Annotated in this window: 50 protein-coding genes and 2 pseudogenes (2 of these 52 cut by a window edge); 29 read left to right on the top strand and 23 right to left on the bottom strand. The window is 71.7% G+C overall.

The features are described 5' to 3' along the window. On the top strand, positions 1-482 hold the 3' portion of the coding sequence (locus tag ACFXG1_RS06880; protein ID WP_384719524.1) for a TrmH family RNA methyltransferase. It extends 232 nt beyond the left edge of the window; 482 of the gene's 714 nt are visible here — the last part of the coding sequence; its start codon lies beyond the left edge, outside the window; the stop codon is at positions 480-482. Positions 483-592: 110 nt separating this feature from the next. On the opposite strand, the gene paaN is transcribed toward ACFXG1_RS06880, so the two are convergent. Next, a complete protein-coding gene (gene paaN, locus ACFXG1_RS06875) occupies positions 593-2266 on the bottom strand; it encodes a phenylacetic acid degradation protein PaaN (protein WP_384741440.1) in 1674 nt (557 codons plus the stop codon). 123 nt (positions 2267-2389) lie between these two features. Here paaN and ACFXG1_RS06870 point away from each other — a divergent pair, with 123 nt between their 5' ends. Then, positions 2390-2680 carry a 3-hydroxyacyl-CoA dehydrogenase NAD-binding domain-containing protein gene (locus ACFXG1_RS06870; protein ID WP_384741439.1) on the top strand — a complete coding sequence of 97 codons (291 nt, stop codon included), beginning with the start codon at positions 2390-2392 and terminating at the stop codon, positions 2678-2680. After that, positions 2677-3324, top strand: a complete 648-nt coding sequence (locus tag ACFXG1_RS06865; RefSeq protein ID WP_384717444.1) for a TetR/AcrR family transcriptional regulator — start codon at positions 2677-2679, stop codon at positions 3322-3324. Before ACFXG1_RS06870 ends, ACFXG1_RS06865 begins: the two co-directional genes overlap by 4 nt. A 170-nt stretch (positions 3325-3494) precedes the next feature. Here the strand turns inward: ACFXG1_RS06865 and ACFXG1_RS06860 are convergent, their stop codons facing one another. Next, positions 3495-4031 (bottom strand): Lrp/AsnC family transcriptional regulator, encoded by a 537-nt coding sequence (locus ACFXG1_RS06860; RefSeq protein ID WP_384717456.1) that lies wholly within the window; start codon positions 4029-4031, stop codon positions 3495-3497. Between the two features lie 189 nt (positions 4032-4220). Between ACFXG1_RS06860 and pdhA (ACFXG1_RS06855) the strand changes: the two genes are divergently transcribed. From pdhA (ACFXG1_RS06855) to ACFXG1_RS06835, 5 genes are all read left to right on the top strand, one after another. After that, positions 4221-5432 (top strand): pyruvate dehydrogenase (acetyl-transferring) E1 component subunit alpha, encoded by a 1212-nt coding sequence (pdhA, locus tag ACFXG1_RS06855; RefSeq protein WP_384741453.1) that lies wholly within the window; start codon positions 4221-4223, stop codon positions 5430-5432. Continuing rightward, positions 5429-6463 (top strand): alpha-ketoacid dehydrogenase subunit beta, encoded by a 1035-nt coding sequence (locus tag ACFXG1_RS06850; RefSeq protein ID WP_384717447.1) that lies wholly within the window; start codon positions 5429-5431, stop codon positions 6461-6463. Before pdhA (ACFXG1_RS06855) ends, ACFXG1_RS06850 begins: the two co-directional genes overlap by 4 nt. Then, positions 6463-8007 carry a dihydrolipoamide acetyltransferase family protein gene (locus ACFXG1_RS06845; protein WP_384741436.1) on the top strand — a complete coding sequence of 515 codons (1545 nt, stop codon included), beginning with the start codon at positions 6463-6465 and terminating at the stop codon, positions 8005-8007. The genes ACFXG1_RS06850 and ACFXG1_RS06845 overlap by 1 nt, the downstream gene beginning before the upstream one ends. A gap of 182 nt (positions 8008-8189) precedes the next feature. Continuing rightward, entirely contained in the window at positions 8190-9140 is a 951-nt protein-coding gene (locus ACFXG1_RS06840; RefSeq protein WP_384741434.1) for an NTP transferase domain-containing protein, read from the top strand. A gap of 65 nt (positions 9141-9205) precedes the next feature. Next, on the top strand, positions 9206-10561 hold the full coding sequence (locus tag ACFXG1_RS06835) for a molybdopterin molybdotransferase MoeA (RefSeq protein WP_384741451.1): 1356 nt from the start codon (positions 9206-9208) through the stop codon (positions 10559-10561). A 90-nt stretch (positions 10562-10651) separates the two neighbouring features. On the opposite strand, the gene ACFXG1_RS06830 is transcribed toward ACFXG1_RS06835, so the two are convergent. Beyond that, complete coding sequence (locus ACFXG1_RS06830; protein ID WP_384719350.1) at positions 10652-11761, bottom strand: potassium channel family protein; 1110 nt, start codon at positions 11759-11761, stop codon at positions 10652-10654. 166 nt (positions 11762-11927) lie between these two features. Between ACFXG1_RS06830 and ACFXG1_RS06825 the strand changes: the two are divergent. Together ACFXG1_RS06825 and ACFXG1_RS06820 are read left to right on the top strand one after the other, a co-directional pair. Beyond that, positions 11928-12608: pseudogene (locus ACFXG1_RS06825) on the top strand (potassium channel family protein); the annotation flags it as partial. A 108-nt stretch (positions 12609-12716) separates the two neighbouring features. After that, a complete protein-coding gene (locus ACFXG1_RS06820) occupies positions 12717-13697 on the top strand; it encodes an NAD(P)H-quinone oxidoreductase (protein ID WP_384719352.1) in 981 nt (326 codons plus the stop codon). A 264-nt stretch (positions 13698-13961) separates the two neighbouring features. On the opposite strand, the gene ACFXG1_RS06815 is transcribed toward ACFXG1_RS06820, so the two are convergent. The 6 genes from ACFXG1_RS06815 to ACFXG1_RS06790 all read right to left on the bottom strand — a co-directional run bounded on the left by ACFXG1_RS06815 (position 13962) and on the right by ACFXG1_RS06790 (position 22358). After that, a complete protein-coding gene (locus ACFXG1_RS06815; RefSeq protein ID WP_384707198.1) occupies positions 13962-14444 on the bottom strand; it encodes a bacterial proteasome activator family protein in 483 nt (160 codons plus the stop codon). A gap of 230 nt (positions 14445-14674) precedes the next feature. Beyond that, complete coding sequence (locus tag ACFXG1_RS06810) at positions 14675-17428, bottom strand: FtsX-like permease family protein (protein WP_384707195.1); 2754 nt, start codon at positions 17426-17428, stop codon at positions 14675-14677. 139 nt (positions 17429-17567) lie between these two features. Beyond that, a complete protein-coding gene (locus tag ACFXG1_RS06805; RefSeq protein WP_384707180.1) occupies positions 17568-18344 on the bottom strand; it encodes an ABC transporter ATP-binding protein in 777 nt (258 codons plus the stop codon). 313 nt (positions 18345-18657) lie between these two features. Further along, the gene (locus ACFXG1_RS06800; protein WP_384707177.1) at positions 18658-19314 is read right to left on the bottom strand and encodes a PadR family transcriptional regulator; all 657 of its coding nucleotides are present in this window, start codon (positions 19312-19314) and stop codon (positions 18658-18660) included. A gap of 111 nt (positions 19315-19425) precedes the next feature. Further along, the gene (locus tag ACFXG1_RS06795) at positions 19426-20250 is read right to left on the bottom strand and encodes a hypothetical protein (RefSeq protein ID WP_384707174.1); all 825 of its coding nucleotides are present in this window, start codon (positions 20248-20250) and stop codon (positions 19426-19428) included. Positions 20251-20399: 149 nt separating this feature from the next. Next, entirely contained in the window at positions 20400-22358 is a 1959-nt protein-coding gene (locus ACFXG1_RS06790) for a protein kinase (RefSeq protein WP_384707171.1), read from the bottom strand. 735 nt (positions 22359-23093) lie between these two features. On the opposite strand from ACFXG1_RS06790, the gene ACFXG1_RS06785 reads away from it, so the two are divergent. Then, positions 23094-24764 (top strand): protein kinase, encoded by a 1671-nt coding sequence (locus tag ACFXG1_RS06785; protein ID WP_384707168.1) that lies wholly within the window; start codon positions 23094-23096, stop codon positions 24762-24764. A 212-nt stretch (positions 24765-24976) separates the two neighbouring features. On the opposite strand, the gene ACFXG1_RS06780 is transcribed toward ACFXG1_RS06785, so the two are convergent. From ACFXG1_RS06780 to ACFXG1_RS06770, 3 genes are all read right to left on the bottom strand, one after another. Then, positions 24977-25987 (bottom strand): phosphotransferase, encoded by a 1011-nt coding sequence (locus ACFXG1_RS06780; RefSeq protein ID WP_384707165.1) that lies wholly within the window; start codon positions 25985-25987, stop codon positions 24977-24979. A 15-nt stretch (positions 25988-26002) separates the two neighbouring features. Then, complete coding sequence (locus tag ACFXG1_RS06775) at positions 26003-26407, bottom strand: pyridoxamine 5'-phosphate oxidase family protein (RefSeq protein ID WP_384707192.1); 405 nt, start codon at positions 26405-26407, stop codon at positions 26003-26005. Between the two features lie 392 nt (positions 26408-26799). Then, positions 26800-27477, bottom strand: a complete 678-nt coding sequence (locus tag ACFXG1_RS06770) for a response regulator (protein WP_384741430.1) — start codon at positions 27475-27477, stop codon at positions 26800-26802. Between the two features lie 387 nt (positions 27478-27864). Between ACFXG1_RS06770 and pdhA (ACFXG1_RS06765) the strand changes: the two genes are divergently transcribed. Genes pdhA (ACFXG1_RS06765) through ACFXG1_RS06755 form a run of 3 tightly spaced genes read left to right on the top strand, consistent with a single transcriptional unit; the run spans position 27865 to position 31541 of the window. Next, positions 27865-29052, top strand: a complete 1188-nt coding sequence (gene pdhA, locus ACFXG1_RS06765) for a pyruvate dehydrogenase (acetyl-transferring) E1 component subunit alpha (protein WP_384707162.1) — start codon at positions 27865-27867, stop codon at positions 29050-29052. A 2-nt stretch (positions 29053-29054) separates the two neighbouring features. After that, positions 29055-30035 carry an alpha-ketoacid dehydrogenase subunit beta gene (locus tag ACFXG1_RS06760; protein WP_384707159.1) on the top strand — a complete coding sequence of 327 codons (981 nt, stop codon included), beginning with the start codon at positions 29055-29057 and terminating at the stop codon, positions 30033-30035. Between the two features lie 21 nt (positions 30036-30056). After that, positions 30057-31541, top strand: coding sequence for a dihydrolipoamide acetyltransferase family protein (locus tag ACFXG1_RS06755; RefSeq protein WP_384707156.1), 1485 nt, complete (start codon positions 30057-30059; stop codon positions 31539-31541). A gap of 113 nt (positions 31542-31654) precedes the next feature. Here the strand turns inward: ACFXG1_RS06755 and ACFXG1_RS06750 are convergent, their stop codons facing one another. Next, complete coding sequence (locus tag ACFXG1_RS06750) at positions 31655-32572, bottom strand: D-alanyl-D-alanine carboxypeptidase family protein (protein WP_384707186.1); 918 nt, start codon at positions 32570-32572, stop codon at positions 31655-31657. A 303-nt stretch (positions 32573-32875) separates the two neighbouring features. On the opposite strand from ACFXG1_RS06750, the gene ACFXG1_RS06745 reads away from it, so the two are divergent. Together ACFXG1_RS06745 and ACFXG1_RS06740 are read left to right on the top strand one after the other, a co-directional pair. Next, positions 32876-33571, top strand: a complete 696-nt coding sequence (locus tag ACFXG1_RS06745) for a GntR family transcriptional regulator (RefSeq protein ID WP_384707153.1) — start codon at positions 32876-32878, stop codon at positions 33569-33571. Further along, positions 33568-34896, top strand: a complete 1329-nt coding sequence (locus ACFXG1_RS06740) for a nitrate/nitrite transporter (protein WP_384707150.1) — start codon at positions 33568-33570, stop codon at positions 34894-34896. The genes ACFXG1_RS06745 and ACFXG1_RS06740 overlap by 4 nt, the downstream gene beginning before the upstream one ends. 103 nt (positions 34897-34999) lie before the next feature. Here the strand turns inward: ACFXG1_RS06740 and ACFXG1_RS06735 are convergent, their stop codons facing one another. Then, positions 35000-35824, bottom strand: coding sequence for a maleylpyruvate isomerase family mycothiol-dependent enzyme (locus tag ACFXG1_RS06735; protein ID WP_384707147.1), 825 nt, complete (start codon positions 35822-35824; stop codon positions 35000-35002). A 331-nt stretch (positions 35825-36155) separates the two neighbouring features. On the opposite strand from ACFXG1_RS06735, the gene ACFXG1_RS06730 reads away from it, so the two are divergent. Both ACFXG1_RS06730 and ACFXG1_RS06725 read left to right on the top strand, forming a co-directional pair. Continuing rightward, positions 36156-36386, top strand: coding sequence for a ribbon-helix-helix domain-containing protein (locus ACFXG1_RS06730; protein WP_384707144.1), 231 nt, complete (start codon positions 36156-36158; stop codon positions 36384-36386). 66 nt (positions 36387-36452) lie between these two features. After that, the gene (locus ACFXG1_RS06725; protein ID WP_384707141.1) at positions 36453-36638 is read left to right on the top strand and encodes a hypothetical protein; all 186 of its coding nucleotides are present in this window, start codon (positions 36453-36455) and stop codon (positions 36636-36638) included. 44 nt (positions 36639-36682) lie between these two features. On the opposite strand, the gene ACFXG1_RS06720 is transcribed toward ACFXG1_RS06725, so the two are convergent. Continuing rightward, a complete protein-coding gene (locus ACFXG1_RS06720; protein ID WP_384707138.1) occupies positions 36683-37795 on the bottom strand; it encodes a helix-turn-helix domain-containing protein in 1113 nt (370 codons plus the stop codon). Positions 37796-37979: 184 nt separating this feature from the next. Between ACFXG1_RS06720 and ACFXG1_RS06715 the strand changes: the two genes are divergently transcribed. From ACFXG1_RS06715 to ACFXG1_RS06695, 5 genes are all read left to right on the top strand, one after another. Further along, the gene (locus tag ACFXG1_RS06715; protein WP_384707135.1) at positions 37980-38192 is read left to right on the top strand and encodes a hypothetical protein; all 213 of its coding nucleotides are present in this window, start codon (positions 37980-37982) and stop codon (positions 38190-38192) included. Continuing rightward, on the top strand, positions 38182-38427 hold the full coding sequence (locus ACFXG1_RS06710) for a hypothetical protein (protein WP_384707132.1): 246 nt from the start codon (positions 38182-38184) through the stop codon (positions 38425-38427). Before ACFXG1_RS06715 ends, ACFXG1_RS06710 begins: the two co-directional genes overlap by 11 nt. Continuing rightward, positions 38424-38579 (top strand): hypothetical protein, encoded by a 156-nt coding sequence (locus ACFXG1_RS06705; protein ID WP_384707129.1) that lies wholly within the window; start codon positions 38424-38426, stop codon positions 38577-38579. Before ACFXG1_RS06710 ends, ACFXG1_RS06705 begins: the two co-directional genes overlap by 4 nt. Before the next feature lie 330 nt (positions 38580-38909). Next, positions 38910-39596, top strand: a complete 687-nt coding sequence (locus tag ACFXG1_RS06700; protein ID WP_384707126.1) for an alpha/beta fold hydrolase — start codon at positions 38910-38912, stop codon at positions 39594-39596. A 40-nt stretch (positions 39597-39636) separates the two neighbouring features. Further along, entirely contained in the window at positions 39637-41421 is a 1785-nt protein-coding gene (locus tag ACFXG1_RS06695) for an NHL domain-containing thioredoxin family protein (protein WP_384707123.1), read from the top strand. Positions 41422-41510: 89 nt separating this feature from the next. Here ACFXG1_RS06695 and ACFXG1_RS06690 read toward each other — a convergent pair whose 3' ends face one another. From ACFXG1_RS06690 to ACFXG1_RS06670, 5 genes are all read right to left on the bottom strand, one after another. Then, entirely contained in the window at positions 41511-41963 is a 453-nt protein-coding gene (locus tag ACFXG1_RS06690; RefSeq protein WP_384707120.1) for an MmpS family transport accessory protein, read from the bottom strand. Positions 41964-42117: 154 nt separating this feature from the next. After that, a complete protein-coding gene (locus tag ACFXG1_RS06685) occupies positions 42118-43437 on the bottom strand; it encodes a M18 family aminopeptidase (RefSeq protein WP_384707118.1) in 1320 nt (439 codons plus the stop codon). A gap of 110 nt (positions 43438-43547) precedes the next feature. Then, positions 43548-44159 (bottom strand): Uma2 family endonuclease, encoded by a 612-nt coding sequence (locus ACFXG1_RS06680; protein WP_384707115.1) that lies wholly within the window; start codon positions 44157-44159, stop codon positions 43548-43550. 139 nt (positions 44160-44298) lie between these two features. Then, positions 44299-45090, bottom strand: a complete 792-nt coding sequence (locus ACFXG1_RS06675) for a hypothetical protein (protein ID WP_384707112.1) — start codon at positions 45088-45090, stop codon at positions 44299-44301. A 130-nt stretch (positions 45091-45220) separates the two neighbouring features. Beyond that, the gene (locus ACFXG1_RS06670; RefSeq protein WP_384707109.1) at positions 45221-47053 is read right to left on the bottom strand and encodes an acyl-CoA dehydrogenase; all 1833 of its coding nucleotides are present in this window, start codon (positions 47051-47053) and stop codon (positions 45221-45223) included. A gap of 119 nt (positions 47054-47172) precedes the next feature. Here ACFXG1_RS06670 and ACFXG1_RS06665 point away from each other — a divergent pair, with 119 nt between their 5' ends. From ACFXG1_RS06665 to ACFXG1_RS06655, 3 genes are all read left to right on the top strand, one after another. After that, complete coding sequence (locus ACFXG1_RS06665) at positions 47173-47670, top strand: SseB family protein (RefSeq protein WP_384707106.1); 498 nt, start codon at positions 47173-47175, stop codon at positions 47668-47670. A gap of 224 nt (positions 47671-47894) precedes the next feature. Then, positions 47895-48875 carry a pirin family protein gene (locus tag ACFXG1_RS06660; RefSeq protein ID WP_384707103.1) on the top strand — a complete coding sequence of 327 codons (981 nt, stop codon included), beginning with the start codon at positions 47895-47897 and terminating at the stop codon, positions 48873-48875. 374 nt (positions 48876-49249) lie between these two features. Further along, positions 49250-50299, top strand: a complete 1050-nt coding sequence (locus tag ACFXG1_RS06655; RefSeq protein ID WP_384707100.1) for an AI-2E family transporter — start codon at positions 49250-49252, stop codon at positions 50297-50299. A gap of 124 nt (positions 50300-50423) precedes the next feature. Here ACFXG1_RS06655 and aspS read toward each other — a convergent pair whose 3' ends face one another. Then, positions 50424-52205: an aspartate--tRNA ligase gene (gene aspS / locus ACFXG1_RS06650; protein WP_384707097.1), complete on the bottom strand. Its 1782-nt coding sequence runs from the start codon at positions 52203-52205 to the stop codon at positions 50424-50426. Positions 52206-52674: 469 nt separating this feature from the next. On the opposite strand from aspS, the gene ACFXG1_RS06645 reads away from it, so the two are divergent. Both ACFXG1_RS06645 and ACFXG1_RS06640 read left to right on the top strand, forming a co-directional pair. Then, the gene (locus ACFXG1_RS06645; RefSeq protein WP_384707094.1) at positions 52675-54870 is read left to right on the top strand and encodes a SpoIIE family protein phosphatase; all 2196 of its coding nucleotides are present in this window, start codon (positions 52675-52677) and stop codon (positions 54868-54870) included. A 32-nt stretch (positions 54871-54902) separates the two neighbouring features. After that, on the top strand, positions 54903-55424 hold the full coding sequence (locus tag ACFXG1_RS06640) for a hypothetical protein (protein WP_384707091.1): 522 nt from the start codon (positions 54903-54905) through the stop codon (positions 55422-55424). A 45-nt stretch (positions 55425-55469) separates the two neighbouring features. On the opposite strand, the pseudogene ACFXG1_RS06635 reads toward ACFXG1_RS06640, so the two are convergent. Continuing rightward, a pseudogene (locus tag ACFXG1_RS06635) lies at positions 55470-55616 on the bottom strand (prevent-host-death protein); the annotation flags it as partial. 140 nt (positions 55617-55756) lie between these two features. Then, positions 55757-55984, bottom strand: coding sequence for a hypothetical protein (locus tag ACFXG1_RS06630; RefSeq protein ID WP_384707088.1), 228 nt, complete (start codon positions 55982-55984; stop codon positions 55757-55759). A gap of 86 nt (positions 55985-56070) precedes the next feature. On the opposite strand from ACFXG1_RS06630, the gene ACFXG1_RS06625 reads away from it, so the two are divergent. Continuing rightward, a protein-coding gene (locus tag ACFXG1_RS06625) for a hypothetical protein (protein WP_384707085.1) crosses the window boundary here: on the top strand, positions 56071-56497 show its 5' portion. It continues 227 nt past the right edge of the window; the window shows 427 of its 654 coding nt (coding positions 1-427); its start codon is at positions 56071-56073; the stop codon falls past the right edge of the window.

Raw genomic sequence — 56497 nt, 5'->3', positions numbered from 1 at the left:
TCGCCGACCTCGACACCCGGCGGCACGGTTTCCATATCGCCGTGGAGAACTGGAGCCACGACTTCAATATCGGCTCCGTGGTCCGGACCGCCAACGCCTTCCTGGCCCGGGAGGTCCATATCGTGGGCCGCCGCCGGTGGAACCGGCGCGGCGCCATGGTCACCGACCGCTATCAGCACATACGGCACCACCCGGACACCGCCGCCCTGACGGCGTGGGCGGCGGCCGAGGGGCTGCCGGTCATCGGGATCGACAACCTCCCCGGGGCCGTACCGCTGGAGCGGACCGTTCTGCCGCGCCGCTGTGTGCTGCTCTTCGGCCAGGAGGGCCCGGGGCTGACGGAGGAGGCGCGCGAGCACGCGGCGATGGTCTGCTCGATCGCCCAGTTCGGCTCGACGCGGTCGATCAACGCGGGAGCGGCCGCGGCCATCGCCATGCACGCCTGGGTACAGCGGTACGCCGAGATCTCCGCGCCGTCCTGAGCCGTCCCGTGCCGTCCTGAGCCGAGCCGAGCCGTCCCGGCCCCGGACCGGCCCGGGGACCCGGGCTCCCGGCTCCGTACGAGAGCCCGGCAGGGCCCACAAGACGTGACCTACGCCTGGCGGCGGACCTCCACCACCCGGAAGCGGTTGGCCACGAACGCTCCGTCGCAGAGCGCCGCGTTCGCCGCCGGGTTGCCGCCGGAGCCGTGGAAGTCGGAGAAGGCGGCCGTCTGGTTGACGTACACCCCGCCCGTCAGATTCAGGGAGAGCTGGGCCGACTCGTCCAGACAGACCTCCTCGACCGCCCGCTCGACCTCCTCCGACGTCGTATAGGCACCGACCGTCATCGCGCCCTTGTCGCGGATCGTGCGCCGCAGCAGTTCGACCGCCGCCGCCGTCGACTCCACCGCGACCGCGAACGACACCGGGCCGAAGCACTCGGCGAGATACATCGCCTCCGCGTCCGGCCCGGCGCCGTCCACCTTGACGATGACCGGGGTCCGGACGACGGCGTCCGGGAAGTCGGGATGGGTGACCTTGCGGGAAGGCAGCGCGACCTCGCCGAGACCGGCCGCCCCGTCCAGCCGCATCTTCACGTCCGGATTGACCAGCGCGCCCAGCAGGGCGTTGGCCCGGGCGTCGTCCCCGAGCAGACCGCCCACCGAGGCCGCGAGATCGCCGACCACCTCGTCGTACGACTTGTGGCCCGCGTCCGTGGCGATCCCGTCGCGCGGAATCAGCAGATTCTGCGGGGTCGTGCACATCTGGCCGCTGTAGAGGGAGAGGGAGAAGGCCAGGTTGGACAGCATTCCCTTGTAGTCGTCGGTGGAGTCGACGACGACCGTGTTGACCCCCGCCTTCTCCGTGTAGACCTGGGCCTGGCGGGCATGGGTCTCCAGCCAGTCGCCGAAGGCCGTGGAGCCCGTGTAGTCGATGATCCTGACCTCGGGGCGGAGCGCGAGGGTCTTGGCGATGCCCTCACCGGGGCGCTCGGCGGCGAGACAGACCAGATTGGGGTCGAAGCCCGCGTCCGCGAGCGCCTCCCGGGCGGCCCGGACGGTGAGCGCGAGCGGCAGCACGGCCCGCGGATGCGGCTTGACCAGCACCGGATTACCGGTGGCGAGGGACGCGAAGAGCCCCGGATAGCCGTTCCACGTCGGGAAGGTGTTGCAGCCGATCACCAGCGCGACACCCCGCCCGGCCGTCGTGAACGACTTCCGCAGCTTCAGGGGGTCCCGCTTCCCCTGCGGCTTGGCCCAATCCGCCGTCCCGGGGGTCCGGGTCTGCTCCAGATAGGCGTACGCCACCGCTTCCAGGCCGCGGTCCTGGGCGTGCGGCCCGCCGGCCTGGAACGCCATCATGAACGCCTGGCCGCTGGTGTGCATCACGGCATGGGCGAACTCGTGTGTCCGCGCGCCGATCCGCGCGAGGATCTCCAGACAGACCAGGGCGCGCCGCTCCGGCCCCGCGTCCCGCCAGGCGGGCACGCCCGCGCGCATCGCGGGGAGCAGCACATCGGGGTCGACATGGGGATACTCGATACGCAACTCGGGCCCGTAAGGGGAGACTTCGGAGCCCGCCCAGCCGTCCGTGCCGGGCTGGTCCAGCTCGAACCGGGTGCCCTTGAGCGCCTCGAAGGCCGCGAGACCGTCGGCGGGGGCGCTCTCCCCGTACGCCTTGGGGTGTTCGGGGTGGGGGGACCAGTAGGCCCGGGTGCGGATCGTCTCAAGGGCCTGATCGAGCGTCGCCCGGTGGTCGGTCAGTCGGGTCTCGGTCAGGGTCACGACGGACCAACTCCTCGTCGATAGGGGCGGGGATCAGCGGACAGAGTTAGAGTAACCGAACGATCGGTCGGTACAAGGGGGCCTGTCGAAGCTGTGGAAAACTCATCGGGGAGGATCACCTCCATGACCGCCATCGAGCACGGGTCCGACGACGGCCGGACCATCGGTGCCGGGACGGCCGGGCGTATGGGCCGGGGCATAGCCCGGGTGGCTCCGGCCGCCGGACCCCCCGTACGCCTCCGCGACCCGGACGGGGAGCGCGCCGCCGGGGCCGTGGCCGCCGTCGGCGCGCGGCTCGGCCGGCCGGTCGGGAAAGGCCGGATGGACGCGGTCGGGCGGGACGCCGCCCGCGCCCGGCTCCGCGCCGTCGACGGCGTCCGGTGGACTTTCGAAGACGAGGGAGCGGACGGATGACCACCGCCAAGCGGGACACGTACACCCCGGAGACGCTGCTGACCGTGGCCGTGCGGATCTTCAACGAGCGCGGCTACGACGGCACCTCCATGGAGCACCTCTCCCAGGCGGCGGGGATCTCGAAATCCTCGATCTACCACCATGTGGCGGGTAAGGAGGAGCTGCTGCGGCGGGCGGTGAGCCGGGCGATCGACGGGCTGTTCGCGATCCTCGACGAGCCGGGGGCGCAGCGGGGCCGGGCCGTGGAACGGGTCGAGCACGTGGTCCGGCGGACCGTACAGCTGCTGGTGGTCGATCTGCCCTATGTGACGCTGCTGCTGCGGGTCCGGGGCAACACCAAGACGGAACGGTGGGCCATGGAGCGCCGCCGCGAGTTCGACCACCGGGTCGCCGAGCTGTTGCGGGCGGCCGCGGCGGACGGGGATCTGCGGGCCGATGTGGACACCCGGCTCGCCACCCGGCTCCTCTTCGGCATGATCAATTCCCTGGTGGAGTGGTACCGGCCGCATCCCGGCGGGGGCTGGGAGGGGGACCAGGTGGCGGAGACGGTCGTACGGATCGCCTTCGACGGCCTGCGGACGGCGGACGGGCCCCGGACGGACGCGGTGGGCCCGTCGGGCCCGTCGGAACCGGCGCGGGGCTGACGGCCCCCTGAGGGCCCTCCCGGGCGGCTTTCCGGGCCGGTTCCGGGACCGGTTCCGCGGCGGTTCCGGGGCGGTTCCGGGACGGCTCGGCTCCGGGCGGGCGCGGATCGCGCCGTCCGGCCGTGTGCGCGGGGGCAGCAGGAATCGGCCGGGGTCAGTCGGGGGCAGCCTCAGTCGGGGGTGCCGTTCTCGTTCTCCGGTGCCGGGGTGGGCGCAGGGACGCCCGTGCCCCTGTCGAGGTCGGTCTCCTCGAAGACCAGCAGGGTCCGTGTGGACAGCACCTCCGGAATGGCCTGGAGCCGGGTCAGTACCAGTTCGCGCAGGGTCCGGTTGTCCCGGGTGTGGATCAGCAGCAGGACATCGAAATCACCGCTGACCAGGGCGATGTGTGCGGCGCCCGGCAGCTCTTCGAGCTGTTCGCGCACGGTGCGCCAGGAGTTCTGGACGATTTTGAGGGTGATGTAGGCGGAGGCCCCCTGGCCCGCCCGCTCGTGGTCGATCCGGGCGCTGAAGCCGCGGATCACCCCGTCGTCGAGCAGCCGGTTGATCCGGGCGTAGGCGTTGGCGCGGGAGACGTGTACCCGCTCGGCCACGGAACGTATCGAGGCCCGGCCGTCGGCCCGGAGGATCTCCAGGATGTCCCGGTCGATCGCGTCCAGTGGCCGCGGCGCGGGCAGTTGCCCGGTCCGGGCCGCGCCGGCGGCCATTTGTTCAGTTCCCATGTCCCCCCGCCTTCCCGCCATGGACGACCTGTGCCCATCACAGGCTGTGGAGAACCGTTTGTCCACAGGCTGAGGGTGCCTGTAGCCAAAATGCGCCGACGACCGAACAATCGGTAGGTGAGGCGGGCCACAGCCGGGCCGCTTCCACACCGCCCCCACGAGGAGGTGCTCGCGTTGCGCAAGAGCAGCAGCACGACCGTGCAGGAGCTGCCCGGTTCCGCGGCCTACCGGCCAAGCCCGCCCCCGGCGTGGCGGCCCCGCACCGATCCCGCGCCCCTGCTCCCGGACCCCGAGCCGTTCCGGGTGCTCGGTACGGACGCGGCGACGGCGGCCGATCCCGAGCTTCTGCTCACCCTCTACGCCCAGCTCGTCCGCGGCCGCCGGTACAACGTCCAGGCGACGGCCCTGACGAAGCAGGGGCGGCTCGCCGTCTATCCGTCGAGCACCGGCCAGGAGGCGTGCGAGGTGGCCGCCGCGCTCGTGCTCCGGGAGCAGGACTGGCTCTTCCCGAGCTATCGGGACACGCTGGCAGCCGTCGCCCGCGGTCTCGACCCGGTGCAGGCACTGACCCTGCTCCGGGGCGACTGGCACACCGGCTACGACCCGTACGAGCACCGGATCGCCCCCCTGTGCACTCCCCTGGCCACCCAGCTGCCGCACGCGGTCGGACTGGCGCACGCGGCCCGGCTCAAAGGGGACGACGTGGTCGCGCTCGCCCTCGTCGGCGACGGCGGCACCAGTGAGGGCGATTTCCACGAGGCGCTGAACTTCGCGGCCGTCTGGCGGGCGCCGGTCGTCTTCTTCGTACAGAACAACGGCTTCGCGATCTCCGTCCCGCTGGCCAAGCAGACCGCCGCGCCCTCCTTGGCCCACAAGGCCGTGGGGTACGGCATGCCCGGCCGGCTCGTCGACGGGAACGACGCGCCCGCGGTCCACCGGGTGCTCTCCGAGGCGATGGAGCGGGCCCGCGGTGGTGGCGGCCCGACGCTGGTGGAGGCGGTCACCTACCGGATGGACGCCCATACGAACGCCGACGACGCCACCCGGTACCGCGGCGACACCGATGTCGACCTGTGGCGCGACCACGATCCGATCCTGCTGCTGGAGCGGGAGCTGACGGCCCTCGGGCTGCTGGACGAGGGCCGTAAGCAGGCCGTCGCGGACGCGGCCGAGGAGATGGCGGCCGCGCTGCGCGAGGGGATGAACGCGGATCCGGTGCTCGACCCGATGGATCTGTTCGGGCAGGTGTACGCGGAGCGGACGGGCCAGCTCCGGGAGCAGGCGGCCCAGTTGCGGGCCGAGCTGGCGGCGGCGGAGGGGCACGAGGATCCGGCGGGGCCGGAAGGACCCGAAGGACCCGAAGGACCGGAAGGAGGGGACCGATGAGCACGGCGACGACCACACCGGCCGGGCGGGCCGAGGCCCCGGCGAAGCCCGCGACGATGGCCCAGGCCCTGCGCAGGGCCCTGCGGGACGCGATGGCCGAGGACCCGGCGGTCCATGTCCTGGGCGAGGACGTCGGCACCCTGGGCGGGGTCTTCCGGATCACGGACGGGCTCGCCGCGGAGTTCGGCGACACCCGCTGTACGGATACCCCGCTCGCCGAGGCGGGCATCCTCGGTACGGCCGTCGGTATGGCGATGTACGGTCTGCGGCCCGTGGTGGAGATGCAGTTCGACGCCTTCGCCTACCCCGCGTTCGAGCAGCTCTTCAGCCATGTCGCCCGGATGCGCAACCGCACCAGGGGCGCCATGCCGCTGCCGATCACCGTCCGGGTGCCGTACGGCGGCGGGATCGGCGGGGTCGAGCACCACAGCGACTCCTCCGAGGCGTACTACATGGCCACACCGGGGCTGCACGTCGTCGCCCCCGCGACCGTGGACGACGCCTACGGGCTGCTGAGGGCGTCGATCGCCTCGGACGATCCGGTGGTCTTCCTGGAGCCCAAGCGGCTGTACTGGTCCAAGGCCGACTGGTCGCCGGAGGCGCCGAAGGCGGTGGAGCCGCTGGGCCGTGCCGTGGTCCGGCGCCGGGGGAGCAGCGCCACCCTGATCACCTACGGGCCGTCGGTGCCGGTCTGTCTGGAGGCGGCGGAGGCGGCTTCCGCCGAGGGCTGGGATCTGGAGGTCGTCGATCTGCGGACGCTGGTGCCGTTCGACGACGAGACGGTATGCGCTTCGGTACGGCGCACCGGGCGGGCGGTCGTCGTCCACGAGGCCACCGGCTTCGGCGGACCCGGCGGTGAGATCGCGGCCCGGGTCACCGAGCGCTGCTTCCACCGGCTGGAGGCGCCGGTGCTGAGGGTGGCCGGGTTTGACATCCCCTATCCGCCGCCGATGCTGGAGCGGCACCATCTGCCCGGGGTCGACCGGGTCCTCGACGCGGTGGCGCGGTTGCAGTGGGAGGCGGAGAGCTGATGGCCCAGGTGCTGGAGTTCAGGTTGCCCGATCTCGGGGAGGGGCTGACCGAGGCGGAGATCGTGCGCTGGCTGGTCGCGGTCGGCGACGTGGTCGCCGTCGACCAGCCCGTGGTCGAGGTCGAGACGGCCAAGGCGATGGTGGAGGTGCCCTGCCCGTACGGCGGCGTGGTGACCGCGCGCTTCGGCGACGAGGGGACGGAACTCCCGGTGGGGGCGCCGCTGCTGACGGTCGCGGTGGGTGCGACCGGGCGGGGCGCGGCGCCGGACGGCGGCGGTCCGCCCGCCGCGGGGGCTGCCGCCGGTACGGACTCCCGGCCGGGTTCCGGCCCGGGTCCGGGTGCCGGCTCGGGTCCGGGCGTCGGCTCGGGCTCCCGGCCGGATTCCGGCTCCCGTTCGGGTCCGGGCGCCGGTTCGGGTTCGGGGGCCGGTTCCGGGGCGTCGGGTGAGACGTCGGGCAATGTGCTCGTGGGGTACGGGACGGGGGCGCCCGCCGCTCGTCGCCGCCGGGTCCGGCCCGTTTCCGTACCGAGCGGTCCCGAAACGCCCGTTCTGCGGGAGCCCGGGGTCGTCACCCCCGACCACGGCACGGCGGCGGTGGCGGACCCGGCGGTGGAGGGGCCCGTGCCCGTCATCTCGCCGCTGGTGCGACGGCTGGCCCGGCAGAGCGGCCTCGATCTGCGACGGCTGACCGGGTCCGGCCCGGAGGGGCTGATTCTGCGGTCCGACGTCGAACGGGCCATCGACACGGGCGCGTCCGCCGCCGCCGCACAGGCCCCGGCCCGGGAGGCCCCGGCCCCGGCCCCGGCCCCCGCTCCGGCCGCCGCCGTGGCCGGGTCCGGCCGGGGGATCGCGGAGGAGGTACGGATACCGCTGCGCGGTGTGCGCGGGGCCGTCGCCGACAAGCTGGCCCGCAGCCGCTCCGAGATACCCGACGCCACCTGCTGGGTCGACGCGGACGCGACCGAGCTGATGGCCGCGCGGACGGCGATGAACGCCGCGGGCGGCCCGAAGATATCCCTGCTCGCCCTGCTCGCCAGGGTCTGCACGGCGGCGCTCGCCCGCTATCCGGAGCTGAACGCGAGGGTCGACACGGACCGGCGGGAGATCGTCCGGCTGCCCGAGGTGCATCTCGGCTTCGCCGCCCAGACCGAACGGGGCCTGGTCGTCCCGGTGGTCAGGTCGGCGCAGCGCCGGAGCGCCGAGTCGCTCACGGAGGAGTTCGCCCGGCTGACGGACGCGGCCCGCCACTCCGCCCTGACGCCGGCCGATCTGACCGGGGGGACGTTCACCCTGAACAACTACGGGGTGTTCGGGGTCGACGGATCCACGCCGATCATCAACCACCCGGAGGCGGCGATGCTCGGCGTCGGCCGGATCGTGCCCAAGCCCTGGGTGCACCAGGGCGAGCTGGCCGTACGCCAGGTCGTGCAGCTCTCCCTCACCTTCGACCACCGGGTGTGCGACGGCGGTACGGCGGGCGGGTTCCTGCGGTACGTCGCGGACTGCGTCGAACAGCCCGCGGTGCTGCTGCGCACGGTGTGACCCTGCGGCGGGCCCGTGACCCCGGGCGGGCCCGGCTTGCTGATGCGCCGTGCCGGGTGACCGTGCCGAGGCGGAGGTGTGCGGAGGCGCGGGGGAACCGCCCGGCCGGAAGAGGGGTGTTCTCGTCCGGAGCGGGGGCGGACCATACTGCCGGGTATGACCGCGATCTCGGTACCACCGGTATGACCACGGAGTCCGGCCCCGTCCCGGCCGACGGGGCCGATGTCCCGTACGACGCCGTCGTGCTCGCCGGAGGGGGTGCGAAGCGGCTCGGCGGGGCGGACAAGCCGGGGGTCGCCGTGGGCGGGCGGGCCCTTCTCGACCGGGTGCTGGGCGCCTGCCGGGAGGCCGGGCGCACGGTGGTCGTCGGCGGGCGCAGGGCGACCGTACGGCCCGTCGTCTGGGCCCGGGAGGAGCCGCCGGGCGGCGGCCCCCTGGCCGCGCTCGACGCGGGTGTACGGCGCGTCGGCACCCCGCCGGACGGTGTGGTCGTCGTGCTCTCCGCCGATCTGCCGTTCCTCGGCCCGTCGACCGTGCGCCGACTGGTGGACGCCCTCGGGACCGGCGGGACCGAGGGCGTCGTCCTCACCGACCCCGGCGGGCGGGACCAGCCGCTGGTCGCGGCCTACCGGGCGGAGCCGCTCCGCCGGGAACTCGCTCTGCTCGCGACGGAGTACGGATCCCCCGCCGGGCTGCCGCTGCGGCTGCTGGTCCAGGAGCTGGACCTGGCCCGGATCGAAGCGGGGCCGTTCGCCTCCTTCGACTGCGACACCTGGGAGGACATCACCGTCGCCAGGGCCCGGATCAGGGAGCATGGCACCGTGCTGGAGGAATGGATCACCGCGGTCAAGGACGAACTCGGTGTCGATCTCGACGTCGACACCACATCGCTGCTGGATCTGGCCCGCGACGCCGCGCACGGCGTCGCCAGGCCCGCCGCCCCGCTGACCACGTTTCTCGTGGGATACGCGGCGGCCTCGGCGGCCGGCGGCGGACCCGACGCGGTGGCGGAGGCGGTCCGCAAGGCCGCCGCCCTCGCCCGCCGCTGGGCCGAGGAGACCGGGAACGCGCCGGACGGCGGGCCCGCCGGAAGCGCCGGCGGATCCGCCGGACGCGACGGAGGCGGGGCGTGAGTGGCGGGACCCGCGCGGGCGGGCGGCGGGACACCCCGACCGAAGACCTCCCCGGCGCCCCCGGCATCCCCGGCGCCCCCGGCGTTTCCGGCGTTTCCGGTGGCGTGGACGACACCGACGACGGTGTGGAGGAGGCCCTCGCGCTCGTCGGACGCCCCGCCCGGCCGTCCGTACCGCCGCGTGCGGCCCGCGATACGGATCCGGCCGGGTGCCCCGGGCCGATCCCCTGGCCCGACGCCCGGACCAGGGCCGCCCGGAGCGGCCGGGAGGCGTTCAGGGGCGACCGGACCCACCGGGTGCCGCTGGAGCGGGCCCTGGGTCTCGTCCTGGCCGAGGAGCTGACCGCCCTCTGCGATCTGCCCTCTTTCGACACCTCCGCCATGGACGGCTGGGCCGTGGCAGGACCGGGCCCCTGGGACGTCGACGGATCCGCCCCCGTACTCGCCGGGAGCGGGGACGCGCCCCCGCTCCCCGACGGCACCGCCGTACGGATCGCCACCGGGGCCCGGATCCCGCACGACACCACCGCGGTGATCCGTAACGAACACGCCAGGACGGACCCCGCCCGGGGGCTGCTGCTGGCGGTCCGGACGGTGGTGCACGGCCAGGACATCCGCTCCCGGGGCCAGGAGTGCCGGTCCGGCGAGCGGCTGCTGCCCGCCGGGGCCCAGGTCACCCCCGCCGTCCTCGGACTCGCGGCGGCCGCGGGCTACGACGAACTCGCCGTCGTCCCCCGGCCCACCGTCGAAGTGCTGGTGGTCGGGGACGAACTCCTCGGTGACGGACTCCCCCGAGACGGCCGGATCAGGGACGCCCTCGGACCCATGGCCGGCCCGTGGCTGCGGGCGCTCGGCGCCGATGTCCTGGGCACCCGCCGGATCGGCGACGACGAGGCCGCGCTCCACCGGGCGGTGACCGGATCCCCGGCCGATGTCGTCGTCACCACCGGCGGTACGGCCGCCGGACCCGTCGACCACGTCCATCCCGTCCTCCGGAAAGCGGGCGCCGGCCTGGTGGTCGACGGTGTCGGCGTCCGGCCCGGCCATCCGATGCTGCTGGCCCGCTTCCCGGACGGGTCAGGACCCCGCCGGCTCGTCGGGCTTCCCGGCAATCCCCTCGCCGCGGTCTCCGGACTGCTCACCCTGGCCGCGCCGCTGCTGCGCGCGCTCGCCGGGCTGCCGGAGCCGGTTCCGTACACCGCGCCCGTACGCGACGAGGTGCCCGGCCACCCGTACGACACCCGGCTCGTGCCCGTCGTCCACAGCGGGTCGCTGCTGGTGCCGCTGCGGTACCACGGTCCGGCGATGCTGCGCGGGCTCGCGGCGGCCGACGGTCTGGCCGTCGTCCCGCCGGGCGGTGCGCGTCCCGGGGACGAACTGGAAGTCCTGGATCTCCCCCTGGGCTGCGGCGACGGGCTCTGACAGCGGGGCGGGAGGCCGCCCGGACGGTGACTGAGCGTGTTTCACGTGAAACGAGAAACACGAAACGTGAGACACGGTCAGTCACCACCGTCAGTACGGGGGTTCCTCCCGGCCGACGATGATCAGCCGGTCTCCGAACTGCATGGTCGCGGCCTCCGGATCGGCGTAGTCCAGGACCCGCTTGCGCCGCACCACGGCGACCACGAGATCCGCGCACTCCCGCGGTGTCTTGCCGATCTCGTCCTTGTGCACCGCCCGTTCCGTGAGGCTGAGCCCGCGGCCGTGGGTCATCAGATCCTCCAGGGTGTCCGCCACATGCGGACTGGCCGTCGACACCCCCAGCAGCCGCCCGGCCGAGCTGGAGCTGGTGACCACGGTGTCCGCGCCGCTCTGCTTCAGCAGGGGTACGTTCTCGTCCTCGCGGACCGCGACCACGATGGCGGCCCGGCGGTTGAGCTGGCGCGCGGTCAGGGTGACCAGGGTCGCCGTATCGTCGCGCTGGGTGGAGATGATCACCCGGGCGGCCCGCTCCAGCTCCGCCTTCAGCAGGGTGCGGGAGCGGGTGGCATCGCCCTGGACGGCGACGAGACCGTCGGAGTTCGCCGCGTCGATCGCCTTCTGGAGGGGGTCGACCACGACGATCTGCTCCTTGGTCAGCCCCTGGCCGATCAGAGTCTCCACGGCATGCCGCCCCTTGGTGCCGTAGCCGACGACCACGACGTGGTCCCGCATCTTGGAGCGCCACCGGTGGACGCGTACCTGCTGGCGGGTGCGTTCGGTGAGGACCTCCAGGGTGGTACCGACCAGGATGATCAGGAACACCACCCGCAGCGGGGTGATGACGAAGATGTTCGTCAGCCGGGCGGCGTCGCTGACCGGGGCGATATCGCCGTAGCCCGTGGTGGAGAGGGTGACCGTGGTGTAGTACGCCGCGTCGAGGAGGTCGACCTTGCCGTCCGCGTTGTCGTTGTAGCCCGCGCGGTCGAGCCAGACGAGCAGGGTGGTGACGGCGAGAACCAGTATCGCCATGGCCAGCCGTCGCAGTACCTGCTGGAGCGGCGGTACGGCGGCCTGGGCGGGCATGGTGATGAGGCGACTCGCCTCGGTGTCTTCACTGGCCTCCGCCCTGGTGGAGCGGAACCAGATGGAACGCAGGATCGAGATCCGTCCCCTGGGCGGCGGATGTTCCTCGTCCTTCATCGCGTGTCTCCTCCGGCATTGGCCGTCTCGCGGGGCATGGGTGACCATGGTCGCGGATACGTCCGGGTAAGTCTCGCCGGGTTCGGTCGGAAGTGCCGGGATCATGAGGATCACCGCACCCGTCGGTGGCGGCGTACGACGGGCAGAACCGCGACAGACGAGGAGGAGGCCGGACGTGCGTGATCACACGATCATCGTCGGCTTCGGTACGAAGGGCCGCTCGGCCCTGCAGACACTGATGGCGACGGGCCTGCCGAAGGAGCAGGTCATCGTGCTCGACCCGAGCAGCAAGGTGGTCGATTCGGCCCGTGCCGAGGGCATCGAGGGCGTGGTCGGCGACGCGACCCGCAGCGATGTACTGCTCCGGGCGGAGGTCCAGCGGGCCCGGCAGATCGTGATCGCGACCCAGCGCGACGATACCGCCGTCCTGGTCACGCTGACGGCGCGCCAGCTCAATCGGCAGGCGAAGATCGTGGCGGCGGTACGGGAGGAGGAGAACGGGCCGCTGCTGCGTCAGTCGGGCGCCGATACGGTGATCACCAGCGCCAGCGCGGCCGGGCGGCTGCTCGGGCTCTCCGTTCTCAGCCCGAGCGCCGGGGCCGTGATGGAGGATCTGATCCATCAGGGCAGCGGGCTCGATCTGGTCGAGCGGCCGGTGATAAAGGCCGAGGTCGGGCGGAACGTCCGGGACACCGGCGATCTCGTCGTGAGCGTGCTGCGGGGCCATCGGCTGATCGGGTACGACGACCCGGCGGCGAGCCCGCTCCAGTTGACCGACCGTCTGATCACCATCGTCCGGGCCGAAGCGCCCCCGTCACCGCAGCACCCCACCACCACCCGGCCCTGATCCGCGCGGGACCGGCCGGGGCCGCGACCCGGCCGGCCGGACGCACCCGAGGGCCGGTCCGAGGTGCCGGAAGGGGGGCGGGGACATCGCCGGAGTAGCCTCGCCGCCATGCATGCGATCACGATTCCGGAACCCGGTGGGCCCGAGGCGCTGGTCTGGGCCGAGGTGCCCGATCCCGTGGCGGGGGAGGGCGAGGTCCTCGTCGAGGTGGTGGCGAGCGCCGTCAACCGCGCGGACCTCCTCCAGCGGCAGGGCTTTTACGACCCCCCGCCGGGCGCGTCGCCCTATCCGGGCCTGGAGTGCTCGGGCCGGATCGTCGGCATCGGCCCCGGGGTGTCGGGCTGGGCGCTCGGCGACGAGGTGTGCGCCCTTCTCGCGGGCGGCGGGTACGCGGAGAAGGTCGCGGTGCCCGCCGGTCAGGTACTGCCCGTACCGCCGGGCATCGATATCGCGGTCGCCGCCGCCCTGCCCGAGGTCACCGCGACGGTCTGGTCCAATGTCTTCCTCATCGCCCATCTGCGCCCCGGTGAGACCGTGCTGATCCACGGCGGGGCGAGCGGTATCGGCACGATGGCCATCCAGCTCGCCAAGGCCGTCGGGGCACGGGTGGCGGTCACCGCGGGCAGCCCGGAGAAACTGGCGCGCTGCGCCGAACTGGGCGCGGACATCCTCATCGACTACCGGCAGGACGACTTCGCCGACGAACTGCGCCGGGCCACCGACGGCGACGGCGCCGATGTCATCCTCGACATCATGGGCGCGAAGTATCTGGACCGGAACGTCCGGGCGCTTGCCGTGAACGGCCGGCTCGCCGTCATCGGCCTCCAGGGCGGGATCAAGGGCGAGCTGAATCTGTCGACCCTGCTCGGGAAGCGGGCGGCGATCACGGCGACGTCACTGCGGGCCCGGTCGCTGGAGGAGAAGGCGGCGATCGTGGCAGCCGTACGGGAACACGTCTGGCCGCTCATCGCGGCGGGCCGGGTCAGGACCGTGATCGACCGGGAGTTCCCGCTCCGGGACGCCGCGGCGGCCCACGAGGCGCTGGAGTCCGGTACGCACGTCGGCAAGATCCTGCTCAGGGCGGTCTGAGCCGACCCCGACTCCTGAGATCCCCATTCCCGAGACCCCCGACCCCCACCCCCACCGCGAAAACGACCGCGAAAACGACCGCGGAGACGGTCGTCCCGGCCACCCCCGGGACGGCCCGCGGCTCGCGGTCCGAGCCCCGCGTCCGTACGGCACGACCCGTGACAGGACCCGGGCGACCGGGCCACGACCGGGCCGTGGAACTACGGACGGAATGACCGACGAGGGTTCGGGCGAACCCCGGGGGCTCTGCGGATCCCGACAGCCCTACAGATACGGCCCCGAACGCAGCGCGCCCTCGGGCAGGCCGTCGTCGTCGTGCGGGGCTCCCGGCGGCAGGGCGCGGCGCATCTGCTCCAGCTGGGCGCGGGCCGCCATCTGCTGGGCGAACAGGGCCGTCTGGATGCCGTGGAACAGCCCCTCCAGCCAGCCCACGAGCTGAGCCTGGGCGATCCGCAGCTCGGCCTCGGACGGTACGGCCTCGTCGGTGAAGGGGAGCGACAGCCGCTCCAGCTCCTCCACCAGCTCGGGGGCGAGCCCGTCCTCCAGCTCCTTCACCGAGCTGGCGTGGATCTCCTTCAGCCGGACCCGGCTCGCCTCGTCGAGAGGAGCCGCCCTGACCTCCTCCAGCAGCTGCTTGATCATGCTGCCGATCCGCATGACCTTCGCGGGCTGCTCCACCATCTCCGTCACGGGGACCTCACGCAGCTCGTTGTCACCGCTACCCCCAGTGCCACCAGCGAGAGCCATACCGTCCTGTCCCACGACGAGGACATGGGGACTCTCCTGCGAGTGTTCATTCCTCGGCATATCCATGCCGCCATTCTCGCGCACACCGACCTCATCACGTGCTGTGCCCCCGGGCGGGAGTGATCACTCCCACACGGGGGCACGAATGCGCAGGTGGCCGGAGTACGACGACCGCCGGGCGCTGTGCGCGGCCCCGGGGGCCGGTGTCCCGGCCCCCGGCACACGGGTTGCTACGTGGTCTCGCGGCGGGCCAGGGCGCCCCGCGAGCGCGTCAGCAGCGCCGCCAGCAGGGTCGCGCCCAGCGGAACCGCGATCAGCAGGGCGCCGAGGGTCTCCCACGGCATGATGATCGGAACGTACGGTGCCGACATCTCATAGCCCTGGTCCAGCGCGTTCTCGTACCACTCCTGCTGTTCGCGGCGGTCGGTGAGGATCAGCCCGAGCGCGGGCACCATCCCGGCCGCCGAGCCGAGCACCACCCCCATGGTGGCGACCACCCCGCACTGGAAGCCGCTGAGCGTCCTGCGGACCCTCGGCGGGGCACCGACCGCGGTCAGCGTCTTCAGATCGGCCTCGGCGTCGGCCTGCGAGAGACCCGTGGCGATACCCGCCGCACCGATGGTGATCAGTCCGGCGAAGGCGGCCAGCGCCACCAGCACGATGCTGGTCTCGGACTCGTAGCCCTTCTCGATGTGCAGACCGCTGTTCGTGCTGATCTTGGACAGCTCGTCCTCCAGCCGCTGCTCCTCCTTGCTGTTGGTCATCCGGTCGGTGGAGAAGTACCCGCGGTACGGGACGGCCTTCAGCCCGGCCGCCTTCGCCGCGGCGGGCGACAGCACGGTCTGGAAGCCGTACGCCTTCGGATTGCCGGAGACCTCGTGCGTCGGGACGGACTTGACGACGCCCGGCTCCTCCTTGCCTTCTTCCTGTGCCTTCTGGGCGGCCTTGGTGTCGGTGATGACCTTGATGGCGACCTTGCCGGAGCTGTCGGCGTGCGTCTTGTTGAACGTCACCGCCCCACCGGACTTCAGCGCCCGCTCAGCGGCCGCGTCCTTGATACCGAGGACCTTCAGCAGCTTGTCGTCGGCCACGACGACATCGCTCACATAGGCGCCGTCACCCGACTTGCAGCGCCAGTCCTTGGCCAGCTTCCGGCGCTCCGCGACGGAGTACTTGGACGCGGGATCGTCGGTCGCGTAGTTGTTGTAGCTGTGCAGCGGGCACCGGTTCTCCTTGGGGATGACGATCGTGATGCGACCGCATCCGGGCTCGTCGGAGTAGACGCTGCAGGTGTTCTTGCCGACGATGATCCGGTCCACATCGGCCCGGACGTCGGCGGGGATGTTCCGCTGGACGGCGTCGCGTATCGCGGGCATGTCCCGGCTGCTGCTCTCGTCCTGGACGGAGACCGAGCCGTGCGGGGCCGATGCGGTGTACTGCGCCTTCATCTGGGCCTCGTCGCTCGCCGCGTACGTGGCCACCGCGACGGTGCCCGCGACAGCCGCCAGGACCGCCGCCACGGCCGGTGCCGTACGTCCCCGGTTGCGGACCGCGTCCCGCAGCGCCAGCCGCGGCGACAGCGGCAGGAAACGGCCCAACCGGCCGAAGAGACCGACCAGGGCGGGGGTCAGGGCCACCACACCCAGCTCGGCGACGGCCGCGCCACCGGCGACGATCACAAAGCTCTTGAAGAGCAGGGATCCGGCCAGGGCGACGGTCGTGCCGAACACCACGGCGACCAGACCGATGATCGGCAGGACCCGGCTGCCCCGGCGGATGCCGCGGCGGCCGGTGAGCGATGCCAGAACGGACTGGCGGGAGGCCGTGACGGCGGGAACGAGGGCGGCGAGCGTTCCGGTGAGGACCGCCAGCAGGGCGATGGCCAGCAACTCCAGCGGCCGGGCGTCGAAGGAGCCGAACCGCTCGCCCAGCATCTCCTCGAAGGTTCCCCGGAGGGCGAGGCTGAGCGCGACACCGAGAGCCGTACCGATCACCGCGGCGGCGGCACCGATCACCACACCGCCCGCGAGGACGATGGCACGGATATGGCTGCGGTCACCGCCGTTGGCGCCCACGAGACCGAGCTGGCGGCGGGAGCGCCGGGCGCCCACGGCGAAGGCCGGTCCCGCGAGGAGACAGATCTCCAGCAGGGCGAGACCGACGACCGTCGCGAGGACGGAGAGCTCCTCCACGCCCATGGACTCGTCCATCTTCCAGAACTGCGAGCCGGGCTTCTGGTAGAGCGGGACATCGGCGTCGGACGGCGGGTCGTGGGCGACCGCACGGGACTCGACCAAGGCGCCCTTGGCGTTGGTCTCCTTGACCATGTTCCACGTGAAACCGCCGTCGACGGCGACCAGATAGGTGGTCTGGCCGTAGTCGGTCTGCAGATCGGCCTTCTTCAGGGCCTCGTTCAGCGGCTTGATGAGAGCCCCGGGCAACGCGTTGACCTGGTCGGTCTTCAAGGAGCTGGGCAGCTCGTAGGCGCCGACGATGCGGTACTCGCGGTCCAGATGGCGGGCGGTGAGCTTGCCGCCCACCTTGAGGCCGCTCTTCTTCAGGAAGCTGGTGGTCGCGGCGACCTCGGACTCCTGGGCGGGGAACCGGCCCTCGGTGAGGGACAGCATGCCCTTCGTCATCGGGTCGGTCGTCTTCAGCTCACGGACCTCGGTGTTCAGCAGTCCGTGGGTCGTTTCGAGCTTCGCCCTGCCGCTGGTGTCCGGCAGCAGCCGGGCACCCTGGGGTGCCGCCTTGCGGACATCGGCTTCGCCCTCGGGGTAGGGCTCGTTGTCCTTGAGGGTCTTCGCCGTGTCGAAGTTCTCGCCCGACGGCGTCTGGAAGATGGCGATCCCGCCCACGTTCGGGTCGGAGATCCGGCCGTCCGCCGCGCCGATACTCCGGGCCAGCCGCTCCGTGGTGGAGAGTTCGGCGCTGCGCAGGGTCAGATCGGCGGCGCTGACACCGACGATCGGCAGGGCGATCATCGCCAGGACCAGGAAACTCCGGCCCTTGGAGCGCCATGCGTCACGACGGGCGATCCGGAGCGCCGCCCGCCAGGAATGGAGCCAATTCACTGGGTCTGTCCGTTCATTGTCCGCGACTGGTCTGCCGTGCGTGCCGTGCTCACAGGTCGGCGCCCTGGGACGTCAGAAGGGAGTCGGCGTCGCTGCGTACCGTCTGGTCGACGACCGAGCCGTCCCGGACGAAGACGACCCGGTCCGCCCAGGCCGCGAACCGCGGCTCATGGGTGACGAGGACGGCGGCGGCACCCGCGTCGCAGCGGGAGCGGAGCAGTGCGAGGACGGACTCACCGGTCTCGGAGTCCAGCGCGCCGGTCGGCTCGTCGGCGAGGACGAGGCGCCGGTCGCCGACCAGGGCGCGGGCGATGGCCACCCGCTGCTGCTGGCCGCCGGACATCTCGTCGGGGAAGCGGTCGGCGAGATGCCCCAGGTCCATCTCCTCCAGGGCCGCCAGCGCCTCCACCCGGCCCTTGCGGGCGCTGGCGCCGTCCAGCTCGCGCGGGAGGGCGACGTTCTCCGCGGCGGTCAGGGCCGGGATCAGGTTGTAGTCCTGGAAGACGTAGCCGACGCTGCGGCGGCGCAGGGCCGCCAGCTTCTTGCGGTCGGCGGTGGTGATGTCCGTACCCTCGACGATCACCTGGCCCGAGGTGGGCATGTCGAGCCCGCCCGCGAGGGTGAGCAGGGTGGACTTCCCCGAGCCGGACGGGCCCATGACGGCGACCAGCTCACCGGGGAAGACATCGAGGTTGACCCCGCGCAGCGCGTGCACCTCGGTGGCCCCGCTGCCGTGGACACGGGTCAGCTGGACCAGCCGGAGGATCGCCTCGTTCGGCTGTGATCCATGGTGCTGCTGTGACTGCTGGGGACTGGGTGTGGACATGGGTGGGTTCCCCCCTAGGGCGGACAGTGGTGAGCGGAATGCCCCGGGCCGCTGTGGGCGGCCGGAGCGGGCCGGCGGCCCACCGCCGGATTCGGTCCGGCGGCCGGAGCCGACCGGCCGACCAGTCGACCGAACGGACGGCCGAACGGACGGGTCGGGCGGCCGGGACGGCCCGTCACCGGTGTGGTCGGTGTGGCTGGTGTGGTCGGTGTGGCCGGGGCGGTGTGCTGCGAACGGTGGATCCGAAGATCCGAAGATCCGTGGATGCGAAGATCTGTGAATCTGTGAATCTGTGAATCTGTGAAGCGGTGGATCAGGTGGTGCGCGTCGTGGTGGCGACGTGCGGAACTGCGGGGGCGGGCCTTTCGGTGCCCTCCGTCCGCGGTACGGCCTTGCGGTCTTCCCCCGCTCTCCGGTCGGCCTTGGCGGAGAGCCTGACGAGCCTTGCCTCCGAGTGGTCGAGCCAGCGTGCCTCGGCCTCCGTCTGGAAGATCAGCTGTTCCAGTACGAGCAGCCAGGCGATGTCGTCCCGCTCACTCGAACCGTCCCCGTTCTCGATCGCGGCCAGCGCCTGCATCTTCAGCCGGGTGTAGTCCTGCATGGCCTTGACGGTGTGGTGCCGCTGGGCCTGGATCACCTGCCGGACGTCCACCCCGGGCGCGCCGATCGCCATCGCGAGCTTGATCGACAACTCGTCCCTGGGCGGGCTGGTGCGGTCGACCGGTGCCTCGAACCAGGTCCTCAGCTCCCGGCGGCCCGCGTCCGTGATGACGTAGAGCGCGTGGCCGGCCTCGTCGGCGCCGTTCTGCGTGACCATGCCGTCACGTTCGAGGCGGTTCAGCGTCGTGTAGACCTGGCCGACGTTGAGCGGCCAGGTCGACCCCGTACGCGCCTCGAACTCCGTACGAAGTTGAGAGCCGTATCGAGGGCCGTGCTCCAGAAGGGCGAGCAACCCGTGGCGGATGGACATACTCAGTATGTATACCCGGTATGCAGCCCGCGTCCAACCATCGGTGGATGGATCTGCCGTGTCCCCCTCAAGGGGGATACCGGCGGTACGGGGGATGGAGCCGGAGCGCTCTCAGCGGTGCCTGAGCCGGACCCCGAGGAAGCCGATCCCGAGGCCCATCAGGGCAAGACCGACCCCCAGCGACAGCGGCGAGATCTGCTGCGCCGTTGGTGCTCCTGTCGCCCGAGCGCGCCGCTGACCTGCGGCGGAGTGGGCATCGGAAGTCGGAGTGCGGGCGGAATCGGCTGTGGCGTCCCCGGTGCTGTCCCCGCTGTACGGGTCGCCCGGCGGAAGGACGCCGCCGGCCTCGCCGGGCTCGTCCGCGGGGGCGGCGTCCGGCCCCACGGGGGGCGCGGAGGGCGCTCCCGGGTCGGTGCCGGACGTCGGGTCCGACGGCGAACCAATACCGGACTGTGACATGGAGACCCCGGGCGACGGCGGGAGGTGGTGCGGGGGGCGCCCGGGGCGGATACGGCCCTCCCCCGCGGGGTGTCCGGCGAGCGACGGCGGTACGGGATCGGGCGGCGCGGCGTCCGGGCCCTGACCCCGGCCCGGGTGGGGCATGGTGCCGGGTGGTGTGCCGGAGGACCCCCCGGACGTATCGGATCCGTCGGAATCGGTCCCGTACGCATCGGATGAACCGGAGCCATCAGAGGCGCCGGAGGTGCCCGGTGGGGCGGGAGCGGCGAGCGCTACGGGAGCGGCGGCGGCGAGGACGGTACGCGTCCGGGGCGCGATCCCCCTGTCGTCTCCGGCGGACCCGGCGGACCCGGCGGACCCGGCGGAGACGGCGGACCCGGCGGAGACGAGCGGCACGAGGAGGGCGGCGAGGACGGCCAGTGCGGCGACAGCGACGGCGACGGCGATCGCAGAGCGCGAGCCGGGTGTGGGATGCACGGGGACGGGACCCCTCCCGTACGGGCCGCGGGGCGGCGGCGGGCGGCCGTGATCACGGATTCAGCGTCACACGGCCCGGCCCGTCCGGCATCTCGGGCGCCCGGGTTCCACACGGGAGGATGACGGAGTACGGAAGAGGCGCGCGCGGGTCAGCCGCCGCCCGTGCCGCCCTTGCCCGTCGAGATGTGCAGCTCGAACTGCTGGCGCTTGCCGACCGGGCTGTCGCCGCTCGGGAACTGCTGGACCACCGCGTCCTTCGGGTACTGCGGGTTGTCGACCTCGGTGACCTTCCAGGTCCATCCCCCCGCGCGCAGACACTCCTTGACCGACAGGACGTCCTTGTAGAGGAGGTCCGGCGCGTAGACCTTGCCGGGGTCGGAGGAGTCCTCCAGGGGGTCCGTGCACTTCTCGGTCTTGATCGTGCGGGTACGGTCCGGCGGGATCGCGTCCGTGCTCCCGGTGGCGGATCCGGCGTCGGATCCGGCGTCGGGTTCCGCGCCGGGTTCCGCGTCCGATCCCGTGTCCGTCCTGGAATCCGCGCCTCCGGACCCGTTCGCGGCCTGGCCCGTCGGCTTGTCGACGATCGAGACGTCGACGGGGTCCTCCCGCATAAAGGTGTCGAGAGCCCGGAAGCCGAAGTTCAGCAGGAGGAGGGCGCCGAACGCGCCCAGCACGATGAACACCAGCCGCCGGCCCCGGCCGGGCCCCTGACGGCCGCCCGGCCGCGTCATGGGCGCGGGGGTGGGAGCGGCGGCGTACGGCGGCGCCACATGCGCCCCCAGCCCGCCGGTCTGCGGATAGCCGTACGGACGAGGTGTCGGCGGTGCCTGCTGCCCGAGCCCCTGCTGGGGATGTCCCTGCTGCGGGTGCCCCTGTTGAGGGTGCCCGTGCTGCGGGTGGCCCTGTTGGGGATGCTGCCCGTGCGTCCCGTGCCGCGGGACGCCCTGCTGGGGCATCTGCGACATCTGCGGCGGGGGCGTACCCGGACCGTGGCCGGTGTGACCGCCATGACCGCCGTGACCGGGTCCGGCTCCGTACGGCGCCGCGTGCGGCTGCTGCTGCTGCGGATACGGCGCCCGGGCGACCCCGTGCGGTGGCGACTGCGGATGCGGGGGCCCGGCATACGGCGCCTGCTGCGGGGCCTGCGCCGACGGGAAGACCGCCGACCCCACACCCGCCCCGCTGGACGGCGCCGGTGCCCCGCCGACGATCGCCGGAGCCGCGGCCTGGCCGCCCCCGGCCACCCGCAGACACTCGGCCCGCATCGCCTCGGCGTTCGGGAACCGCTCGTTCGGGTTCTTCTTCAGCGCCCGCAGCACCAGCGCGTCCATCGCCGGGGTGAGCGACCGGTTGATCGTGGAGGGGGCCGGGGGCTCCTCCTGCACATGGGCGTACGCGATCGCCAGCGGCGAGTCCGCGTCGAACGGCAGCCGCCCGGTCAGCAGCTGGAAGAGCATCACCCCGACCGAGTAGAGGTCGGAGCGCGCGTCCACGCCCCGGCCGAGCGCCTGCTCGGGCGAGAGGTACTGCGGAGTCCCCACCACCATGCCGGTCTGCGTCATCGACGTGACGCCCGACTGCATGGCGCGGGCGATGCCGAAGTCCATCACCTTCACGATCCCGCGCCGGTTCAGCATCACATTGCCGGGCTTGATGTCCCGGTGGACCAGGCCGAATTCATGGCTGGTCTCCAGGGCGGCCAGCACATCGGCCGTCACCTTCAGCGCCCGGTCGGCGGGCATCGCCCCGTACCGCTGGACGTCCTCCTGGAGCACCGAGCCGAGCGGCTGCCCCTCCACGTACTCCATGACGATGTACGGAACCGTCAGGCCGCCGAGCTCGTCCTCGCCGGTGTCGAAGACGGAGACGATGTTGGTGTGGGAGAGCTTGGCCACCGACTGCGCCTCGCGGCGGAAGCGCTCGCGGAACGACTGCTCGCGCCCCAGCTCCGTATGAAGGGTCTTGATCGCGACCTGCCGGTCGAGCACGGAGTCGTACGCCAGATGGACCGACGCCATCCCGCCCTGGCCGAGCAGATCGCGGAGCTGGTACCGCCCCTTGGCGACCGAGCCGCCGACATGGTGGCCCTGCGCGCCGTCCTGGTCCATGATCTGCTTCCCCCTCGGCGTGGGCGTCCGCCGCGGCCGGGTGCCGCCGCGGGGATCGCGGCGGTACGCGGTACGCGGCGCGGCCGGCGCTCCACGCGGTGCGCTCCGGCGGCCCCTGTGCTCACGCGATGCTCCGTGGTACGGGGCAAGTCTGCCCCAGGTGACCGGCACGTCAAGCCGGGTGCCCGTTCCGTGACCCTCCGCACGGAAGGTGTCCGGCGGTGCGTGACGGAGGCGTGACGGGAGTGTGACGGGAATCGTGGGGGAATGGCGGGAAGATTTGCGTGGCCGTGCTCACAGCGGGTTGGATGACCGGTCCATCCCGCGCGGTCGTGTCGGTGGGAGGCTGTAGCGTGAGGCAACGGAACGCCCGTCCCGGACGTTGTGACGAGTACGGGCCCGGCGATCCGCGACACCGCGTCCGATAACCGGTCGGCGATCTCCGCGATTCCGGCCGCCACCCCGGCAACAGCACAACCGAATCCCCATCGAATCCGCACCGACCCGGTTGAACGGCACCGACCGGCCGCCCGTATGGAACACGGACAGACCACCGGTCCACCCGGGCCCGGCAGTCGGACAGTACGGCCCCGCACGACATCAGTACGGCACCACACGACCCACGGCACCACACGACCCACGGCATCACACGACCAACGGCATCACACGACCCACGGCACCACAGCAGATCCAGTGGACCCGACGGCTCCACTGAATAGACGACGGCGAGGACTGATGGCACCCGAACCCGAAGCAGGCGTCGGCGGCACGCCGGAATCCGGGGACTCCTTCGGGTCGAACGGTCTGGTCGGCGGCGGCCGGTACCGGCTGACGTACCGCCTGGGCCGCGGTGGCATGGCCGAGGTCTTCGCGGCGGAGGACGTCCGTCTGGGCCGTGAGGTCGCGGTGAAGCTGCTCCGCGCCGATCTGGCGGAGGACCCGGTCGCCAAGGCCCGGTTCACACGCGAGGCGCAGTCCGTCGCGGGCCTCAACCACCATGCGATCGTGGCGGTGTACGACTCCGGTGAGGACGTCGTCGGCGGCCAGTCCGTCCCGTACATCGTGATGGAGAAGGTCGAGGGGCGGACCATCCGCGATCTGCTGATCAACGCGGAGGCACCGCCGGCCGAGCAGGCGCTCATCATCGTCTCCGGGGTGCTGGAGGCGCTGGCCTACTCCCATCAGCACGGCATCGTGCACCGGGACATCAAGCCCGCCAACGTCATCATCACCGACGCGGGCGCGGTCAAGGTGATGGACTTCGGTATCGCCCGCGCCCTGCACGGCGCTTCGACGACGATGACCCAGACCGGCATGGTCATGGGCACCCCGCAGTACCTCTCGCCCGAGCAGGCCCTCGGCAAGGCCGTCGACCACCGTTCCGATCTGTACGCGACGGGCTGTCTGCTTTACGAACTCCTGGCGCTGCGTCCCCCGTTCACCGGTGAGACCCCGCTGTCGGTGGTCTACCAGCACGTCCAGGACGTACCCGTACCGCCGTCCGAGGTGCTGGACGCGGTGCCGCCGGAGCTGGACGGCCTGGTGATGCGGTCCCTGGCGAAGGACCCGGACGACCGCTTCCAGAGCTCGGAGGAGATGCGGGGGCTCGTGCAGTACGCCCTCCAGATGCTCCAGCAGCAGGGCGGCCACACGGGCGGCTGGAACACCGGTCCCGTCGACACCTACGGGGCGCCGGCCCGGGCGCTGGGCGCGACCGCGGCGACCGCGGTGCATCCCGCCGCGCACGGCGGGGAGACCTCCCAGGGCCCGATACTGCCGCCGCTCAACCCCGACGACGGCGGTTTCAACGGCTATGACACCCGGTCCGGCGGACGCCGCGGCCGCGGGAAGATGTGGCTGGTCGCGGCGCTCGCGGTGATCGCGGTCGTGATGGGCGTCGCGATGGCGCTGCGGGCGACCGAGGACAGCGGCGGCGGCCCGAAGGACGACACCAAGGTGTCCGACTCGCCGTCGGTGCGGGACTCCTCGACGCCGAGCAAGCAGAAGGAACCCTCCACGCCGGAGTACGAGGAGGAGGAGCCGCGGTACACCGACAAGCCGAAGTACCCGCGGAACACCCACTCCTCGCAGCCGTCGACCTCGTCGAAGCCGTCGGACGACACCAGCGAGGAGCCGCCGAAGCAGTCGCAGGACCCGGGTACCAAGCCGCCGGGCAACGGCGATGTGGGCGGCAATCCGGCGGGTGGCAACGACGGCGGCGGCGACGGCGGAAACCCGGCGGGCGGCAACCCCGCGGGCGGCAATCCGGCGAACGGCGGCAACGGCGACCAAGGCGGTGACGGGGGCAACAATCCCGCCGGTGGCGCGGGCGGCAACCCGGCGGGCGGCGCGGGTGGTGCCGGCGCCGGTGGCGGCGACGCGGTGGGTGGCGCGGGCGGCCTCTGATCCGTCGGCGGTACGTCACCGGGGGCGGGCCGGCCGGTGTGGTCCGTTGGTACGTCCCCGGGACCGGGCGCTACCCGCGCGAACCGCGTGAACCCCGCGAACCGCGCGAACCGCGGTGAACCGAGGTGAATCGGGGCCTGTGGTCGGCGCGCGCATCAACTCACCAGCGCGCGGTCGTGGTTGCGCGCCCCCGAGTGCGGGGGCGCATCCGGTCAGGTGGCGAACGCCTCCCGTACCGCCTCGTACTCCCTCGTCCACCACACCGCCAGGGCCGACACCGCGGCGAACTGCGGGTCGGCCCTTCGGTCGTGGAGCTGATAGCGCCAGCGGAGTATCCAGAAGTCGTTGAGCCGCTCCCACCACACCCGGTGGACGGCGGCGTCGAGTTCGGAGGTGTCGGCGCCGACGGCATGCCGGTAGGCGCGGGCGTACGCCCTCACCTTCGGCAACTCCAGCGCCCCTCCCGGCCGTACGAAGAAGATCGCGGCGGCCCGTACCGCCTCCTCCGCCCTGGGCTGGACGCCCAGCCGGTCCCAGTCGACGATCGCGGCGGGTTCGGCGCCCCGGTAGAGCAGGTTCAGGGGGTGGAAGTCCCCGTGCACCCAGCCCCCGGCCGACGCGGTCGGCGGACGCAGATCGGCGTGCAGTTCCAGCAGTGTGCGGCGCTCCAGCAGCCGGTGTTCGGCGAGTACGTCGAAGGAGTCCCTGGGGCCCGCCGCCCGGATCAGGGCGAGGAGTTCGTCGATGAGGGAGAAGGTCTCCTGCGGATCGGCGCTCTCGTACTGCCCCCGGTGCTGTTCCTGCCGGTTCATCACCTGTTCGAGGCCGTTGTGGACCAGGCCGAGCAGCGCGCCGAGCCGGTCCGACTGGAGGGTGGACAGATGGGCGCCGTCCCGGTGGCGGCCGTCCACCCACGGGTACAGGGCGTAGCAGTGCCCGCCGATGACGGCGACGGTGTCGCCCCGGGCGTCGGCCACCGCCGGGGCGACGGGCACCCCGAGGGCTTCGAGGCACCGGGTGGCCCGGTGCTGGTGGGCGATGGCGTCCCGGTCGCCGTCGAGATGGTGCTTGAGGAAGTAGGCGCCGCGGGTGGTGGCGAGCCGGTAGCCGCGGTTGAGCAGGCCCTGGGTGACCGGCTCGCACGACAGGGGCTCGCCGGGATCGTCGTAGCGGCGCAGCAGCGAGCCCACGGGCGGGACGGCGTTGTCATATGAGCGCGGCACTCGCCAGATGGTAGATCACGCAGCGTGGCCGCTGGGCTGCTCTTCGCAATAATCCAACGTATGCAGGGTCACGAATTGAGGTTCGACGCGCATGAATACGGGCTCGAAGGGCTCGCCGTCCGCGCGCTCGGGCTCGGGCCCGAAGAGCCGCCGCTCCTCGTCGGTGGGGCGGACGATCCGCGCGGTGCCGATGAACTGGACGGACCATACGCTCCGGCCGCCGTGGTCGAAGGAGTCGGCGCCGTAGGCGACGACGCTGCCGTTGCAGGCGCGGTGGTAGCCGAAGCCGCGGTGGATCCGGAGGACGACCGAGCCGTCGTGCACGATGTGCCGGGCGGGGGCGACGAACGGCATGGCGCGCATGCTGGTGGCGAGCCGGCCGAAGGAGACCCGGCCCAGGAGGTCGATGGCGTGGGCGATGTCCCCGGCGGTGCCATCGGTGCCTGTGCCTGTGCCTGCGCCTGCGCCTGTGTCAGGGGCCGGAGCGGGGGCGGCGGTGGTTTCGAGGGTGCTCGTACCGCTGCCGGGGCCGCCCGGCGGGCCGGACGGGCTGCCCGGCGGGGTGCCGGTGGGCGCGGCGGACTCGGTGGGCATGACCTCCACTCTCGGCGCCGGGAGCGGCGGGCGGAAGGGGCCGCCGCCCCTGCTCGGCGGGGACGTTGGTCCCTTGACCGCCGGGCCGGGTGGACCACTGGAGTCGGGTGTACGCGTCACGGAAAGTGATCCCCCCAGGATCGGCGTTCGTGCCGTCGGTGCCGTCGGTGCCGTCGGTGCCGTCGGTGCCGTCGGTGCCGCCGGTGCTGTCAGCGCTGTTAGTGCGTCGTGGGCGCGGAGGCCCGGCCCTCCGCCTGTAGCCGCGCCACATACGCCGCCGCCTGCGACCGCCGCTCCATGCCCAGCTTGCTCAGCAGGCTGGAGACATAGTTCTTGATCGTCTTCTCGGCGAGATGGAGCCGCTCCCCGATCGCCCGGTTCGTCATGCCCTCCCCGATCAGATCGAGGATCCGGCGCTCCTGCTCGGTCAGGGCCGCCAGCTTGTCGTCCCGCTTGGGGCCGCCGTCCCGCAGCCGGGCCAGGACCCGGGCGGTGGCGACCGGGTCGAGCAGGGACCGGCCCGCCGCCACGTCGCGGACCGCCGAGAGCAGCTCGTTCCCCCGGATCGCCTTCAGGACATATCCGGACGCGCCAGCCATAATCGCGTCGAAAAGCGCCTCGTCGTCCGCGAAAGACGTCAGCATCAGGCATTTGATGGACTCGTCCTGGGAACGGATCTCCCGGCAGACCTCCACTCCGCTGCCGTCCGGCAGCCGTACGTCGAGGATGGCGACATCGGGCCGGGTGGCCGGAATCCGGGCGAGGGCGTCCTCCGCCGTGCCGGCCTCGCCGACGACCTCGATATCGTCCTCGACCGAGAGCAGTTCATGGACGCCCCGGCGGACGACTTCATGATCGTCGAGCAGGAATACGGTGATTTTTCCTTCTTCGCGCACGGTTGCAGTCTCACACATCGACTCTTCCCGTGCCCCGGGTGGCCGGGATACCGTGCGATCGTCCCCGGTGGTCCACCTGGCCGCCACCAATGGCCGCGTCCGAGGCCCTGACCAGTGATTGTCGCCCCCCGCTGTGCCCCATTTCGCGATTTACTTGGAAATCCAAGCAAAAACGCAGGTCAAATGGGGTTTCGCAGGAATGCGGCCCACTGGGTAACGTGCTGAGGACAGGGCGCTCGCCGGGGCACCTGTCACGTCTGTTCCCGGCGCCGCACCCACCCCGTGCGGGGAGCGGGAGCAGGCGAGCCTCCCCTTGTCTCCAGGAGACCGGGGCGACCCCAGGCTCCCGGCAACCCCGGGGGACCGGACAGACGGAGGAGCACGCACGTGACCGTGGAGAGCACTGCCGCCCGTAAACCGCGCCGCAGCAGCAGCGGCGGCAGCACCAAGCGCGCGAGCGCCGCGAGGAAGCCGCGGCGTACCGAGCCCCAGCTCGTACAGCTGCTCGACCCCGAGGGCAACCGGGTCGAACACCCCGACTTCGCGCTCGACCCCACCCCCGAAGAGCTGCGCGGTCTCTACCGGGACATGGTCCTGACCCGCCGCTTCGACGCCGAGGCCACGGCCCTCCAGCGCCAGGGCGAGCTGGGTCTGTGGGCGTCCCTGCTCGGCCAGGAGGCCGCGCAGATCGGTTCGGGCCGGGCCCTGCGCGACGACGACTACGTCTTCCCGACCTACCGCGAGCACGGCGTCGCCTGGTGCCGCGGGGTCGATCCGACGAACCTGCTGGGCATGTTCCGCGGGGTCAACAACGGCGGCTGGGACCCCACCAGCAACAACTTCCACCTCTACACCATCGTCATCGGCGCCCAGACCCTGCACGCCACCGGCTACGCCATGGGCGTGGCCAAGGACGGCGCGGATTCCGCCGTGATCGCCTACTTCGGCGACGGCGCGTCCAGCCAGGGCGATGTGGCCGAATCGTTCACCTTCTCCGCGGTCTACAACGCGCCGGTGGTCTTCTTCTGCCAGAACAACCAGTGGGCGATCTCGGAGCCCACCGAGCGCCAGACCCGCGTCCCGTTGTACCAGCGGGCCCAGGGCTACGGCTTCCCCGGCGTCCGGGTCGACGGCAACGACGTCCTGGCCTGTCTCGCGGTCACCCGCTGGGCGCTGGAGCGGGCCCGCCGCGGCGAGGGCCCCACCCTGGTCGAGGCGTTCACCTACCGGATGGGCGCGCACACCACGTCCGACGACCCCACCAAGTACCGCCACGACGACGAGCGGGCGGCCTGGGAGGCCAAGGACCCGATCCTGCGGCTGCGGCGGCTGCTGGAGCGGGAGGGCCACGCCGACGAGGCGTTCTTCGCGGCTCTGGAGGAGGAGAGCGACGTCCTGGCCCGCCGGGTGCGCGAGGCGGTCCGGGCGATGCCCGACCCGGACCCGATGGCCATGTTCGACCATGTGTACGCGGACGGGCACGCGCTCGTCGACGAGGAGCGGGCGCAGTTCGCCGCGTACCAGGCGTCCTTCGCGGACGCCCCCGAGACCGGTTCGCACGGAGAGGGGCACTGATCGTGGCCGTCCAGAAACTTCCCCTCGCCAAGGCGCTCAACGAGTCGCTCCGTACGGCGCTGGAGAACGACCCCAAGGTCCTCGTCATGGGTGAGGACGTGGGCAAGCTCGGCGGGGTCTTCCGGATCACCGACGGGCTCCAGAAGGACTTCGGCGAGGACCGGGTGATCGACACCCCGCTCGCCGAGTCCGGGATCATCGGGACCGCCATCGGTCTGGCCCTGCGCGGCTACCGGCCGGTGGCCGAGATCCAGTTCGACGGCTTCGTCTTCCCCGCGTACGACCAGATCGTCACCCAGCTCGCCAAGATGCACGCCCGCGCGCTCGGCACGGTGAAGCTGCCGGTCGTCATCCGGATCCCGTACGGCGGCGGGATCGGCGCGGTCGAGCACCACAGCGAGTCGCCCGAGGCGCTCTTCGCCCATGTCGCCGGATTGAAGATCGTCACGCCCTCGAACCCCTCCGACGCGTACTGGATGCTCCAGCAGGCCATCCAGACGGACGACCCGGTGATCTTCTTCGAGCCCAAGCGCCGCTACTGGGACAAGGGCGAGGTCGACACCGAGGCGATCCCGGGGCCGCTGCACACGGCACGGGTGGTCCGGGAAGGCGCCCGCGTCACGCTCGCGGCGTACGGCCCGATGGTGAAGGTCTGCACGGAGGCAGCGGCGGCGGCCGCCGAGGAGGGTATCTCGGTCGAGGTGCTCGATCTGCGCTCCGTATCGCCGCTCGACTTCGACGCGATCCAGCGGTCGGTGGAGAAGACCGGCAGGCTGGTGGTGGTGCACGAGGCACCGGTGTTCTACGGTTCGGGCGCGGAGATCGCCGCCCGGATCACCGAGCGGTGCTTCTACCACCTGGAGGCACCCGTGCTGAGGGTGGGCGGCTTCCACGCCCCCTATCCCCCGGCCCGCCTGGAGGAGGAGTACCTTCCGGGACTCGACCGGGTGCTCGACGCCGTCGACCGCGCGCTGGCGTACTGAGGAAGAGGGAGTGCGAAGAGCATGACGACGGAGAACACCGCGCACCGCTTCCGTGAGTTCAAGATGCCCGATGTGGGCGAGGGACTCACCGAGGCGGAGATCCTCAAGTGGTACGTACAGCCCGGTGACACGGTCACCGACGGCCAGGTCGTGTGCGAGGTCGAGACGGCGAAGGCGGCGGTCGAGCTGCCCATCCCGTACGACGGTACGGTGCACGAGATCCGCTTCCCGGAGGGCACGACGGTCGACGTCGGCCAGGTGATCATCTCGGTGGACGTGGCGCCGGGCGGGGCCCCCTCGGGGGAGGCCCCCGCCGCGCCGCGGACCGACACGGACGAGGCCGAGGCGCCCCAGAAGCGGCAGCCGGTGCTCGTCGGCTACGGCGTCGCGGAGAGCTCGACGCGGCGCAGGCCGCGCAAGGCCGCCGCCTCCGCCGCCGCTTCCGCCTCCGCCGCCTCCGCGCCCGTCGCCCAGGTGCCGGAGCAGGCCGCCGCGGCGGCGATCCAGGGCGAGCTGAACGGCCACGGTGCGCCGCCGGCCGTCCTGGCCGGAGCCGCCGGAACGCCCGGGACCGCCGCCAGGCCGCTGGCGAAGCCGCCGGTCCGGAAGCTGGCCAAGGACCTCGGGGTCGATCTGGCCGGGGTCACCCCGACCGGGCCCGACGGGATCATCACCCGGGACGACGTCCGCTCGGCGCTCGCCCCGCCGCCGCCCGCCGCGGTGGAGCCCGAGCCCGTGGCGGGGTCCCTGACGGGGTCCCTGGCGGGGACCGCGCCGGAGCCGGTGACCGCCCCGGTGGCCGGTGCCCGGGAGACCCGTATCCCGGTCAAGGGGGTACGGAAGGCGACCGCGGCGGCCATGGTGGGCAGCGCCTTCACCGCGCCGCACGTCACCGAGTTCATCACCTTCGACATCACCCGGACGATGAAGCTCGTCGACGAGCTGAAGGCCGATCCCGATCTGGCCGGGCTGCGGATCAATCCGCTGCTGCTGATCGTCCGGGCGGTGCTGGTCGCGATCAAGCGGAATCCCGGGATCAACGCGTCCTGGGACGAGGCGGCCCAGGAGATCGTCCAGAAGCACTACGTCAATCTGGGTATCGCCGCGGCCACCCCGCGCGGGCTGATCGTGCCGAACATCAAGGACGCCCAGGACCGGACGCTGCCCGAGCTCGCGGCGGCGCTGGGCGAGCTGGTCGCGGTGGCGCGGGAGGGGAAGACCACCCCGGCGGCGATGCAGGGTGGCACGATCACCCTCACCAACGTCGGCGTCTTCGGCGTCGACACCGGCACCCCGATTCTGAACCCGGGCGAGTCCGCGATCCTCGCGATCGGCGCGATCAAGCTCCGGCCCTGGGTGCACAAGGGGAAGGTGAGGCCGCGTCAGGTCACGACGCTGGGGCTCTCCTTCGACCACCGGCTGGTCGACGGCGAGCTGGGCTCCCGCTTCCTGGCGGATGTCGCGGCGGTCCTGGAGCGGCCCAAGCGGCTGATCACCTGGGTCTGACCGGCCCAGGACGGCAGCTACGGCGAAGCCCCGTGACACGGCACAATGTCACGGGGCTTCGTCCGTTACGTCTGCGGTCCTTCGCGCGGGGCCTCGGCGGCCACCCGGTCAGGTCAGTCGCGCTCCGCGTCCGCCGGCAGCGACCGCAGCTTCATCGTCTTGGCGGACGACGACTTGAAGCCGTAGTCCAGCAGCTTGGCCGCGTCGTTGAAGCGGTCCTTGCCGTTCAGGGCGACCCCGATGTACGTCTTGCCGTTACGGGTGGCGGCGAACACCAGGCAGGGCCCGGCGGCCGTGCCCGTACCGGTCTTCATACCGACCGCGCCCTTGTAGGAGCCCAGCAGCAGGTTGGTGTTCTTCCAGGTGTAGGTGCGCTTCTTGCCGTTCGACGCGGTCGCCACGGCGGTGTACGTCGGCGCCTTCACGATCTCGCGGAATGTGGCGTTGGAGAAGGCGTGACGGGCCATCTTCGCCATGTCGCCGGGCGTGGTGTAGTTCTGGCCGCCCGCCGAGATGCCGTCGAAGGAGTCGAACTTGGTGTTCTTCAGGCCGAGCGCGGCGGCCTTCTTGTTCATGCTGCCGATGAACGACTTCGTCCGGGCGGCGGTGGTGCTGCCGGTGCCGAAGGCGTCCGCGAGGGCGTAGGCCGCGTCGCAGCCGGACGGCAGCATCAGCCCGGAGAGCAGCTGCCGGACCGTCAGGACGTCGCCGACCTTGAGCTGGGCGGAGCTGCCGCCCTCGCGGATGACGTAGTCGACATAGGTCTTCTTGATGGTGATCTTGCGGTTGAGATCCAGTTTGGGCGTCGTCAGTACGGTGGCCGCGGTCACGATCTTCGTCGTGCTGGCCATCTGACGGCGGGTGTCCCGGTCCTTCCAGTACAGCGCCTTGCCGGTGGCGTTGTCGATCAGGATGGCGCCCTTGGCGCTGATCGTGGGTACGGCCGGGGCCGCCTGCGCGGAGGGCGCGGCGAGCGGGGAGGCACCGAGCAGGAGTCCGCTGGTGAGGACAACGGTGGCGGCTCTGCGCACGCGCACGCTGCTGAGTATCAAGTGGAACGCTCCGAAAATGGACGAATGCGTTGAAATGCCTGAAGACTTGCGAAGAAATGGGAACCCGAGCGGCCAATGAGCCGTCAGGGGTCAGTGGTTGAGACACCCGAGGCAGTCGAATGGATGCACGATACGGCGATTTTTCTGCGAGGTTCTCCGCCGCGATTTCCGCGGGGCTCTCGGTGGAGGTCTCCGTGGGGCTGCCCCGGCCGGGGGCGCGGTGGCGTACCGCTGGTCGGACACCCCCTGGGCATGCGTCTGTCTTGTATCTAAGCTGTGCGCATGGTCGCCCCCGCCCCCGTCCCGGCTTCTGTCCCCCCGCATGTGCCGCCCGCCGCACCCCCCGTACCGCCCGCCGCCGAACGCGTTTACGTCCACGTCAAGCAGGGCGTGCTCGACCGCAGGTACGAGGGCGGGACCCTGCTCACCGAGGGGGAGCTGGCCGACGCGGTCGGCGTCTCCCGCACCCCGGTCCGCGAGGCGCTGCTCAAGCTGGAGGTCGAGGGGCTGATCAAGCTCTACCCCAAGAAGGGCGCGCTGGTCCTCGCCGTATCGGCCCAGGAGATCGCCGATGTGGTGGAGACCCGGCTGCTGGTCGAGGAGCACGCGGCCCGTAAGGCGGTGCCCGCGTCGCCGCAGCTCATCGCCCGGCTTGAGGAGCTGCTCGAACAGCAGAAGCGGCAGTGCGAGGCAGGCGACCTGGCCGCCGTCGCCGTCACCGACCGCAACTTCCATCTGGAGATCGTCCGCAGCGGCGGCAACGCCATCCTCTCCCGGCTCTACGAGCAGTTGCGCGACCGCCAGCTGCGGATGGGCGTCGCGGTGATGCACGCCCATCCGGACCGGATCGCCAAGAACGTCGTCGAGCACGGCGAGATCCTCGAAGCGCTGCGGGCCGGCGACCCGGACGCCGCGGCGGCGGTCATCCACCGCCATGTCGGCTGGTTCAACAGCCTGGCCAGGGGCGATCTCCGATGAGCCGGCCGCCGTCCGCCGGTGCCCCGGGACCGATATCCCTGCCCGGTGACCCACCCGGGGGCCGTCGCGCCGCCGTGATGTGGGGTATCGGGGTCTCCGTCTACTTCGTCGCCGTCATCTTCCGGACGTCCCTCGGCGTCGCCGGACTCGACGCCGCCGACCGCTTCGGCGTCAACGCCTCCGCCCTCTCCACCTTCTCCATCCTCCAGCTCCTGGTCTACGCGGGTATGCAGATCCCCGTCGGCCTGCTGGTCGACCGGCTGGGCACCAAGAAGGTGCTCGTCATCGGCGCGGCCCTGTTCACCGCGGGCCAGCTCGGCTTCGCGCTCGCCCCCTCGTACGGCACGGCGCTCGCCGCCCGGATCCTCCTGGGCTGCGGCGACGCGATGACCTTCATCAGCGTGCTGCGGCTCGGCAGCCGCTGGTTCCCGGCCCGCCGCGGCCCGCTGATCGGGCAGATCGCGGCGCTCTTCGGGATGGCCGGCAACCTGGTCTCCACGGTCGTCCTGGCCCGGCTGCTCGACGACGCCGGGTGGGTCGCCTCCTTCGGCGGCAGCTCGGTCGCCGGGGCGGTCGTCCTCGTGCTCGTCCTCTGCTTCCTCAAGGACCATCCCGAGGGGTACGAACCGGCTCCCGCCCGCCACCGGGGCACCGCGTTCGTCCGCCGCCAGATCACCGACTCCTGGCGCGAGCCCGGTACCCGGCTCGGGATGTGGGTCCACTTCACGACCCAGTTCCCCGCGATGGTCTTCATGCTGCTGTGGGGCATGCCGTTCCTGGTGGAGGCCCATGGCATGTCCCGGGAGGGCGCGGGAGCCCTGCTGACGCTGGTGGTGCTGGTGAGTATGGTGATCGGCCTGGTCTTCGGCCAGATCATCGCCCGCCACCACAAGGCCCGGCTGCCGCTCGCCCTCGGCACCGTACTGAGTACGGCGGTGGTCTGGGGGACGGTGCTCGGCTGGCCCGGCGACGCCGCCCCGTTCTGGCTGCTGATCACCCTCTGCACGGTCCTCGGCGCCTGCGGACCGGCCTCGATGATCGGCTTCGACTTCGCCCGCCCGGCGAACCCGCCGGAACGGCAGGGCACGGCGTCGGGCATCGTCAACGTCGGCGGATTCACCGCGTCGATGACGACCCTGCTGGCGATCGGTCTGCTGCTGGACGCGACCGGCGGCGACTACCGGATCGCCTTCTCCAGCGTCTTCGTCCTCCAGGCGCTGGGCATCACCCAGATCCTCCGGCTGCATGCCAGGACGGCCCGCCGGGAGCGGGAACGGCTGGTGGCGAGCAGGGTGGAGGCGGTCCACGTACCGGCGAAGGCGTAGCTGTACGTGCGGCGACGCTCCGGCCTCGCGCGGGAGGGTTCCGCGTACCGCGGACGCGCGCGAGTGCTGCCGTACCGCACCGGGGCGCCGGGCCCCGCCGGGCTCAGGGGGTGACCGCGAAAGCACCCATGATCGCCGCACCCAGCTCCTGGTCCCCGTCCACCTTCACCCGGTCCGCGACCGCCGCGTACCGCACCCGGCCGCACGCCAGGCGGTAGTACGTCTCCCAGTCGGTCGCGATGGTCACCACGGGCCCCAGCGACGGCGATCCGTCGACCGAGCCGCGCCCGTCGGCGTTCACCCGGACCGTGCGCAGGAACTCCACCGGACCGTGTACGTCGATCACCACGGCGGAGTTCGGCGGGGCGCCGGCGTCCTTGGCGACCACCTTCGGCAGCGCCTCCAGCAGCACATCACGGGTGATGTACGCGCCGGGGGAGTCCAGATTCCCGGGCTGCGCCAGGGCCGCCCGCAGATCCTGCTCGTGCACCCAGGAGTCGAACGCCCGCATCCGCATGGCCAGTTCCAGCGTCTGCTCGGTCCCCAGCGGGGCCCGGACCCGGGTGTCGGGCGCGCGGTTCTCGTTCCGCAGCTGACGGGCCCGGCGGATCAGGACGTACTCCAGCTCGGCCACCATCTCCGGCGCCGTGTGGTGCCGCCGCACATCCACCTGCATCTCCATGTACCGCGCGAAGTCGTTCTTCACGTGGTACAGATCGCGCGGCAGGGTGTGGATGGGCCGGGGATCGCCGAGGAACTCGGTCTCAAGGCCGATGACATGTGACACCACGTCGCGGACCGACCAGGCGGGGCACGGCGTTGCCCGGTTCCACTCCCCCTCGACGAGCGGTGTCACCAGCTCCGCTATCGACTCGACGGCGTGAGTCCAGGCATCGGCGTAGGTCTGGAGGCTGGGATGGACGGTCACGGGACCCCTCGACGGTTCTGCGGTGGCTGGCGGTGTGAAAGACGACGTGCGGTGTCGGTGCGGGCGGGGGAGGTTCGACAGTAAAAGCTACGCTGCCGGGCAGTGGCCCGGCAGAGCTTTCACATCACGATCGTAGGCCCGACGGCAAGCCCGGAGTACCCCGGGAAGCCGCGACGACGAGGGCACACCACGTCATCGGCCCGCTGACGCCCGTGGCTTCCCCCCGACTCGTGGCCGGGCGGTGCTCCCGTAAATGGGGGCGTCACTCCCGATGCCCAAGGCTTTGGGGACGGGTAGCGCGAGCCTTCCTGCCTTCGGTTGGATTGCCGGTATGAAAATTAGTGTGAGCTTGCCGGAGGGGGATGTCGCCTTTCTCGATGAGTACGCTGCCGCCACAGCAGCCGACTCCCGGTCCGCCGTGATCCATGCCGCCATCGAGCTGCTGCGCGCCTCCGAGCTGGAACGCGACTACGCACGGGCGTGGCGGGACTGGGAGCAGGACGAGTCCGCGTCGGATTGGGACCTCTCGACGGGAGACGGCCTCTCCGACGCGACGCGGTGACATCTACCTCATCGACTTCGACCCCGCGCGAGGCAGCGAGGCGAACAAGGCGCGGCGCGACCCGACGTGATCGTGTCCAACAACGCCGCCAACCAGTCCGTCGTCCTACACGGCAGGGGCGTGTTGACGGTCGTGCCGATCACCTCGAACACGAGCCGGGTCTTCCCCTTCCAGGTGCTGCTCCCGGACGGCGGGCCTGGAACTGCTGTGAGGGCTCGTCGGCGGCTGACCCGGGCGGGCGGTGACTTTTGAGGAGGCGGGGGCGCGGGGTGACGCCGGACGGGTGGGCGGGGAGTTCATCGGCCGGCCTGTTCTACCTCCGACATCAGCAGGCGCAGGGTCAGTGAGTGCTTTTCGGGCGGGAGGGCGTCGAGTGCGGCGCGGGCGTGGGACACACCGCCGGGTACGTCTCCGGCCCGGGCGAGCATCAGGCCCCGGTGCATCTCCAGGTGGGTGGTGAACCGGGGGAGGGTGTGCGGCAGCTCGTGCCGTGCCGTGTCCTGGGCGACGATCGCCGTGTGCTCGTCGCCGAGGCGGGCGGCGAGCAGAGAGACGAAGACGTTGAGGCGCCACCACGGCACCGCGTAGTCGCTGGACTGTTCGTCCGACTCCACCCGGTCGTACAGCCGCCGCCCCTGCGTCAGCAGGGCTCGGGCCGTCCCCTCGTCGCCTCGGAGGGCGGCGGCGTGGGCCTTGCCGAAGACGGCGTTCAGCAGCCCCAGGGACGGGCGGTCGCCGATGGCCATGGCCTGGTCCGCGAAGACGTCGGCGACCCCGAGCGACGCCCCTTCGTAGCCGAGCGCGATGGCCGCCCGGCCGCGTACCCAGATCCGTACCCCGTCATCGCCGGACTCGTCCGCCGCCCGGGCGGCCATCCGGTACCAGTGCACCGCCTTCGCCCCGTCGGATCCGGGAAAGGTCTTCGCGTACAGGGTCATCAGCCGCGCGGCGACCGACCACAACTGCGGCTTCTCCAGCTGCTGCTGTACGACGACGAGGTCGCCGGCGAGACGACGCTGGATGTCGGCGGCGCCCAGGCTCATGTAGTCGGCACCGTAGACGGCCAGCTTCGCCTCCCAGTCGTCCCAGGACGGCCCCTTGTCGAGCCGCGCCGCGAATCCCGCGCTCAGGAGGTCGGAGGCGACGGCGGGGGCTATGGCGGCGGCAGCCGCGTCGCTCAGGAAGGCACGACGATTCACTTCACCCTCCAGCACGGCCAGGGGCACGTCCAAGACGGCCGACAGACAACGGAGGTAGTAGGGCCCCGGAACCACCTTGGAACGCTCCCAGCGGCTGACGTACTCCCGGTCCAGGCCCGTACCAAAGACGTTGTTGATCTCCGACGCCAACCGCCCCTGGCTCCATCCGAGAGCCGTGCGTAGATCCCTGATCAGTGATCCGATCGCCATACGCACATCATGCTCCTCGGCGCATCCCCGGAAGAGGTCTGACGGTCCTCGGGTGGGACCTGCCCCTACGGATGCCCCTATTCGAGGTTGCCACGCCTCGGGAACATCAACTCACGGTGGCGCGATGGTCGCGCCATGTGACGAAGCGTCCCTGAAAAGGCGGCGCCGCATCGGAGGAACGGACATGCGCCACTTCCGTGTTGCCCATGGCCGCACACAGCCCGCGTTGGACGCCCTTCTCGTCGCGGGTGGCTATTGGAGGCTCGCGCCGGACTGGGTTCCGAGGACCGGGTACGTCAGGGACCGGGACACCCTGATCGCCGCTCTCGCGGCGCTGCGGCGGCTGGTGCAGAACGAGGCGATCCGGCTGCGGAGGGGGCGGGCCCGTGCGTGCTGACGACCCCACCCACGACTGGATGCCGGAGATCGGCGGGAACGCCCGGGACGCGACGCGGAACAAGGTGGGGCGGGTGATGGACCGTACGTACGGGCGGTACTGGCTGCGCCCGATCGGCGGGGGGATCGAATGGGACGTGCCCGTCGCCGATCTGCGGCCGGTCACCGCCTCCGACCTGCTCTCCGAGGCCGTCGCCGAGGTCAATGAGCGCTCCGGCAAGGGGAACCTCGCATGAGTCGGCGGTCCGGCTGTGCGCGCTGTCGCGAGCTGGTGGAACAGGAGCGGGCGGCTCGGGCCGCCGGGGACCAGTCCCTCGCCGTGGACTGCCGCGTACTGCTGCGACGGCACCGGGACACCGACCATCACCGCAGGCCCTCCGAGAGCTGAACACGAATACCCCGGCGGAGCCGCCGACCGTCCGCCGGGGCCCGTGGAGATACCGACCATGACCCGCGACGCCCTTCTCAACCAGGCTCCCGAACTACTCGACGCCGGCTGCGTCCACTGCGGACAGCGGACCTGCGCGCCTGTCGAGGTCGGTGTCATAGAGCGCGCCGGCGGTCCGCCCGTCGTTCTTCATGCCTGTCCGCGCTGCGTACTCGCCCATACCGCCGGACCCACACCCGATGAGGACACCCACCTCTGGGCAGTTCGTTGTCAGAGGGGCCCGGTAGCGTGCGAAGTGTTGGCGCAGAGGCTTCGTTTCGGAGGACCGCCGTGGACATCGTGCTGATCGCCGGATTGTGGCTGGACGGAACCGCGTGGGACGACGTCGTGCCCGAGTTGGGCGCGCTCGGTCACCGGGCCGTGCCGGTCCCCCTGCCCGGGCAGGGTGACGGGGACCGGGCCGCGACGCTCGGGGATCAGGTGGCGGCGGTGCTCGCCGTCGTGGACGCGGCGCCCGGGGAGGTGCTGGTCGTGGGGCACTCCGCCGCCGCGAGCCTGGCCTGGGTGGCGGTCGACGCGCGGCCGGGGAAGGTGGCCGGGGCGGTGCTGGTCGGCGGGTTCCCCGCACCTGACGGGCGGGCCTACGCCGACTGGTTTCCGGTGGAGGACGGCGTTGTGGCGTTTCCCGGCTGGGGTGCCTTCGAGGGGCCGGACGCGGCCGACCTCGGCCGGGAGGCGCGGGACCGGATGGAGGCCGCGGTCGTGCCTGTCCCGGAGGCCGTGGTGAAGGGGGTCGTACGCCTGACGGACGAGCGCCGCTTCGATGTGCCCGTGGTGGTCGTCTGCCCCGAGTTCACCCCCGATCAGGCCCGGAAGTGGATAGCCGGAGGGGAGAGCCCCGAACTCGCCAGGGCCACCCGTGTCTCCTACGCGGACATCGACTCGGGGCACTGGCCGATGATCACCCGGCCCCGGGAGCTGGCCCGTCTCCTGGCCGAGGCGGCCGGTACCCGGTAGCCCCGTCCCGGCGCGCCGCGCGGGATGGCACCCTTGCGGTATGAACGACCCCGCGCCCCGACGCCGTGCCCGAGTCCGCGCCCCCGAGCTGGTGGGGGCGGGTGGATGGATCAATACCGGCGGGAAGGATCTGAAGCTCGCCGATCTGCGGGGCAAGATCGTCGTGCTCGACTTCTGGACCTTCTGCTGTGTCAACTGCCTGCATGTCATCGACGAGCTGCGGGAGCTGGAGGAGAAGCACCGGGACACGCTGGTGATCGTCGGGGTGCACTCGCCGAAGTTCGTGCACGAGGCCGATCACCGGGCCGTGGTGGACGCCGTGGAGCGGTACCAGGTGGCGCATCCCGTGCTGGACGATCCCGAGCTGGTGACCTGGAAGCAGTACGCGGTACGGGCCTGGCCGACGCTGGTGGTCATCGACCCCGAGGGGTACGTCGTCGCCCAGCACGCGGGCGAGGGGCACGCCCACGCCATCGAGCGGCTGGTGGGCGAGCTGGAGGCGGAGCACGGGGCGAAGGGGACGCTGCGGCGCGGTGACGGGCCCTATGTGGCGCCCGAGCCGGTCGCCGGTGATCTGCGCTTCCCCGGGAAGGCGCTGGTGCTGCCGTCGGGGAATCTGCTGGTCTCCGACACCACCCGGGACGAGCTGGTGGAGCTGGCGGCCGACGGCGAGACCGTGGTGCGGCGGATCGGCGGGCCCGGGGAGTTCGACGAGCCGCAGGGTCTCGCCCTCCTGCCCGACGGACGGGTCGCCGTCGCCGACACCGTGAATCACCGGATCCGGGCGTACGACCCGGTGAGCGGGGCGATCGAGACGCTCGTCGGCACCGGGAAGCAGTGGTGGCAGGGGTCGCCCACGGAGGGGCCCGCCCTGGCGGTCGATCTGTCGTCGCCGTGGGATGTCGCCTGGTGGGAGGGCCGGCTGTGGATCGCCATGGCCGGGACGCACCAGCTGTGGACGTACGACCCCGGGGCGGAGACCGTGCGCCGGGCGGCCGGGACGACCAATGAGGGGCTGGTCGACGGGCCCGCCGAAGAGGCGTGGTTCGCCCAGCCGTCGGGGCTCGCGGCGGCCGGGGAGCGGCTGTGGATCGCCGACTCGGAGACGTCGTCGCTGCGGTGGATCGACCGGGACGGGATCGTCAGGACCGCCGTGGGGACCGGGCTGTTCGACTTCGGGCACCGGGACGGCGACGCGGGGCAGGCGCTCTTTCAGCATCCGCTGGGCGTCACCGCGCTGCCGGACGGGTCGGTCGCGGTCTGTGACACGTACAACCACGCGCTGCGGCGCTACGACCCGGCGACCGGGCGGGTGACGACGCTCGCCACCGATCTGCGGGAGCCGTCGGACGCGGTACTGGTCGACGGCGACATCGTGGTGGTGGAGTCGGCGGCGCACCGGCTGACCCGGCTGCGGCTGCCGGAGGAGGCGGTACGGGTGGCGGAGGTCGCGCACCGTACGCGGCGGGCGGCGACCCCGGTCGCGGGCGGGGCGGTCGCGCTGGACGTGGTCTTCGAGGCGCCGACCGGGCAGAAGCTGGACACCCGGTACGGCCCGTCGACCCGGCTGCTGGTGTCGGCGACCCCGCCGGAGCTGCTGCGGTCCGGCGCGGGTACGGGGACGGAGCTGTCGCGTGAGCTGGAGATCGATCCGGCGGTCGGGGAGGGTGTGCTGCACGTCTCGGCGATGGCGGCGTCGTGCGACGACGATCCGGCGAACGAGTATCCGGCGTGCCATGTGCACCAGCAGGACTGGGGCGTTCCGGTGGTGGTGACGGCGGACGGCGCGGCCCGGCTGCCGCTGATCCTGGCGGGGATGGCCTGACGGGCGGGTCGCCGACGAGAAACGGGCGCGGGCGGTCGTGGGAGCCTTCTCCACGACCGCCCGCGGGCGTTTCCGTACCGGTTACCGGGTTACGGCAGCTTCTCCGAGGCGATCGGGGAGACCGCGATACAGGGGCTGATCGCCGCGGCGCCCTGGCTCTTCTGCTCCGCGATGACCTTGTCCTTGTAGGTCACCTTGCAGGTGATCTCCGCGGCGGCGGTCACATCGAGGGCGGTCGGGATCAGGGTGGGCGGCATGATGCCGCGCAGCGTGACCGTCTTCGTCCACGGGAGCTTCGGCTTGTCGACGGTCTCCATCGTCGGGGCGGTGGCGCTGCCCTGGCCGTTGGCGAACTTGACGGAGTCGATGTTCTTCCCGGTGACCTCATAGGTCACCTCGTACTCCTTGTTCACCGTCTTGTCGACGGCGTCGGTCGCGCGGTCCTTCACGGCCTCCTCCGCCTCGGAGCAGGCGGTGAGGCCGAAGACCAGTCCGGCGGTGGCGGTGACGGCGATGGTGGTGTGGCGCAGGGAACGGCGCATGGGTGACCCCCCGGGTCTCGATCGGCAGAGCCCGCAGACAACCGTAAAGGGAAGGTAAAAGTCAAACCGGGGGGCCTTGTTGTTCGAGGTCAGCCCTCGGGCCGTCCCCCGGCCGGCCCTCCCTGTCCGGCCCTCCTTGTCCGGCCTTCCCCGGTCAGCCTTCCAGGAAGGCCGCCAGGGCGTTCGCCAGCAGATAGGGGTCACGGGCGCCGCACAGCTCCCGCGCGCTGTGCATGGAGAGGATGGCGACCCCGATGTCGACGGTTCTGATGCCGTGGCGGGCGGCCGTGATCGGGCCGATGGTGGTGCCGCAGGGCATGGCGTTGTTGGAGACGAAGGTCTGCCACGGCACGCCCGCGCGCTCGCACGCCGCCGCGAACACGGCCCGGCCCGAGCCGTCCGTGGCGTACCGCTGATTGACGTTGACCTTGAGGATCGGGCCGCCGTTGGCCCGCGGGTGGTGCGTGGGGTCGTGGCGCTCGGGGTAGTTGGGGTGGACGGCGTGGCCGGTGTCGGAGGAGAGGCAGACCGTCTCGGCGAAGGCGCGCGCCCGGTCCTCGTACGCCCCGCCGCGGGCGTAAACGGAACGTTCCAGCACGGAGCCGAGGAGCGGGCCCTCGGCGCCGGTGTCGGACTGGGAGCCGTTCTCCTCGTGGTCGAAGGCGGCGAGGACGGGGATGTACGGCAGGGTGCCGCCGTGCGCCGAGACGGCGGTGAGCGCGGCGACGCCCGCGTGCACCGAGAGGAGGTTGTCCATCCTGGGGCCGGCCACCAGCTCGCGGTCCCGGCCGAGATAGGAGGGCGGCTCGACGGGGTGGACCATCAGGTCCCAGCCGGTGACGGAGCCGTCCGGCAGTCCGGACTCCTCCTCCAGGAATCGGATCAGATCGCCCTCGTGGACGTCCCCGAGCCCCCACACCGGCTGCATGTGCCGCTGCTTGTCGAGCTTGAGGCCCTCGGCGTTGACCGAGCGGTCGAGGTGGATCGCGAGCTGCGGCACCCGCAGCAGGGCGCGGTCCACATTGACCAGCCGCTCCGAGCCGTCGCGCAGGGTGAGCCGCCCGGCGAGCCCGAGGTCGCGGTCGAGCCAGGTGTTGAGCAGCGTGCCGCCGTACAGCTCGACGGCGATCTGCCGCCAGCCCGCTGAGCCCGCGTCCGGCAGCGGCTTGACCCGCAGATTGGGCGAGTCCGTGTGCGCGCCGACGATCCGGAAGGGGGTGTGCGGCGCGGCGCCCTCGGGCACGTACCAGGCGATGATCGCCCCGCCCCGGACGACATAGCGCCCGCCGGCCTCCCCGTCCCAGGCGTCGGCCTCCCGCACCTCCCGGAACCCGGCCTTCTCCAGCCGCTCCGCCGTGTTCGCCACGACGTGGTACGGCGAGGGGGACGCGGCCAGGAACGACATCATGTCGTCCGTGTGCGCGGGACCGAACCGCCCGGTCCCGGCGCTGGTGCTCATAGGGCTGCTGCTCATGGCCCAACTGTAACGACCACGGTCCCGGGTCCCTGGGCCCTGTGGACAACTCGCCGACGCGGCCCCCGCGGCGCGTACGACTCCCGGCGGGTCCGGGGCGCGACCTCGGCTTACAGTCGGTCGTACTCGGTGAGGTCGATGTCCACGTCGAAGGGTTCGGCGATCTTCAGCCGGTCGCGGTACACCCCGGTGGGCGTGTACGCGCGCGTTGCCGGGTCGTAGGTGTGGGTGTGCACGACGGGCCCCTTGCCGCGGGGGTCCATCTCGACCAGCCAGAAGGAGGGGATCCCGGCCGCCGCGTACTTGCGGGGCTTGGTGTCCCGGTCACGGGACTCGGAGTCGGGGGAGACGACCTCGATGGCGAGGACGACGTCGTCCGCCCGGTAGCGGGTCTGTTCCGACTCGCCGTCGCTCTCGGCCGTGACGACGATCAGATCCGGCTCCGGGACGGTCTTGTCGGTGAGCACCACGGCCATCTCCCGGCGCACCCGGAGATGTTCGGGGATGCTTCGGCGCAGGCCCAGTTCCAGCAGATACATCGCCAGCGAATGGAACTTGCGCTGCGGACTCACGAAAACCAGACTCCCGTCGATCATCTCGGTATGCGGCGGGAGGTCGAGGCTGAAGAAGTCGTCCACGGTATAGCCGTCCTGCGGGGGCATGGGCCACGCGGAGCCATCGGGCTGCCGATGCTGCGAGTAGTTCCTTGCCCCAGCGGTCATGGTGCCTCCCATGGACGGGATTCTGAGCCCTGGTTTCAGCGTACCCAGCTGATACGACAATGACGTCACTCGAATGGATGGGGCGCCTGTTCCGTATTGACATCTATGGGCTGAATGCCCTGTTCAGGGCCCGGGTGTCTCAGTTCTTCCGCTTCTCGATCGTCAGCGCGTCATCCGGCAGCTCCAGGGTGGCCGCGCCGCCCTTCTGGACCTGGCGGGAGCGGTCGGCGATCAGGGTGCCGAGGGCCGTCAGTTCCCGCGGGGAGTACGACTTCGCCATCGTCGCCAGGCCGCCGGTGCGGACCGTCACGACCGTGGTGCCCACCCTGCTGACCAGGAGGCTGCCGGGGCTGGTGAGGCGGGTGGTGCCCTTCTTGGCGAGGGCGGCGTCGCCGACGCGGGTGGCGAGGGGGACCTCGGTGACGCTCTCGGGGTTCAGCTCGCGGTCCGTCAGGTCCTCCATGACCAGGCGGTACGCCGCGTCGGCAGCCGCGCCGGAGTCGTAGGCGTACACGGTGAACTCGATATGGCCCGCGTCCTGGTGGGTGAAGAACGCGGTGCTCGACTGGAGCGCGCCCTTGCACCAGGCGAAGGCGCCGGTGCACTTCGGGGCCTTCTTCTTGAGGTCTTGGGCGAAGGGGCGGGTGGTCAGGGACCAGTCGACGAGGTCGTCGGCGCGGGGCAGGACGGCGATCGTCTGCTCGGGGGTGAGCCGGGTCGAGGCCGACTTGTCCTCGTCGACATGCGTCCGGCCGGGCTCCGGGCTCGTACCGTCGCCCTTGTCGCCCCCGTCGACGCGCTGAGTGGTCTTCTTGTCGCCGTCGCCGTCGCCGGAGGTGTCTGTGCCGCCGCCGCAGCCCGTGAGCAGGACGGCCGTCGCCGTCAGCGCCGCCGCGAGGCCGGTGAGGCGTACATTCCTCGTCAACCGCATGGTCCCCCCATCCCGTTGGCGTGATCATACGAACGGCCCGGCGCCCTCGGGAATCCCCGAAGGCGCCGGGCCGCGTACGCGTTCCGCTACGGAATCGCCACAGGCGGGCAACCGGGCTGGTCGAAGGGGGTCAGAACGACGCCTCGTCGAGGTCCATCAGCGACCCGTCCACCGACTCCGCCAGCGCGCGCTCCACCGAGACGCCCGGCAGGACGTTCGCGGCGAAGAACTTCGCGGCGGCGACCTTGCCCCGGTAGAACGGCACGTCCTTCGCGGAGGCCGAGCCGGACCGCAGCTTCTCCGCCGCCACGGCCGCGCCGCGCAGCAGCAGATAGCCGACGACGACGTCCCCGGAGGCGTACAGCAGCCGGGTCGTGTTGAGGCCGACCTTGTAGATGTTCTTCACGTCGTCGCCGGTGGCGATCAGGTCGTTGGTCATCGTGCCGACGATGGCCTCAAGATCGACCGCCGCCTTGGCCAGCGCGTCCCGGGCCGGGGCCAGGTCCTCGCCGCCCTCGCCGACCGCCAGGAACTTCTTGATCTCCTCCGCCAGCGTGTTCAGGGCCTGGCCCTGGTCGCGGACGATCTTCCGGAAGAAGTAGTCCTGGCCCTGGATCGCCGTGGTGCCCTCGTAGAGGGTGTCGATCTTGGCGTCCCGGATGTACTGCTCCAGCGGGTACTCCTGGAGGTAGCCGGAGCCGCCGAAGATCTGGAGCGACTGGGCCAGCTGCTCGTACGACTTCTCCGAGCCGTAGCCCTTCACGATCGGCAGCAGCAGATCGTTGAAGGCGACGAGTGCCGACGCGTCCTCGCCCGCCGCCTCCTTGGCCGCGATGTCGTCCTGGACGGACGCGGTGTAGAGGACGAGCGCCCGCATGCCCTCCGCGTACGCCTTCTGCGTCATCAGGGACCTGCGGACGTCCGGGTGGTGGGTGATGGTGACCTTGGGCGCGGTCTTGTCCATGAAGTTGACCAGGTCCTGGCCCTGGACGCGCTCCTTCGCGTACTCCAGCGCGTTCAGATAGCCGCTGGAGAGCGTGGCGATCGCCTTCGTACCGACCATCATCCGGGCGAACTCGATGATCATGAACATCTGGCGGATGCCGTCGTGCTTGTCGCCGATCAGCCAGCCCTTGGCGGGGTGGCGGTCGCCGAACGTCATCTCGCAGGTGTTGGACGCCTTCAGGCCCATCTTGTGCTCGACGTTGGTGGCGTAGACGCCGTTGCGCTCGCCCAGTTCGCCGGTCTCCCAGTCGAACTCGTACTTCGGTACGAGGAAGAGGGAGAGGCCCTTGGTGCCGGGTCCGGCGCCCTCGGGGCGGGCGAGCACGTAGTGGAAGATGTTCTCCGCCATGTCGTGCTCACCGGAGGTGATGAAGCGCTTCACGCCCTCGATGTGCCAGGTGCCGTCGTCCTGCGGCACCGCCTTCGTGCGGCCGGCGCCCACGTCCGAGCCGGCGTCCGGCTCGGTGAGCACCATGGTGGAGCCCCACTGCTTCTCGACGGCGAGGGCGGCGACCTTCTTCTGCGCCTCGTTCCCCTCCGCGTACAGGATCCCGGCGAAGGCGGGCCCCGACGCGTACATCCATATCGCGGGGTTGGCGCCGAGCAGCAGCTCCGCGTAGGACCAGATCAGGGACCGGGGCGCGGTGGTGCCGCCGATCTCCTCGGGCAGGCCGAGCCGCCAGTACTCCGAGTCCATGAAGGCGCGGTAGCTCTTCTTGAACGACTCGGGCACCGGAGCGGTGCTGGTCGCGGGGTCGAAGACCGGCGGATTGCGGTCGGCGTCGGCGAACGACTCGGCCAGATCGGTCTCGGCGAGCCTGGCCAGCTCCTCCAGAATGCTCTTCGCGGTCTCGGCGTCCATCTCGGCGAACGGACCCGTGCCGTACAGCTTGTCGCGTCCGAGGACCTCGAAGAGGTTGAACTCGATGTCGCGGAGATTCGACTTGTAGTGCCCCATGGCGACGGCTCCGTAAAGATCGATTACGCAGTACCGGTGAGTAGCTATGCATGATGCTACCCATCGGTAATAAGACGCAACCCCGAATCGGTCATCTGTGACTCGTTACTCTTGCGGGCATGTACGGCTATGACCAGAGTCAGGGTGCTCAGCAGCAGCAGTACGCGCCCCAGCAGCCCTACGGGGCGCAGTCGCACGGCCAGCCGTCCCACGGGCAGCACGGCTCCGTGCCGGGGCAGCCCCTCTATCCGGAGCCGTCCCCGCCGTCCCTCGCCGACGCCGTGCGGGCCTTCACCACCGGATCGCTCGCCGCCGAGGACTTCCAGCAGATCTTCGCCACCTCGAAGGTCTACTGCCCGCGCGGCGACAACCCCGGCTTCCTCGCGCTGCACAACACCCAGCAGCCGGTGATCCCGATGTTCACGTCCCTGAAGGAGCTGCGGCGGTACGCGGGCAAGGAGTCCAAGTACTTCGTCATCACCGGCGCCGAGGTGATCGATCTGCTGCCGACCGGCTACGGCTTCGTCCTCGACATGGAGGGCGAGCACCGGATGGTCTTCGACGCGAAGGCCGTGGAGCAGATGGTCGACTTCGCCATGCGCCGGATGTACGGCTGAGGGGTGCGGCTGAGGGGTGCGCCTGAGGCGGCGGCTCGTGGCGGGTCGCCGCCTCTCGAATGAACCGATACGGATCGGTACTGATCGGACACGCGCCGTCGCGGCGCCGAAGGGCCCGGGGAACAACCCCGGGCCCTTTGTCGTTGCGGGTGGCAGAAAGTTCAGTATTCAACTAAAGTGGTCCACAGAACCTGGGTCACCAGCCGTTCCGAGGAGGTAGTCCCATGCCCGCAGTGACCGTAGAGAATCCGCTCACCCTGCCGCGTGTCGCCGCGCCCGCCGACGCCGTGGCCCGCCCGGTGCTCGCCGTGTCCACCGCTCCCACCGGCTTCGAGGGCGAGGGCTTCCCGGTGCGCCGGGCCTTCGCCGGGATCAACTACCGCCATCTGGACCCGTTCATCATGATGGACCAGATGGGCGAGGTGGAGTACGCGCCGGGCGAGCCCAAGGGCACCCCCTGGCACCCCCACCGCGGCTTCGAGACCGTGACGTATCTGCTCGACGGCACCTTCGTCCACCAGGACAGCAACGGCGGCGGCGGCACGATCAAGAACGGCGACACCCAGTGGATGACCGCGGGCTCCGGCCTGCTCCACATCGAGGCGCCGCCGGAGAGCCTGGTCGTGTCCGGCGGGCTGTTCCACGGCCTCCAGCTCTGGGTGAACCTGCCCGCGGCCGACAAGATGATGGCCCCCCGCTACCAGGACATCCGCGGCGGCCAGGTCCAGCTGCTCACCTCCCCCGACGGGGGCGCGCTGCTCCGGGTCATCGCCGGCGAGCTGGACGGACACGAGGGTCCCGGGGTCACCCACACCCCGATCACCATGATCCACGCCACCCTGCGGCCGGGCGCGGAGGTCACCCTGCCCTGGCGCCAGGACTTCAACGGCCTGGCGTACGTGATGGCCGGACGCGGCTCCGTCGGCGCCGAGCGGCGGCCGATCGAGCTCGGTCAGACCGCGGTCTTCGGCGACGGCGGAGCCCTGACCGTCCGCGCCGACGAGCGACAGGACGGGAACACGCCCGACCTGGAGATCGTCCTGCTGGGCGGCCGGCCGATACGTGAGCCGATGGCGCACTACGGGCCGTTCGTGATGAACACCCAGGCCGAGCTGCGGCAGGCGTTCGAGGACTTCCAGCAGGGCCGTCTGGGGACGGTCCCGGCGGTCCACGGGATGGGCTCGGGCGGTCCCGGGGGCGCGTGACCCGCGGGGAGCCGACAGGGGTACGGGCCGGGGTGCGGGCCGGGGTGAGCACCCCGGTTCGTACCCGGTTCCGACCGGGATGAGCGCCCCGGTTCGTACCGACTCCTTATGATCTGCGACAATTGACTGACGTTCGTTACGAGGCAGGGGTTTCGAGACGGGCGTCGCAAGACCCCGCCGGGCCCATCCCCCCATCGGTCCGGCGGTCCAGCCGCCCATCCGGTCCCCCGCCGGATGGGCGGCTTTTTCCGCTGTTACGGGGATATCGGCGCGGCTTCGGCCCTGAGGCTGCCCGGCGGCGGCGCGGCGGCCCGGCTCACCCGTACGGCCCGCCTCCGCGCGCCCCCGGCCCGTACCCGTGATCGCGTGGGAGCGTGCACACCCTGCTACCCGAGCCGGTGCGGCGGCTCGCCGCCTGGTGCGTCGTCATCCTGCTGGTCGCCGGGGTCGGCGCGGTGGGCATCTGGCTGATCATCGCCTTCCGGACCGCCGTCGTCCCGCTGCTGCTGGCGATCCTCGGCACGGCGCTGCTCGGCCCCCTCTACCGGCGGCTGGTCGGGATGAAGGTCCATCCGTCCCTGGCCGCCGCGCTGACCTGCGTCGCCGTCGTCGCCGTCGTCGGCGGGGCGATGTACATCATCGTGCTCGCCCTCGTCGACACCGGCGATCAGATCGTGGCGTCGCTGCGGGACGCCGCCCAGGGCATTACCCAGCACTTCGGCGCCGCCGGCACATCCCTCGCGGACATGGCGCGCAACGCGAAAGACCTGCTGACCAAGTTCGGCGGTACCGCCGCGTCCGGGGTGATCAGCGGGCTGAGCGTCGTCGGCCAGGCGATCGCCACCGCCGTACTCGCCCTGCTGCTGATCTTCTTCTTCCTCCGGGACTCCGACAAGGCCGCCGGATTCGCCCGCTCGGTCGTCCCCGGGCCCGCCGGGGAGACCGTGGAGGCCATGGGCCGCCGGGCCTTCGAGGCGGTCGAGGGCTTTATGCGCGGGACCACCTTCATCGCCCTCATCGATGCCGTACTGATCACCGCCGGGCTGCTGATCCTGCGGGTGCCGGGCGCGATCGGGCTCGGCGCGCTGGTCTTCGTCGGGGCGTACATCCCCTACCTCGGCGCCTTCCTCTCCGGCGCGGTCGCCGTCCTGGTGGCGCTGGCCGACCGGGGCTGGGTGATCGCGCTCTGGGCGCTGGGCGTGGTGCTGGCGGTCCAGGTACTCGAAGGCCATCTGCTCCAGCCCATGATCCAGAGCCGGACCGTGCAGATGCACCCGGCCGTGGTGATGCTGGCGATCACGGCGGGCGCGGGCGTCGCGGGCATCCTCGGCATGCTGCTGGCGGTCCCGGTGACGGCGGCCGCGTTCGGGATCATCGGCGAGCTGCGGACGCGGTACGGGACGGCGGACCACCCGCGCGTCTGACCACCCGTAAGGACTCGGTACGGGCTGTACGGGCTGTACGGCTCCGGCGACGGCGAAGGGTCCCGTACCGCCGCCACTCGCACGGTGGTACGGGACCCCTGGGTCCGCTACTGCCCCGCTACGGCTACTCGGCCGGCTGCGACGGCTTGGCGACCGGCTTGCGGAGCTGGAGGTTCAGCTCGCGCAGCCGCGTCTCGTCCAGCTCCGTCGGCGCGCCCATCATCAGGTCCTGGGCGTTGCCGTTGAGCGGGAAGGCGATCGTCTCGCGGATGTTCGGCTCGTCGGCGAGCAGCATCACGATGCGGTCGATGCCCGGGGCGATACCGCCGTGCGGCGGGGCGCCGAGGCGGAACGCGCGCAGCATGCCCGCGAAGGCCTCCTCGGTGGTCTCCCGCGCGTAGCCGGCGATCTCGAACGCCTTCAGCATGACCTCGGGCTCATGGTTCCGGATCGCGCCGGACGACAGCTCGATGCCGTTGCAGACGATGTCGTACTGCCAGGCCAGAATGTCGAGCGGGTCCTTCTCCTCCAGGTCCTTCATGCCGCCCTGGGGCATCGAGAAGGGGTTGTGGGAGAAGTCGATCTTGCCGGTCTCCTCGTCCTTCTCGTACATCGGGAAGTCGACGATCCAGCAGAACCGGAAGACGCCCTCCTCGAAGTGGCCGGAGCGCTTCGCGGCCTCGACCCGGACCGCGCCCATGATCTTGGAGACCTCGTCGACGTCGCCCGCGCCGAAGAAGACGGCGTGCCCGGCCGCGAGGCCGAGGCGCTCGGTGAGGACCTTGACGTTCTCCTCGGTGAGGAACTTGGCGATCGGCCCGGACAGCGACCCGTCCTCGGCGACGCGGACCCAGGCCAGGCCCTTCGCGCCCTGCTCGACCGCGTACTCGCCGAGCTGGTCGAAGAACTTCCGGGGCTGGGCCGAGACGTCCGGCACCGGCAGCGCGCGGACGTGCTTGCCCGCGAACGCCTTGAACTCGGAGCCGTCGAACACATCGGTGATGTCCACCAGCTCCAGCTGGGCGCGGAGGTCCGGCTTGTCGGAGCCGTACTTCAGCATCGCCTCGCGGAACGGGATGCGCGGGAACGGCGACGTGGCGTGGCGCCCGCCGCCGAACTCCTCGAAGATCTCCGTCATCAGCTTCTCGACGGGCTGGAAGACGTCCTCCTGCTCGACGAAGCTCATCTCCAGGTCGAGCTGGTAGAACTCGCCGGGGGAGCGGTCGGCGCGGGCGTCCTCGTCGCGGAAGCAGGGCGCGATCTGGAAGTAGCGGTCGAAGCCGGAGATCATCAGCAGCTGCTTGAACTGCTGCGGGGCCTGCGGCAGCGCGTAGAACTTGCCCGGGTTCAGCCGGGACGGTACGACGAAGTCGCGGGCGCCCTCGGGGGACGTCGCGGCCAGGATCGGGGTCGCCATCTCGTTGAAGCCGAGGGCCGTCATCTTGTGCCGGATCGAGGAGATCACGGCGGTCCGCAGCATGATGTTGCGGTGCATGCGCTCACGGCGCAGGTCGAGGAAGCGGTATTCGAGCCGCCGCTCCTCGTTCACACCGTCGTCGGCGTTGATGGTGAAGGGGATCTGGGCGGCGGCGCCCAGTACCTCGACCTCGGAGACCTCGACCTCGACCTCACCGGTGGGCAGGTCGGGGTTGACGTTGTCGGCGCCCCGGCTGACGACCGCGCCGTCGATCCGGACCACGGTCTCCTTGGTGAGGTGGCTCAGCGCCTCGTTCGCGGCGGTGCCGGGGCGGGCCACGAGCTGGGTGATGCCGTAGTGGTCGCGGAGATCGATGAAGAGGATGCCGCCCAGGTCTCGGCGATTGTGCAGCCAGCCGCTCAGCCGGACGTCCGTGGAGACGTCAGAGGCGCGGAGCTCGCCGCAGGTGTGGGACCTGTACCGATGCATCGTCGTTCATCCAGTCTTGTGGTGGTCGGGGCGGATGCGCCCGGTCCGGGCGGCCGGGTCCGGTGGCGGGGCGCCGGTCCGGTCCGGTCGGCGGCGGCGCCGGGGCGCGACCGTGGCCGCCGGCGGGTGCCGGGGCGTGGTGCGGAGCCTCATACCCCGGATACGCGAGCATGTGGCCTTCAAAGGTTACCGCCCGCCCCTCACGTCCCTCATTGGCTTATACATGCCAGGAGCCGCCCGGGGCATCGGGGCGGGTGCGGGACTCGTGGCGACGGGTCCGCCCCGGGCCCCCTCGGGAGGCGCTCCCCGGCCCTTGTGCCGTGCCGCGCGCCCTCACCCGGTGCCGGGCCGGGCCGGGTTGCCGCCGGGGAGCGGTGCGCCGGTGCGGTGCGCCCCGCGTACGCCCTGGCAGGGGCCGGGCCTCCGCCCCGGTGGCCGTACGCCCACCGGATCGGAATAAAGTGAGCAAATGCGCACCGAGGACGTCCTGGCCGCAGTCGCCACCGGCCTGTGGCGATGGGACAACGCGGGCGGGACGGTCACCCTCGACGCGGAGGCCGCCCGTCTGCTCGGCCTGCCCGACGACGCCTCCGCCGCGCCCGTCGACCCTTCCGCCGATTCTGCCGCCGGTCCTGCTGCCGGTCCTGTCGCCGCCGGCGGGTGCTCCCCCTCCTACGTCTCGTGCCCGGAGTCCGCGGTCCGGTCCCGGATCCACCCCGTGGACTGGAACGAGATCAACGGTGTGATCAACCTCGCCGTCGCCGAGGGCACGGTCGCCGAGGGCAGGCTGCGGGTCGTCGACACCGCGGGCCGGGTGCTCCGTACCGTACGCAGCCGTACGAAGCCCACCGCCGTCGACGGCGGCTTCGAGATGACCGGCATGCTCCAGGAGGTGGCCGAGCCCGCCGAGGGCACCGCCGCGAAGACCCCCGTCACCGGCGACTGGCGGCGCTCCCGGGAGGCGTTCCTGCTGGACGCGGGCCGCGCGCTGGCCGAGGCCCGGTCCACCGCCGAGGTGCTGCGGGTCGCCGCGTCCCTCTCCATGCCCGGCTTCTCCCCCGACGGTCTCGCCGTCTTCGGCACCGCGCCCGGTGAGCGACTGACGATCATCGGCCACCACGGGCACCAGAGCGCCGACGGCGACCCCTTCTCCGATATGCGGGCAGATACCGATCACCCCGCGGCCGAGGTCGTCCGTACCGGCCGGGCCGTCTACCTCCCCAGCCCCGGCGAGTACGCCCGCCGCTACCCCACCAGCTGGCCGCTGGCCCAGCGGCTCGGCCGCCGCTCGTGGGCGTATCTCCCGCTCATCGTCTCCGGGCGCACGATGGGCGCCTGGATGGCCGCCTTCCGCCACCAGGTCGTCTTCACACCCGACGAGCGGTCGGTGCTCACCACCGTCGCCCGGATGCTGGCCCAGGCGCTGACCCGGGCCGGGGTCGCCGAGACCGAGCGCGAGCTGTCGCAGGGCCTCCAGCGGTCCATGCTGCCGGTCCTCGGCCCGGCGATGCCGGGCACGGCGGTCGCCGCGCGCTATGTACCGACCGGCGGCGGGCTCCAGGTCGGCGGCGACTGGTACGACATGATCCCGCTGCCGTCCGGCCGGCTCGCCCTCGTCATCGGCGACGTCCAGGGCCACGACGTACGCGCCGCCGGACTGATGGGCCAGCTCAGGATCGCCCTGCGCGCCTACGCGTCCGAGGGCCACCGCCCCGACGCGGTGCTCTCCCGCGCCTCCCGCTTCCTGCACGGCGTCACCGACGCGTACGACGGCTCGGACCACGCCGGATCCCGCTTCGCGACCTGCCTCTACCTGGAGTTCGACCCGGCCACCGGCGGTATCGAGATCGCCCGCGCCGGACACCCCGAACCCGCGGTCCGGATGGCCGACGGCACGGTCATCATCTGGCCCACGGAGGGCGGCCTTCCGCTCGGTATCGACCCCGACTCGGACTACCCCACCACCCGGCTCCGCCTCGAACCGGGCGAGACGATGATGATCTGCACCGACGGCCTCCTCGAAACCGGCGGCCACGACCTCGACACGGGGTGGGCGCGGCTGCGTGAGGTCATGGAGCGCCATCCGTCGACCGGGTCGCTCGAAGAGCTGGCCGACTCGCTGGTCTCCGCGGTCCACGGCCCCGTCTCGCACTACACCGTCGGCCCGCTCGCCGACCGCCGCGAGGACGACGTCGCCCTCGTCCTGCTCTCCCGCGAAGGCGGACCGGGCCCGGTCGAGGAGGCCCCGCGGCGTACCGCGATGACCATCGCCCAGGCCGAACCGGAACGCATCGCGGCGGCCCGGCAGACCGTACGCGAACTCCTCCACGACTGGACGGACCCCGAGCAGGTCGACTCGGCCGTCCTGATGGTGTCCGAGATGGTCACCAACGTCCTGGTCCACACCGACGCCCACGCGTTCCTCGTCGCCCGCATCACCACCAGCAACGGCGCCACCCCGCAGCAGACCCGCGTCCTGCGCGTCGAGGTCGCCGACAGCAGCGACGAACTCCCCCACCGCCGCCGCCCCGGCGAGCTCGCCTCCTCCGGCCGCGGCCTGGTCCTCATGGAGATGCTGGCGGACGCGTGGGGGGTCGACCCGCAGGGCGAGGGGAAATGCATTTGGTTCGAACTCCACGAGCCTGCGACGATTCCCGCCTCCTGACTTCCGGTTCCCGGTTCCCGAGGCGGTATTTCTTGATCGACCCGTACGAGGCATGGCGCCTGGCCACCCTGCGCCGCGACGCCAACGCGCTGGCCCCCTTCATCGCGTACGCCACCGATGACGAGACCGTCGCCCGCGAGGCGCTGCGCCTGTCGGCGGAGGTCTTCACCGCGACGGTCGCGGACCTGGACGCGGCGGAGGACGCGGTCGCCGCCCTGAGGTCCCGGGCGGACGACCTGACCCCGCACCCGCACCAGCCGCACACCCCCGCCCCGGCGGAGGCGGACGGCCAGGTCCGCGACTACCTGGACGACATCCGCCGCGAGGCACTGGGCTGGATCGAGCCCGACTGGCGCTACACCACGAATCTCTTCCTGAGCGTGGGCCTGCGCGCCCTGCTCAACAGCCGCCTCCCGTGCGCGGTCCGCGAGGACGCCATCTACCTCCACGCCCGCGCCACCACGGCCCTCGACCTGGGCCACCGGGACGCGGCGCTTGCGGAGCTGGCGCGGTTCGAGGAATTGCGGGAGAGGCACGCGCCGAGGGGTTCGTGACGGGCCGACGGTCTGCGGGACTCGTACAGGGCGACCCGCAGCCTCTCAGCGGGTGTAGGGATCGTCCGGTTCCTGTTCGGCAGCCGCGTCCTGGTCCGCTCGGAACGCCTCCGGGGCGATGTCGGGGGCTGTACGTGACAGGGCGGCGAAATCGGCGCGAGGAACGAAGCGGCCACCTCGCCGCGACGGGACCCGAGCCGGGTCACAGTCGCCCGCCCTGTCCTCGGCGACGCGTCGGTCGAGGTCCACACCGGAGTCTTCACCGGCTCGGCGATCCTGCCCCTGCTCACCGGCCTCGCCGAAGCGGCCCGCTCCACGGGCGCTGTCACGCGTCAGGATCGGGCCGCATTACGGGGATGCCGCCGGGCCGTGCGCTCGTTCCCGCGTCGGTAGTTCCCCGTCCAGCGGGCCATCACCAATTGCTCGTCCCCGGCCGTGGCCTCCTGGACGAACCGGGCGGCCCGGCCGCCGCGCAGGACGGCAGCGGACCGGCCGTGGTGCCGGATCTCGACGGAGCCGTCGCCGCGTCGCTCGTAGCCGAAACCCTGTGCCTGTCCCATGCGTACCCCCTCGTACGTCGCCGTGCCGCGACGACCGATGGTGATGCATCGGGGCCGTACCCGCGAGTGGATTTAGAGTTCCTGCCATGCCCGGAGCAGCGGAAACCACCCCGTCCCCCGTCACCGCCGACGATCTCGACCACGCCGTCCAACTCGCCGTCGCCACCCTTCGGGAAGCGCCCCCGGACGCCTGGGACCGGAGAGCCGGGTCGCTGGAGTGGGACTGCTGGGAGACGGCCGAGCATCTCAGCGACGACCTGTTCGCCTACGCCGCACAGATCGCCCCCAGGAACCCGCCGATGGCGGGAGAGGTCCCCTTCGTCTGGGCACCCCGTCGCCCCGGCGGCCCCGCGAACGCGATCCACGCGGACCGCGCGGCGGGCCCCGCCGGCCTGATGCAGGTCCTGGAGGCGAGCGGCGCGCTCCTGGTCGCCATGGTCCGCACGACCCCGCCACACGTTCGCGCCCACCATTCCCACGGGGCGTCGGACCCGGAGGGCTTCGCCGCGATGG

This window comes from Streptomyces sp. NPDC059248, from assembly GCF_042753905.1.
GTDB lineage: Bacteria > Actinomycetota > Actinomycetes > Streptomycetales > Streptomycetaceae > Streptomyces.
This window is presented reverse-complemented; position numbering and strand designations above follow the sequence as displayed.

Coding starts and splice junctions, on each gene's coding strand:
- aspS (WP_384707097.1), bottom strand. CDS start 52,205: ATGCATCGGTACAGGTCCCACACCTGCGGCGAGCTCCGCGCCTCTGAC.
- ACFXG1_RS06690 (WP_384707120.1), bottom strand. CDS start 41,963: ATGCGCCGTTCCCTGCGCCACACCACCATCGCCGTCACCGCCACCGCC.
- ACFXG1_RS06790 (WP_384707171.1), bottom strand. CDS start 22,358: ATGGACCAGGACGGCGCGCAGGGCCACCATGTCGGCGGCTCGGTCGCC.
- ACFXG1_RS06805 (WP_384707180.1), bottom strand. CDS start 18,344: ATGTCCACACCCAGTCCCCAGCAGTCACAGCAGCACCATGGATCACAG.
- ACFXG1_RS06720 (WP_384707138.1), bottom strand. CDS start 37,795: ATGGCGATCGGATCACTGATCAGGGATCTACGCACGGCTCTCGGATGG.
- ACFXG1_RS06865 (WP_384717444.1), top strand. CDS start 2,677: ATGACCACCGCCAAGCGGGACACGTACACCCCGGAGACGCTGCTGACC.
- ACFXG1_RS06730 (WP_384707144.1), top strand. CDS start 36,156: ATGAAAATTAGTGTGAGCTTGCCGGAGGGGGATGTCGCCTTTCTCGAT.
- ACFXG1_RS06850 (WP_384717447.1), top strand. CDS start 5,429: ATGAGCACGGCGACGACCACACCGGCCGGGCGGGCCGAGGCCCCGGCG.
- ACFXG1_RS06705 (WP_384707129.1), top strand. CDS start 38,424: ATGAGTCGGCGGTCCGGCTGTGCGCGCTGTCGCGAGCTGGTGGAACAG.
- ACFXG1_RS06645 (WP_384707094.1), top strand. CDS start 52,675: ATGCGCACCGAGGACGTCCTGGCCGCAGTCGCCACCGGCCTGTGGCGA.
- ACFXG1_RS06815 (WP_384707198.1), bottom strand. CDS start 14,444: ATGGCTCTCGCTGGTGGCACTGGGGGTAGCGGTGACAACGAGCTGCGT.
- ACFXG1_RS06845 (WP_384741436.1), top strand. CDS start 6,463: ATGGCCCAGGTGCTGGAGTTCAGGTTGCCCGATCTCGGGGAGGGGCTG.
- ACFXG1_RS06685 (WP_384707118.1), bottom strand. CDS start 43,437: ATGAGCAGCAGCCCTATGAGCACCAGCGCCGGGACCGGGCGGTTCGGT.
- ACFXG1_RS06785 (WP_384707168.1), top strand. CDS start 23,094: ATGGCACCCGAACCCGAAGCAGGCGTCGGCGGCACGCCGGAATCCGGG.
- ACFXG1_RS06740 (WP_384707150.1), top strand. CDS start 33,568: ATGAGCCGGCCGCCGTCCGCCGGTGCCCCGGGACCGATATCCCTGCCC.
- ACFXG1_RS06660 (WP_384707103.1), top strand. CDS start 47,895: ATGCCCGCAGTGACCGTAGAGAATCCGCTCACCCTGCCGCGTGTCGCC.
- ACFXG1_RS06670 (WP_384707109.1), bottom strand. CDS start 47,053: ATGGGGCACTACAAGTCGAATCTCCGCGACATCGAGTTCAACCTCTTC.
- ACFXG1_RS06820 (WP_384719352.1), top strand. CDS start 12,717: ATGCATGCGATCACGATTCCGGAACCCGGTGGGCCCGAGGCGCTGGTC.
- ACFXG1_RS06665 (WP_384707106.1), top strand. CDS start 47,173: ATGTACGGCTATGACCAGAGTCAGGGTGCTCAGCAGCAGCAGTACGCG.
- ACFXG1_RS06870 (WP_384741439.1), top strand. CDS start 2,390: ATGACCGCCATCGAGCACGGGTCCGACGACGGCCGGACCATCGGTGCC.
- ACFXG1_RS06715 (WP_384707135.1), top strand. CDS start 37,980: ATGCGCCACTTCCGTGTTGCCCATGGCCGCACACAGCCCGCGTTGGAC.
- ACFXG1_RS06680 (WP_384707115.1), bottom strand. CDS start 44,159: ATGACCGCTGGGGCAAGGAACTACTCGCAGCATCGGCAGCCCGATGGC.
- ACFXG1_RS06755 (WP_384707156.1), top strand. CDS start 30,057: ATGACGACGGAGAACACCGCGCACCGCTTCCGTGAGTTCAAGATGCCC.
- ACFXG1_RS06840 (WP_384741434.1), top strand. CDS start 8,190: ATGACCACGGAGTCCGGCCCCGTCCCGGCCGACGGGGCCGATGTCCCG.
- ACFXG1_RS06695 (WP_384707123.1), top strand. CDS start 39,637: ATGAACGACCCCGCGCCCCGACGCCGTGCCCGAGTCCGCGCCCCCGAG.
- ACFXG1_RS06675 (WP_384707112.1), bottom strand. CDS start 45,090: ATGCGGTTGACGAGGAATGTACGCCTCACCGGCCTCGCGGCGGCGCTG.
- ACFXG1_RS06745 (WP_384707153.1), top strand. CDS start 32,876: ATGGTCGCCCCCGCCCCCGTCCCGGCTTCTGTCCCCCCGCATGTGCCG.
- ACFXG1_RS06810 (WP_384707195.1), bottom strand. CDS start 17,428: ATGATCGCCCTGCCGATCGTCGGTGTCAGCGCCGCCGATCTGACCCTG.
- ACFXG1_RS06830 (WP_384719350.1), bottom strand. CDS start 11,761: ATGAAGGACGAGGAACATCCGCCGCCCAGGGGACGGATCTCGATCCTG.
- ACFXG1_RS06860 (WP_384717456.1), bottom strand. CDS start 4,031: ATGGCCGCCGGCGCGGCCCGGACCGGGCAACTGCCCGCGCCGCGGCCA.
- ACFXG1_RS06800 (WP_384707177.1), bottom strand. CDS start 19,314: ATGTCCATCCGCCACGGGTTGCTCGCCCTTCTGGAGCACGGCCCTCGA.
- ACFXG1_RS06630 (WP_384707088.1), bottom strand. CDS start 55,984: ATGGGACAGGCACAGGGTTTCGGCTACGAGCGACGCGGCGACGGCTCC.